The organism is Pseudomonas sp. GW456-12-1-14-TSB6, assembly GCF_059424205.1.
Genome location: NZ_JBWKZE010000032.1, coordinates 1 through 56,587, shown reverse-complemented (window position 1 = coordinate 56,587; position 56,587 = coordinate 1). Strand labels below are relative to the sequence as shown.

Here is a 56,587-nt window from a genome sequence, read left to right as displayed (position 1 = left end):
CATAAGCTTATTACAAGGGCTGGAGACAAAAAATTTTCATGCGGCTGCATGAATTCGTGCCATAAACGAACACGGCACCCGAAGGTGCCGTGTCGATGCGGAATTTACTTGCTGTCGCGGTGTTCGAACTCGCCTTCGATCACATCGCCTTCGCGGCCAAGAGGCTGGCGCGGTGCAGGACCGCCGCGAGGTTGCAGGTCATCGGCGAACGCTCGCTGGCGCATCGCCTGCTCTTCAGCGCGCTGGCGCATCTTGTTGGCGACCAGCCGACGACTGAACGGCAACAGCAGTACCAGACCGATTACGTCGCTGATGAAGCCAGGCAGGATCAACAGACCACCGGCCAGGGCCAGCATCAGGCCTTCGAGCATGGTCTGCGCAGGCAGTTCGCCGCGGTTCAGGCTTTCACGGGCACGCAGTGCGGTGGCCAACCCGGCGATGCGCAGCACGAACACGCCGAACATCGAGCCGAGAATGATCAGCAGCAGGGCCGGGAAAAACCCGATAGCCCCTGCCACTTTGACGAATACGAACAGCTCCAACACCGGGAACAGCAGAAAGAGCAACAAAAAAGGGCGCATCAAAGTTTCCTCAACGCAAGAAATGCCTTGCAGTAAGCCTTAGATGACGTCGCCCTTTCGTGAATTCAAGCGTCGGCCAGCGCATTTTTTGGCCAGACCTCGGCGTGAGCCAGAGAAACCAAGGCCTCGCGCACTTGTATCGGCGTATGACAGGGCGCTTGAAACGGCAGCCAGTACAGCGCCTGACCGATGCGCAGGTGCATGCCTTCGGTGTCGATCCCGGCCAGTTGCGCCGGTACGGTTTTCGGCAGACCGGCGAGGTCCACGTAATGCGCGATGGCCTTGGCGTGGTCGCTGTTCATGTGCTCGACCATGCTGATTTCGGCCTTGCCGGCGAACGGGTTGGCCAGGGTCAGTTGGTCGACCCAATGGATCGCACCGAAGCCGCCGATGTAGCGATGGCGCACGGGTTTCAGCACCCAGAAATCGAAATCGTGGGCCTTGTGGTAATTCTGCGAATCGGGGAAATAACGGTAGTAGCGCTCGGCGGCGGCTTCGATGGCGGCAGCGTCTTCGAGTTTTTCCGCCTCGGCCAGATAGGTCAGGCGACCAACGGCTTGCACATCGTCAGCCTCGCGCTCGCCCACCAGCAGCGAACATTTTGGATCTTTCTGCAGATTGTGAGTGTGCTGGGCGATGCGGCTGATCAGGATCAGCGGCCGGCCCTGGTCGTCAAGGCAGTAGGGAACCACGGAGCCGAACGGAAAACCGGGCATCGATCTGGAGTGGGTCGACAGCACGCCACGGTATTCCTTGAGAAGCAATTCTCGGGCATTCTTAGCCGCTTCAACGCTCAATTTATGACTCCTTAAATAGAATCCGTCGACAAAACGGACAGGCGCATGGGTTTTGTCCCACTCGCCATCGGGCAGTTCTCATGTGCAACAGGCTGCTGGCCGGTGCAGATCGAGAGGCTACCTGTAAGGACCACTCTGACCTGCTCTCGGGGGCATGCGAATGCAACTCAACGACAAAGTAATCATTATCACTGGCGGTTGCCAAGGCTTGGGCCGCTCGATGGCCGAGTATTTCGCGGGCAAGGGCGCGAAGCTGGCGCTGGTCGACCTGAACCAGGAAAAACTCGACGACGCGGTCGCGGCCTGCATGGCCAAGGGTGTCGAGGCGCGCAGCTATCTGTGCAACGTCGCCAACGAAGAGCAGGTGACGCACATGGTTGCCCAGGTCGCCGAAGACTTCGGCGCGATCCACGGCCTGATCAACAACGCCGGGATCCTGCGCGACGGCCTGCTACTCAAGGTCAAGGACGGCGAGATGACCAAGATGAGCCTGGCCCAGTGGCAGGCGGTGATCGACGTCAACCTGACCGGCGTGTTCCTCTGCACCCGTGAAGTGGCGGCGAAAATGGTCGAGCTGAAGAACAGCGGCGCGATCATCAACATCTCGTCGATCTCCCGCGCGGGCAACGTCGGCCAGACCAACTACTCCGCCGCCAAGGCCGGCGTCGCTGCGGCGACCGTGACCTGGGCCAAGGAACTGGCACGCTACGGCATTCGTGTGGCCGGCATCGCGCCGGGCTTCATCGAAACCGAGATGACCCTGGGCATGAAACCGGAAGCGCTGGAGAAAATGACTTCGGGCATTCCGCTCAAGCGCATGGGCAAGCCGGAAGAGATCGCCCATTCGGCGGCGTACATCTTCGAGAACGACTACTACACCGGCCGGATTCTGGAGATGGACGGCGGGTTGCGCATCTAAGACCCGCCAAAAAACAATGTGGGAGCCAGCCTGCTGGCGATTGCGGTGTTTCCTTCAACACTTCTGTTGAATGTGAATCCGCTATCGCCAGCAGGCTGGCTCCCACAGTTTCTGGATCTTAGTCGTCGCTGATGGTGATGTTCGGCATCGCCGGCGAAGCCGCTTCCTGCAACACGATCCGCGCGCCGACGTGGCGGGCCAGTTCCTGATAGACCATGGCGATCTGGCTGTCCGGCTCGGAAATCACCGTCGGCTTGCCGCCATCGGCCTGTTCGCGGATCAGCATCGACAGCGGCAATGAAGCCAGCAGCTCGACGCCGAACTGGGTCGCCAGCTTCTCGCCACCGCCCTCACCGAACAGATGCTCGGCATGACCGCAGTTCGAGCAGATGTGCACGGCCATGTTTTCCACCACGCCCAGCACCGGAATGTTGACCTTGCGGAACATCTCCACGCCTTTACGCGCATCGAGCAGCGCCAGATCCTGCGGCGTGGTGACGATCACGGCACCGGCCACCGGGACTTTCTGCGCCAGGGTCAGCTGGATGTCGCCGGTGCCTGGCGGCATGTCGATCACCAGATAATCCAGGTCGCCCCAGGCGGTTTGCGTGACCAGTTGCAGCAGCGCGCCGGAGACCATCGGCCCGCGCCAGACCATCGGCGTGTTGTCGTCGGTCAGGAACGCCATCGACATCACTTCCACACCGTGGGCCTGCAGCGGCACGAACCATTTCTGATCCTTGACCTGCGGGCGGGTGCCCTCGGGAATGCCGAACATGATGCCCTGGCTCGGGCCGTAGATATCGGCGTCGAGAATCCCGACCTTCGCGCCCTCACGGGCCAGCGCCAGTGCCAGGTTGGCGGCGGTGGTGGATTTGCCCACCCCGCCCTTGCCCGATGCCACGGCGACCACGTTCTTGACATTGGCCAGCCCCGGAATCTGCGCCTGGGCCTTGTGCGCGGCGATCACGCTGTTGACCTCGACCTTGGCAGTCACCACGCCGTCGAGGTTTTCGATGGCCAGTTGCAGCAATTGCGCCCAGCCGCTCTTGAACAGACCGGCGGCATAACCGATTTCCAGCTGTACGCTGACGCGATCGCCGGTGATTTCGATGTTGCGCACGCAACCGGCGCTGACCGGATCCTGGTTCAGGTAAGGGTCGGTGTATTGGCTGAGGACGGCTTCCACCGCTGCGCGAGTGACGGCACTCATGGGCAACTCCGATAACAAGACTGGGAAAAGATGGCGGGTATCCTACCCCTTCTGTCCTCCGGACGGCATGCCCGGCAACGATTTGCAGAGGTGAAATATCTTTCCCGGCGCTTTATAGTGGCCGACCTCCGTTTCATCAAGTAGCGAAGCCCCACATGTCCGAACCACGCAAGATTCTCGTCACCAGCGCCCTGCCCTACGCCAACGGTTCGATCCACCTTGGCCACATGCTGGAATACATCCAGACCGATATGTGGGTGCGCTTCCAGAAGCATCGCGGCAATCAGTGCATTTATGTCTGCGCCGACGACGCCCACGGTTCGGCGATCATGCTGCGCGCGGAAAAGGAAGGCATCACCCCGGAACAACTGATCGCCAACGTCCAGGCTGAACACAGCGCCGACTTTGCCGAGTTCCTGGTGGACTTCGACAATTTCCACTCCACTCACGCCGAAGAAAACCGTGAGCTGTCGAGCCAGATCTACCTGAAACTGCGTGACGCCGGGCACATCGCCCAACGTTCGATCACCCAGTATTTCGACCCGGAAAAGAAAATGTTCCTGGCCGACCGCTTCATCAAGGGCACCTGCCCGAAATGCGGCACCGAAGACCAGTACGGCGACAACTGCGAAAAATGCGGTGCAACCTACGCGCCGACCGACCTGAAGGATCCGAAGTCGGCCATCTCCGGCGCCACCCCGGTGCTCAAGGATTCCCAGCACTTCTTCTTCAAGCTGCCGGACTTCCAGGAAATGCTCCAGGCCTGGACCCGCAGCGGCACCCTGCAGGACGCCGTGGCCAACAAGATCGCCGAATGGCTGGACGCCGGCCTGCAACAGTGGGACATCTCCCGCGATGCGCCGTACTTCGGTTTCGAGATCCCGGGCGAGCCGGGCAAGTACTTCTACGTGTGGCTGGACGCGCCGATCGGCTACATGGCCAGCTTCAAGAACCTGTGCAACCGCACGCCGGAGCTGGACTTCGACGCGTTCTGGGGCAAGGACTCCACCGCCGAGCTGTACCACTTCATCGGCAAGGACATCGTCAACTTCCACGCCCTGTTCTGGCCGGCGATGCTCGAAGGTGCGGGTTTGCGCAAGCCGACCGGGATCAACGTGCACGGCTACCTGACCGTCAACGGTCAGAAGATGTCCAAGTCCCGCGGTACCTTCATCAAGGCCCGTACCTACCTGGATCACCTGTCGCCGGAATACCTGCGCTACTACTACGCGGCCAAGCTGGGCCGTGGCGTGGACGACCTCGACCTGAACCTCGAAGACTTCGTGCAGAAGGTCAACTCCGATCTGGTCGGCAAAGTCGTCAACATCGCCAGCCGTTGCGCCGGTTTCATCCAGAAGGGCAACGCCGGTCTGCTGGTGGACACCAACGCCGCACCGGAACTGACCGAAGCCTTCCTGGCTGCCGCGCCGAGCATCGCCGACGCCTATGAGGCGCGCGACTTCGCCCGTGCCATGCGCGAAACCATGGCTTTGGCCGACCGCGCCAACGCCTGGATCGCCGACAAGGCACCATGGTCGCTGAACAAGCAGGAAGGCAAGCAGGATGAAGTCCAGGCGGTCTGCGCCACGGCGATCAACCTGTTCCGCCAGCTGGTGATCTTCCTCAAACCGGTGCTGCCAGTGCTGGCCGCCGATGCCGAGGCGTTCCTCAACGTCGCCCCGCTGACCTGGAACGACCATACCACCCTGCTGGCCAACCACCAGTTGAACGAATTCAAGCCGTTGATGACCCGCATCGACCCGGTGAAAGTGCAAGCCATGACCGACGCCTCGAAAGAAGACCTGACCGCCAGCCAGACCGACACCGGCGCCGCCGCGCCTGCCGGCAATGGCGAACTGGCCAAGGATCCGCTGTCGCCGGAAATCGACTTCGACACCTTCGCCGCCGTCGACCTGCGCGTCGCGCTGATCGTCAAGGCCGAACACGTTGAAGGGGCAGACAAGCTGCTGCGCCTGACATTGGATATCGGTGACGAGCAACGCAACGTGTTCTCGGGGATCAAGAGTGCTTACCCGGATCCGTCGAAGCTCGACGGCCGCCTGACCATGATGATCGCCAACCTCAAGCCACGGAAAATGAAGTTCGGCATCTCCGAAGGCATGGTGATGGCGGCCGGCCCTGGCGGTGAAGAAATTTACCTGCTGAGCCCGGACAGCGGCGCCAAACCGGGTCAGCGCATCAAGTAAGATTCTGCCCTGACAAATCCCACAGGCGTGCTCCGTGCGCCTGTGGGATTTTTCATATCTGGCCCACCCTTCACGGCTGCCGGATAATGCCTAACCTTAAATGACACACGCCCGCTTCCACCGGCAGACCCATGACCGAACTCGTGCTTACGCTCTTCAGTGCTGCGCTGATCAACAACTTCGTGTTGCACTGGCCGCTGGGCGTCGATCCGCTGCTGGGCAGTGAGCGTCGACAAGTGCACGCGCTGGGGCTGGCGACGTTGTGTCTGATGCTGCTTGTCGGTGTGGCGGGTTACGTGCTCTGGCATTGGCTGCTGGTGCCGTTGCAACTGGAATTCCTGCGCCTGTTTGTGTTTATGCCGTTGAGCATCTTGCTGATCACGCCGTTGCTGAAGCTGTTGGCTTATTGGCTCCCCGCGCTGCCATTCGATGGTTTGTGGCCGCTGCTGCTGGGCAATGCCGGAGTGCTGGGACTGACGCTGATCAACGCGCAAGCGGACACGGGTCTGTTGCATGCGACAGCGCTGAGCCTTGGCGCCGGTCTGGGTTTCTGGCTGGTGTTGAGCCTGTTCAACGATTTGCGCGAGCGCACGGCCGACAACGATATTCCCCTGCCCTTTCGTGGCCTGCCGATCCTGTTGATCGGCGCCGGACTGATGGCCGTGGCTTTTCTCGGATTCAGTGGACTGATCAAAACATGAGTCTGATTCAACGCATCGATGCCTTGCTGCCGCAGACCCAATGCGGCAAGTGCGGCCATCCCGGATGCAAACCCTACGCTGAAGGCATCGCCAACGGCGAGCCGATCAACAAGTGCCCGCCGGGTGGCGACGAAACCATCGCGGCGCTGGCCGAACTGTTGAAAATCCCGGTGCTGGAGCTGGATATCAGTCGTGGCGCGGCGCCACCGCAAGTGGCCTATATCCGCGAGGCCGAATGCATCGGCTGCACCAAGTGCATCCAGGCCTGCCCGATCGACGCCATCGTCGGCGCGGCAAAACTGATGCACACGGTCATCATCGACGAATGCACCGGCTGCGATCTATGCGTGGCGCCATGCCCGGTCGACTGCATCGAGATGCATCCACTGCCGCTGGGCACGCTGCCGGTAGTGGGTGGCCTGGCCACCAGCCTTGAAGAACAGCAGGCTCGTGCGGCCAAACGTGATCACGCCCGCCAGCGCTTCGAACGGCGCAACGCTCGCCTGCAACGCGAAGAACAGCAGAAGCAGGCCGAACGCGAAGCCCGGGCGCAGCGCGCGGCCCAGGTCGAAGTCGCCGCCACCACGCTCGATCCGGTGCAGGCGGCGCTGGAACGGGTCCGCGCACAAAAAGCCGCGACCGCCGATGCTGCGCTGAAAAAAGCCAAGATCGACGTGGCCATGAGCCGGGCGCAATTGAACAAGTCGCTCAAGGCATTCGGTCATCCGCCGACCTTCGATCAGCAATCGCAATTGATCGTCCTGCAACAGCAATTCGAAGCGGCCGAACAGGCACTGGCGAAGCTGGAAAGCAACGCGGCACCTGCACCCGTCGTGGCCGCCCCGGCAAAGGACGCCGATCTGAAACGGGCAAAAATCCAGCTGGCGATGCGCCGCGCCGAGCTGAAAAAGGCACAAACCGCAGAGGCCCCGCCAGCCGAGATCGCCGCGCTGGAGCGAGCGCTGCGTGACGCTGAACAGGCCCTGCACAGCGCCGAAGCCGCCAGCGATCAACCGGCGCCCGAGCTTGTGCGTGTCGAGAAACGTCCGATCGACGCCCAGCTTCGTCAGCTGAAAACCGAACTGGCTTACGCTCGCGCCGACCTTGACAAACTGCAACGGCGCGCCGGCACGCCCGCCGACATCCTCGAAAAGGCCCGCGCCCGCCTGCAAGAAGCAGAGCGGCAGGTACAAGCCCATGTCATCCCTTGAAACCAGAGACGAACGCCTGCAACAGGCAATGAAGCTGGTTTTGCTGGCGACATTGCCAGGGTTGCTGGCGTTGTTCTGGTTTTACGGCTGGGGCGTGTTGATCAACCTGATCCTTTCCGTCGTCACGGCATTGGGTGTCGAAGCCGCTGTGGCTCATCTGCGCCAGCAACCGCTGCAATTCACCTTGACCGATGGCAGCGCGGTGGTCAGCGCCACGCTGCTGGCGATCGCGCTGCCGCCCTATTGCCCGTGGTGGCTGACGGTCACGGCCATCGCCTCAGGCCTGCTGCTGGGCAAACATCTCTACGGTGGTGTTGGCCGAAATCCATTTAATCCGGCCATGCTCGGCTTCGCGCTGGCCATGGTGACATTTCCTCAGCCGATGACCCATTGGCCGGCCCATGGCATGGATCTGACGGCGGCTTTTGGCCAGGTGTTCAATCTTGGCGCCCAGCCGGATGCCTGGGTTCAGGCCACCGCGCTGGACAGTGTGCGCATCAATAAAAGCCTGACCATGGATGAATTGTTTGCCGGTAATCCGGCATTCGGTCGCTTTGGCGGGCACGGCGTTGAATGGATCAATCTGGCGTTCCTCGCCGGTGGACTGTTTTTGTTGCAGCGTCGAGTGTTTGGCTGGCACGCGCCGGTTGGCATGCTCGCCAGCCTGTTCGTGATCAGCCTGTTGTGCTGGAACGGTTCGGGATCGGACTCCCACGGCTCGCCACTGTTTCACCTGCTGAGCGGCGCGACCATGCTCGGGGCGTTCTTCATCATCACTGAACCGGTGTCGGGGGCGAAGAGTCCGCTCGCCCGCCTGCTGTTCGGCATCGGCGTGGGGCTGCTGACGTACGTGATTCGCACCTGGGGTGGTTACCCCGACGGCGTGGCGTTTGCGGTGCTGTTGATGAACCTGTGCGTGCCGGCGCTGGAGCGCTTCGCGATGGCCCGTCAGACGCAGGTGACGCCATGAACCGAACGAGCAGCCTGATCACACTGGCGTTGATTGGCGCGCTTGGTTTCGGCGTGACATGGCTGGTGCAACGCAGCAATGCGCCGCAGATCGCCGCCGAACAGCGTCTGCTTGAAAGTCGCAAGCTGCTGGACGTGCTGCCGGCCGACAGTTACGACAATCAGCCGCTTGAACAACCTCTGGCGCTGACCGACATCAACCTGAGCCACAGTCAGTTGCTGGGCGCTTATCGGGCGAGCAAAAACGGACAACCCGTGGCGGTGCTGCTGCGCAGCCAGACCCAAGGTTATGCCGGCAATATCGAGTTGCTGATTGCCATCGACGCCAAAGGCCGATTGCTCGGCGTGAAAACCCTTGAGCAAAACGAAACACCTTCGCTGGGTGGGCATATCGGTGACTGGCCAAACGGCTGGCTTCAGCGCTTTAGCGGAAAATCGAGCAACCAACCGACGGACGCCGGATGGGCCTTGAAGAAGGATCAGGGGCAATTCGACCAGATCGCGGGCGCAACCATTACGTCTCGCGCGGCGATCAATGCCATCCACGATGCCCTGCGTTACTTCGATGAACACCGGACGACTCTGCTCGGGAGCGCGCCATGAATACGTCAGCGACTCTGTCGAACTCAATGATGCTGGTGCTGTTGATCGGCACCACCGACTCCGTGGCGGCTGCGCTGGCGACTCTGTTGATGTTCACCGTTATCGTGGGCGTTTACGGTTTGTGCATGGCACCGCTGCGCTCGCGCCTGAGCAGCGAGAGCCTGTTGCCGGTCAGCCTGGTGCTGGCCGCGACCCTGGCGGGCTGCGCCGATATTGTTCTGCAACGCGTTGCGCTGCAGTGGCATCAATTGATCAGTCTTTATGCCGGGTTGATTGGCTTGCAGTGCGTTGTGCTGGAGCACAATGGATTTTTTCGCCAGCCTGTACGTGAACGTCTGAAACAGTGCGGGCTGTTTGTCGCGCTGATGATTGCGCTTGCGATGTTGCGTGAGCTGATCGGTCAGGGCAGCATCGGCCATCATTTGTCGGAACACTGGCAAGGTTTGATTCTGTTCGGCGACGGTCTGCATTTCACGACGCTGGCGCCCGGCGCCTTCATATTGCTTGGACTGTTACTGGCTGCCCGTCAGGCCTGGGCTCGCCCTGCCGACCTACCCGAGGAAACGCATCACCCATGAATGCCGCAAAACGTCTGGAGATCTTCCGCCGGTTTCACGAGGACAACCCCGAACCCAAGACCGAGCTGGCCTATTCTTCGCCTTTCGAACTGTTGATCGCAGTGATTCTGTCCGCGCAATCGACTGACGTCGGGGTGAACAAGGCGACGGCCAAACTGTTCCCGGTGGCGAATACGCCGGCGGCCATTCACGCGTTAGGCGTTGAAGGTCTGTCCGAATACATCAAGACCATCGGCCTCTATAACAGCAAGGCCAAAAACGTGATCGAGACCTGCCGCCTGCTGGTCGAGCTGCACAATGGCGAAGTCCCGCAGACTCGCGGAGAACTGGAAGCCTTGCCGGGCGTTGGCCGCAAAACCGCCAATGTCGTGCTCAACACTGCGTTCCGACAGTTGACCATGGCCGTTGACACCCACATTTTCCGGGTCAGCAACCGCACCGGCATTGCACCGGGAAAAAATGTGGTCGAGGTGGAAAAGAAGCTGATGAAGTTCGTGCCAAAGGAATACCTGCTCGACTCGCACCACTGGCTCATTCTTCACGGACGCTATGTGTGTCTGGCACGCAAGCCCCGCTGTGGCAGCTGTCGGATCGAAGATTTGTGCGAGTACAAGCACAAGACTTCCGACGATTGAGCGGCTATTGGAGTTATTGATTTATCGATTGAAAAAATCTTTTTTACCATCTGCTGGAATATCGATATAAGGGGCGCCAAAGGCAGTCTTAGCCTGGAGTTGACCTTATGACTGACAGCAAAGAACAACTGGATGTAGACGACGATTTCATCGCTGCCGAAGCCGAAGACGCCGAACCGGTGGTTGAAGTTGCCAAGACCAATCTCAGCAAGCGCCGAACCATCGACAACCTGCTTGAGGAGCGCCGACTGCAGAAGCAATTGGCCGATTACGATTTTGATCTCTGACATTTGAAAGCCTCCCGAAACGGAGGCTTTTCTCTTTTTGCTACTCGCTGATTCCGATCCGCCCATGATCCGTCAGCCATTGAAAACCTCAGACCAGGCCGTTGCGCTGCGCCAGTTCGATCAGATCCACCAGCGAGCGCGCATTGAGCTTTAAAAGCAATCGGGTCTTGTAGGTACTCACGGTCTTGTTACTGAGGAACATCCCGTCGGCAATTTCCTTGTTGGTCTTGCCGCGCGCCAGTTGCTGCAAAACCATCATTTCCCGCCCCGACAGACGATCGACCATATCGGCCTCGCTGGCATTTCCCAGGCTGGTCCGCACGGTATGCAACGCCTGGTTCGGAAAGTAACTGTATCCGGACAGAACCGCCTTGATGGCGCTCAACAACTCTGTCAGGTCCTGTTGTTTGCAAACATAACCCGCCGCCCCCGACTGCATGCAGCGCATGGAAAAGTGCCCAGGCGACTGGGATGTCAGCACAAGTACTTTCAACGGCATCGCGCTTGTCGTAAGGCGCGCAATGACTTCCAGTCCATCCAGTTTCGGTATGCCGATATCCAGTATTACGATATCCGGCATCTGATCACGGGCAAGTTGTAATGCATCCACTCCATTGTCGGTTTCTGCAATGACTTCGTAGCCATGACGTTCCATCAGCATACGCACCGCAAGACGAATGACGGGGTGATCATCCACGATCAGCACTTTATTCATGGGCAAGTCCAGTTTCGCTGTTCGAATTTTTAGAACCGGCACAATAACGCAGTCATTTCACTCATGGCATGGAGAAGTTCATTCACACCGGCATCAAAAGACACCTCCTACAGCCAATAAAGATTATTCCTACAGAAAAGGACCACCGAAAAAAATTACAGCCTGGTGAGAACCTAAAGCCCGCCACCCACCGTTCGCAACGTGACAACACTTTGACAAGCTATCAAAAACAACCCACCAAAAAAATAAAAACCTGAAACAACATACCTGTATTAATTTAACCATATTTCAGATAAACACCAGCTAACTAGCGCAGCATCATCAATCTAACACCCAGCTATACAAACCACTAGAAACCCCCACGACGAGAACAGCAACTTCATGAGTAGAACACATGTTAAAAACCAAAAGAAAGATCACCAACCCTATAAGCGTCATTGCCATATTTGCATTGATAACCGAGACCTCGGCAGCGGTCTCCCTGCCCTTTCTCGATAACGAAGAGCGGAAGATCTACATCTGGCTTCTGATCAGCTTTCCTTTCTTCCTGGCGTTCCTGTTCTTCATAACTCTTAACTTCAACTATCGCTCCCTTTATGCACCATCAGACTTTGAAAACGACAACAATTTTTTAAAGGCATTCGAGGAAACTTCATCCCACTTGCAGGGAACAACCACACAGCCCGGTATAGAATTACACACAGTAAAAATACACAAGTCGTTCACTACGCTATATATCTTGGATATCAGGGGAGGAAATGTCGAACTTGACATAGCCGCGCTATTGGAAAAAATCCCGCCCCCCTCCAAGCATTCACTCAGAATATTCCTGTTCCTGATCCACTCGATACCGGACACTCCATTAACAGAAGACGTCTTCAAATCGTTTAAACAGGGAAAGAAAGGCGCCGGAACTACCTACTGCATTTCTTACGACGTGGATTCAATGAGCATGATCCAGGTGGAAAAGGTTTGAACGCGCCGCAGGAAGCGGGCACAGCAAAAGCAGCGATAATATTTATCCGGATCAGTTTGAAGAAGGGAGTACCCAGAAACACAAAGGCCTTGTCTTACGACAAGGCCTTTGTTTCACATCCGGACCGAATGACTCAGAACAGCTTGCGGCCCTTGTTGGCTGCGATGCGCATGCGCAATGCGTTGAGCTTGATGAAGCCCGCCGCATCGGCCTGGTTGTAGGCGCCGCCATCTTCTTCGAAGGTCGCAATGTTGGCGTCGAACAGCGAATCGTCGGACTTGCGACCGGTCACGATCACGTTGCCCTTGTACAGCTTGAGGCGCACAACGCCGTTCACGTTGACCTGGGAAGCGTCGATCATCTGTTGCAACATCAGACGCTCAGGGCTCCACCAGTAGCCGGTGTAGATCAGGCTGGCGTATTTCGGCATCAGCTCGTCTTTGAGGTGAGCGACTTCGCGGTCCAGGGTGATCGATTCGATGGCGCGGTGAGCGCGCAGCATGATGGTGCCGCCCGGGGTTTCGTAGCAGCCACGGGACTTCATGCCGACGTAACGGTTCTCGACGATGTCGAGACGGCCGATGCCGTGCTCGCCACCGATCTTGTTCAGGGTCGCCAGTACGGTGGCCGGGGTCATTTCGACGCCGTCCAGCGCGACGATGTCGCCGTTGCGGTAGGTCAGTTCCAGGTATTGCGGGGTGTCGGGAGCCTTCTCCGGGGAGACGGTCCAGCGCCACATGTCTTCTTCGTGCTCGGTCCAGGTGTCTTCCAGCACGCCGCCTTCATAGGAGATGTGCAGCAGGTTGGCGTCCATCGAGTACGGGGATTTCTTCTTGCCGTGACGCTCGATCGGGATCGCGTGCTTCTCGGCGTAGTCCATCAGCTTCTCGCGGGACAGCAGGTCCCACTCGCGCCATGGAGCAATTACTTTCACGCCTGGCTTGAGTGCATAGGCACCCAGTTCGAAACGCACCTGGTCGTTGCCTTTGCCGGTGGCGCCGTGGGAAATGGCGTCGGCGCCGGTTTCGTTGGCGATTTCGATCAGACGCTTGGCGATCAGCGGACGCGCGATGGAAGTACCCAGCAGGTACTCGCCTTCGTAAACGGTGTTGGCGCGGAACATCGGGAACACGAAGTCACGCACGAATTCTTCGCGCAGGTCGTCGATGTAGATTTCTTTGACGCCCATGGCCTGCGCCTTGGCGCGAGCCGGCTCGACCTCTTCGCCCTGACCCAGGTCAGCGGTGAAGGTCACGACTTCACAGTTATAAGTATCCTGCAGCCACTTGAGGATCACCGAAGTGTCCAGGCCGCCGGAATACGCCAGAACGACCTTGTTTACGTCCGCCATGCCATCACTCCACGGGGTTCTACGGAAAGCCGAGGAGTCTACCGCTCAAACGCGATAATTTACAGAGGCGCGACAGCTTAAGACGACAAAGCGACAGAATCTGTCGAGAGGGCGACGATGACCGGAAGGTCAGGAAGTCGCCGCCGTGTTGGCAGGCGTGCTGGCCTGGGGCGCCGGAGCAGTGGTCGGTGCCACTCGCGCCAGGTGCACGTTGACCCGGCGGTTCTTGGCCCGGTTGGCGGCATTGGTGTTCGGCACCAACGGGTAGCGCTCACCATGGAAACGCACGGTGATCTGCGATTCCTGAACGCCATTGGCCTTGAAGAAATCAACCACGGCCAGCGCACGGCGGCGCGACAATTCACGATTGGTCAGGCGATTGCCGCTGTTATCGGAGTGGCCATCGAGTTCGATGTGATTGACCGTCGGATCGGCCTTCATGTACTCGAGCATCACTTGCAACTTGGCCTTGGCGGCGGCGTCCAGTTCGATGCCTTCGCCGGGGAAGCCGATCTGCGATTGTTTGACCTGATCGAAATTCTGCGGGAGCAGTTTCGCCACGCAGGTCTGGTAGTCATTAAAAGCCTTGCTGAACTTGACCGGCAGCAGGCGCACTTCAGATACCCGACCATCGCCCGAGGCCCGGCGCACCACGGGGCTGCGACCGTCCATCAAACCGCTGATCAGTTGCCCGGCCTGGGATTGAGAACTGTTGAACAGCACGTTGCCGCTGCCCAGTCGAACCGTGCCCAGATTGATATCGCCACGACCCGGCTGCCACGGCGCAGCCGCCGCCAGCAAGGTCGCCGAACCGCCGCCAAGCATGGCGTTGTAGGCGTTCAGGCGAAAGGTCGCCTGCTCGCCGGCCTTGCGCACGAATTGCCCCGAGCCGAAGTCGGTGATCGGCTGCGTCAGACGGCACTCGAACTTGTCGCCCTCGACCGTCCACTCAATGTTCTCCAGACGGGTCTGGTAGGTCAGTGCCATCGCGGGAAGGCTGGCAAACACACTGAGCAAGGCTAAATATCGCTGGCGCACGGGAGGCTCCATTGGCTTCTACAACGAAAAAGACCGAGACATACATCTTTACGGCATACCTATGGGATATCGGACGCTCGTCGCAAAACTTGATAGCGAGTGCCTGCAAGAGTCTTTTCCGGTAGCATTCGCCTCAGTTTGACCCGCCTGGAATCCCCTCATGTCCGACCGCCTGACCCTGCTGCGTCCCGACGACTGGCACATTCATCTTCGCGATGGTGCCGTGTTGACCAATACCGTTGCGGATGTCGCGCGCACCTTTGGTCGCGCCATCATCATGCCCAACCTGGTACCTCCGGTGCGCAACGCCGCTGAAGCCGACGGCTATCGCCAGCGGATTCTCGCTGCCCGCCCGGCTGGCAGTCGTTTCGAGCCGCTGATGGTGCTGTACCTCACCGACCGCACCCAGCCCGAAGAAATCCGTGAGGCCAAGGCCAGCGGTTTCGTGCACGCCGCCAAGCTGTACCCGGCCGGCGCCACCACCAACTCCGATTCCGGGGTCACCAGCATCGACAAGATTTTCCCGGCGCTGGAAGCCATGGCCGAAGTCGGCATGCCGCTGTTGATCCACGGTGAAGTCACCCGTGGCGACGTCGACGTGTTCGACCGCGAAAAAATCTTCATCGACGAGCACATGCGCCGCGTGGTCGAGCGTTTCCCGACGCTGAAAGTGGTGTTCGAACACATCACCACCGGCGATGCCGTGCAGTTCGTCAACGAGGCTTCGGCCAACGTCGGCGCGACCATCACCGCGCATCACCTGCTCTACAACCGCAACCACATGCTGGTGGGCGGGATTCGGCCGCACTTCTATTGCCTGCCGATCCTCAAGCGCAATACGCACCAGGAAGCCCTGCTCGACGCCGCCACCAGCGGCAGCGCGAAGTTCTTCCTCGGTACCGACTCGGCACCGCACGCCCAGCACGCCAAGGAAGCCGCCTGCGGCTGCGCCGGCTGCTACACCGCGTACGCCGCCATCGAGCTGTATGCCGAAGCCTTCGAACAGCGCAATGCGCTGGACAAGCTCGAAGCCTTCGCCAGCCTCAACGGCCCGCGTTTCTATGGCCTGCCGGCGAACACCGATCGCATCACCCTGGTTCGTGACGAATGGACCGCCCCGACCAGCCTGCCTTTCGGCGAGCTGACCGTTATCCCGCTGCGCGCCGGTGAAAAACTGCGCTGGCGCCTGCTGGAGGAACACGCGTGAGTGAAGACCATTTCGACGACGAACTGGACGGTCAAGGTGGCGGCGGTTCGCGCCATCCAATGGCAGCACGCTTTCGCGGCTACCTGCCGGTTGTCGTCGACGTAGAAACCGGTGGCTTCAACTCGGCCACCGACGCTCTGCTGGAGATTGCCGCGACCACCATCGCCATGGATGAAAAGGGTTTTGTCTACCCGGATCACACCTACTTCTTCCGCGTCGAGCCGTTCGAAGGCGCCAACGTTGAAGCGGCGGCACTGGAGTTCACCGGGATCAAGCTCGATCACCCGTTGCGCATGGCCGTCAGCGAAGAAACGGCCCTGACCGACATCTTCCGTGGCGTGCGCAAGGCCTTGAAGGCCAACGGCTGCAAACGGGCGATTCTGGTCGGCCACAACAGCAGCTTCGACCTCGGTTTCCTCAACGCGGCCGTCGCGCGGCTGGACATGAAGCGCAATCCGTTCCACCCGTTCTCCAGCTTCGACACCGCGACCCTCGCCGGCCTGGCCTACGGTCAAACCGTATTGGCCAAGGCCTGTCAGGCCGCCGACATCGACTTCGACGGCCGTGAAGCGCATTCGGCGCGTTACGACACCGAGAAGACGGCCGAGCTGTTCTGCGGCATCGTCAACCGCTGGAAACAGATGGGCGGCTGGGAAGACTTCGACGACTGAGGGTCGCCGGGTTGAATCCCGCACATGAAAAAACCGGCTCAAGAGCCGGTTTTTTTGTACCTCGACGTTGCGCCTTACAGGGCAGCAGCGTTCTCGGTCAGGTAAGCCGCAACGCCTTCTGGCGAAGCGTTCATGCCTTTGTCGCCTTTTTTCCAGTTGGCAGGGCAGACTTCGCCGTGCTCTTCGTGGAATTGCAGCGCGTCAACCAGACGGATCAGCTCTTCCATGTTACGGCCCAGCGGCAGGTCATTGACGATCTGCGAGCGGACAACGCCTTTGTCGTCGATCAGGAACGCGCCACGGAAAGCCACGCCGCCTTCGGACTCAACGTCGTAGGCCTTGGCGATGTCGTGCTTCATGTCGGCAGCCATGGTGTATTTCACCTGACCGATGCCGCCATTGTTGACCGGGGTGTTGCGCCAGGCGTTGTGGGTGAAGTGCGAGTCGATCGACACGGCAATCACTTCAACGTTGCGAGCCTTGAAGTCGGCCATGCGGTTGTCCAGAGCAATCAGCTCGGACGGGCAGACGAAGGTGAAGTCCAGCGGGTAGAAGAACACCAGGCCGTATTTGCCTTTGATGGCCGAGGACAGGGTGAAGCTGTCAACGATCTCGCCATTGCCGAGTACGGCCGGGACGGTGAAGTCAGGGGCTTGTTTGCCTACGAGTACGCTCATTGATATCTCCTGGTGTAGAAACTTGAAGTTCAGGGTTCGGGCCAGCCTGCCACCCTCAGGCGACAGCCCTGTGACACGAACCCCCTTCGCAAGGGCCGACCATCATACACTGCGTTTTTCGACTGTCCTTAAAGGTTTTTCGCGAAATCCCGGCTGGCATTCAGCCATGTACCACCGTTCGTCAGTCACAGCCGTTGGCGATGAAAACCCTTCGGAAAGCACTTTGACAATCATTCTCGTTAACATTAAGATCCATCGCAATTGAGTCACAACCAGCGACGGTTCTCACTTATGTATGTTTGCCTCTGCACTGGCGTCACCGACGGACAAATCCGCGAAGCGATCTATGAAGGTTGCTGCAGCTATAAAGAAGTCCGTCAGGCCACCGGCGTCGCCAGCCAATGCGGCAAATGCGCGTGCCTGGCGAAGGAAGTGGTTCGCGAAACCCTGACCAAGCTGCAAACCGCCCAGGCTGCGATCCCCTACCCGGCAGAATTTACCGCCGCGTAATTATCCCGAATTTGAAGAACCGGACTTATGTCCGGTTTTTTTATGCCTGAAAATCAACCGCTTAGCGTCTAGACGCGGAACACAAACATTCTTATTCCGATTAATTTTCATTTATTATTCAATAACTTAGGTTTGACACTTATAAATACCAAGCTCAAACTCTGCCTTATATACCGTTACTTAGGGCAGGACTCCCATCATGAAAGGCGACGTAACAGTCATCCAGCATCTCAACAAGATCCTTGCCAATGAGCTGGTCGCGATCAATCAGTACTTCCTGCATGCACGCATGTATGAAGATTGGGGCCTGAACAAGCTCGGCAAACACGAGTACCACGAATCCATCGACGAGATGAAGCACGCGGACAAGCTGATCAAGCGCATCCTGTTCCTTGAAGGCCTGCCGAACGTGCAGGATCTGGGCAAGCTGCACATCGGCGAGCACACCAAGGAAATGCTGGAGTGCGACCTGCGTATCGAGAAGACCGGCCATGCCGACCTCAAGGCCGCCATCGCCCACTGCGAATCCGTCGGTGACTTCGGCAGCCGCGAACTGCTCGAAGACATCCTCGAATCCGAAGAGGAACACATCGACTGGCTGGAAACCCAACTGGGCCTGATCGATAAAGTCGGTCTTGAGAACTATCTGCAATCGCAGATGGGCGAAGACGAGTAATCAGCCAGCGCTAAACTCGAGACACTAAAAAGCCCCGCCCTCTTACGAGAGGCGGGGCTTTTTATTGCCCGGACTTCAGACTCGCCGAAATCCGGGCAGAAGCCAATCAGGCTTCGGACTTGGCCGCAGCAGCCTTGGCGGATGCTTCCTTGACCAGAGTCTGCAGCTCACCGTTGGCGAACATTTCAGCCATGATGTCGCTGCCGCCGACCAGTTCACCGGCTACCCACAGCTGCGGGAAAGTCGGCCAGTTGGCGTACTTCGGCAGGTTGGCGCGGATTTCCGGGTTCTGCAGGATGTCGACGTAGGCGAACTTCTCGCCACAGCCCATCACTGCCTGCGCAGCTTTCGCGGAGAAGCCACACTGCGGGGCATTGGGCGAGCCTTTCATGTAAAGCAGAATGGTGTTGTTGGCAATCTGCTCTTTAATCGTTTCGATGATATCCATGGAGCACCTCGGCTGAACTTTCCGACTCATGGGTCGGCACGGTGGCGCATTGTAACGGAATCCCGAGCGCCCTGCTCGGTCTCCCCGACAGACATGCTCAAGCCGCCGCCACCGTCACCGGCACGCCATTGAGCGCCGCATTGCCTGACAGCTCGTCGAGCTGGCATTCATCGGTCAGGTCATTGGCGCTGGAGCCGGGTTGGCCGCTGGCAATCGCCATCTGCACACCCGGACGGGCGTGGCCCCATCCGTGCGGCAGGCTGACCACGCCTTTCATCATGTCGGCACTGCCCAGCACCTCGACCTCGATCTGCCCGACCCGCGAACTGACCCGCACAAGCTGCCCGTCACTGAGCCCGCGACTGGCGAGATCGGCCGGGTTCATCAGCAACTGATGACGCGGCTTGCCCTTCACCAGTCGATGATAATTGTGCATCCAGGAATTGTTGCTGCGTACATGACGGCGACCAATCATCAACAGCTCATCGGCGGCCGGCGCCTGCAACGCGGCGAAGCGCGCCAGGTCGGCGAGGATTTCCGGCGGCGCCGCCTGAACTCGTTGATTGACGGTCTTCAATCGCGGTGTCAGGTTGGGCTTCAGTGCTCCCAGATCAACGCCATGTGGATGATCGAACAGCGTCGCCAGCGACAATTTGTACTCGGACGCATCGCCATAGGCGCCCATGCGCAATCCCATATCGATCATCTTCGCCGGCGGCATCGTCGGTTTCAGCTCCTTGCCGGTCTTCGCGGCAAAGGCCTTGGCCAGGCCGACGAAGATCTCCCAGTCGTGCAGTGCCCCCTCGGGTTTGGCGAGGATCGCCCGATTGAAACGGCTGACGTTGCGCACCGCGAACAGGTTGAAGGTGGTGTCGTAGTGATCGTTTTCCAGCGCCGAGGTCGACGGCAGGATCAGGTCGGCATAGCGCGTGGTTTCGTTGATGTACAGGTCGACGCTGACCATGAACTCCAGCCCGTCCAGCGCCTGCTCCAGCTGCCGGCCATTGGGCGTGGACAACACCGGGTTACCGGCCACGGTGATCAACGCGCGAATCTGCCCCTCGCCTTCGGTGAGCATCTCTTCGGCCAGCGCCGAGACCGGCAACTCGCCGCCGTATTCAGGACGCCCGGACACGCGGCTCTGCCATTTATTGAAGTGCCCGCCCGAAGTCGACGCCACCAGATCCACCGCAGGCTCGGTGCACAAGGCACCGCCGACGCGGTCGAGGTTGCCGGTGACCAGATTGATCAACTGCACGACCCAATGGCACAGCGTGCCGAAGGCCTGAGTGGAAACACCCATCCGGCCATAACAAACAGCGCTTGGCGCGGCGGCGAAGTCCCGGGCCAGTTGGCGGATCTGTTCGGCGGGAACGGCGCACAACGGGCTCATGGCTTCGGCGGTGAAACCCGCTACCGCCGCGCGGACTTCGTCCATACCGTCCACCGGCAGATGACTGTCCGAAGTCAGGCCCTCGGCGAAAAGAGTATTGAGCACACCAAACAGCAACGCCGCGTCGCCACCCGGACGCACGAACAGATGCTGATCAGCCATCGCCGCCGTCTCGCTGCGCCGAGGATCGACCACCACCACTTTGCCGCCCCGGGCCTGAATCGCCTTCAGACGCTTCTCGACATCCGGCACGGTCATGATGCTGCCATTGGATGCCAGCGGATTGCCGCCCAGGATCAGCATGAAATCGGTGTGATCAATGTCCGGAATCGGCAGCAGCAGGCCGTGGCCGTACATCAGATAGCTGGTCAGGTGATGGGGCAGTTGATCGACCGACGTCGCCGAATAGCGGTTGCGGGTTTTCAACAGGCCGAGAAAGTAATTGCTGTGGGTCATCAGCCCGTAGTTATGCACGCTGGGATTGCCCTGATACACGGCGACCGCGTTCTGCCCATGACGCTCCTGAATCGCCGAGAGTTTTTCGGCGACCAGCTCGAACGCTTCGTCCCACTCGATGGGCAACCATTCGCTGCCGACCCGGCGCATCGGCTGGCGCAGGCGATCCGGATCGTTCTGGATGTCTTGCAGCGCCACGGCCTTGGGGCAGATGTGGCCACGACTGAACGTATCCTGAGCATCGCCCTTGATCGAGGTGATTTGCACCTGACCGTCGGTTTCGGTGGTTTCGATGGTCAAGCCGCAGATGGCTTCACACAGATGGCAGGCACGGTGATGGAGAGTCTTGGTCATGGCCAGTCTCTGTCTTGTTCTGGGCAGGCAATCACGCCTGCGGGAACAAAACTATGGCCCGCAGCCCGATGCAGCGCCAGCGACGTTCGTCTTGTGAATCGGCGGCCATCAGGCCGGCCGATAGACCCGCGTCAGTTCGCCGGAAGCTGTGGCGGCGCGGCCAGCTGGATTTCCTGGATGGTCTCGATCTGCTCGTGGGCGATGTGGACGCCGGTGAGTTCGCCGATCAGTCGCCAATGCTCGTCGAGCCCGGCGCTGATGGTCGCCATACGGTCGATCATCTGTCGACTGGCGGCCTTGACCACGTCGTCTTCGCTGCGCATCAGTTCGAAGGACATCGAGGTCATCGAGGCGGTGAGGTGGGTCAATGAGCGTGCCGTGTGGCCCAGCAGTTCCATTAACAGTTTTTCTTTCGATTCCATGCGGAGGCTTCCTGCGTCGCTCGTGATTTATTTATAACCCAGCACTTTGCTTTAGCAAATGTTTCAACCTGCGCATCCGACCAAGCGAACCGGTGGCTCGCTGGTCGCAAACCGACCAGAGCGCTGCCATCCCCGCCGCGGCGGATTGCCAAGCCCGGTGGGGCCAGTGTACAAAGACCTCGCTGCCCTCTCGAAAACTGACCGGAAATCACAGTGTTCGCACTGCTGACATCCCGGCGCATTTCTGCAAAAACCGTAGCCTATTGGAAAAACGCGACATTTAGTGTCAATATCGCGCCTTCCCCTATTTCGTCGCCCCCGTGCGGCTTACGCCGCAGGTCTCGCCCGTTGTTCCGATAAACAAGGCTTTGAGCATCTGCGGTTTGTAGCAAAAAGGTAGTCAATGATGAGCGCAAGGCACTTTCTCTCCCTGATGGATTGCACGCCCGAAGAGCTGGTCAGCGTGATCCGTCGAGGCGTTGAGCTCAAGGACCTGCGTAACCGCGGCGTACTGTTCGAGCCTCTGAAAAACCGCGTCCTGGGGATGATCTTCGAGAAGTCCTCGACGCGCACACGCATCTCCTTCGAAGCCGGCATGATCCAGCTCGGCGGCCAGGCGATCTTCCTGTCGCCGCGCGACACCCAACTGGGCCGTGGCGAGCCGATCGGCGACTGCGCCATCGTCATGTCGAGCATGCTCGACGCGGTGATGATCCGTACCTTTGCCCACAGCACCCTGACCGAATTCGCCGCCAACTCCCGCGTGCCGGTGATCAACGGCCTGTCCGATGACCTGCATCCGTGTCAGTTGCTGGCCGACATGCAGACGTTCCTCGAACACCGCGGCTCGATCCAGGGCAAGACCGTGGCCTGGATCGGCGACGGCAACAACATGTGCAACAGCTATATAGAAGCGGCGATCCAGTTCGACTTCCAGTTGCGCGTGGCCTGCCCCGAAGGCTACGAACCAAACCCTGAGTTCGTGGCCAAGGCCGGTGACCGCGTGACCATCGTCCGCGACCCGAAAGACGCCGTGCGCGGCGCGCATCTGGTGAGCACCGACGTCTGGACCTCCATGGGCCAGGAAGAGGAGACCGCCAAGCGCCTGAAGCTGTTTGCGCCGTTTCAGGTCAACCGTGCCCTGCTCGACCTGGCAGCCGATGACGTGCTATTCATGCACTGCCTGCCCGCTCACCGCGGTGAGGAAATCAGCCTCGACCTGCTCGATGACCCGCGCTCCGTCGCCTGGGATCAGGCAGAAAACCGTCTCCACGCACAGAAGGCCCTGCTCGAGTTCCTTGTCGAACCGGCATATCACCACGCATGAGTCATGAATTACTGCTGAACCTGCGCAACCTCGCTTGCGGCTATCAAGATCAACGTGTGGTGCAGAACCTCAATCTGCACCTCAACGCCGGTGACATCGGCTGCCTGCTTGGCTCCTCCGGCTGCGGCAAGACCACCACCCTGCGTGCGATTGCCGGTTTCGAACCGGTGCACGAAGGGGAAATTTCTCTCGGTGGTGAGGTCATCTCCAGCGCCGGTTTTACCCTCGCCCCGGAAAAACGCCGGATCGGCATGGTGTTCCAGGACTACGCGCTGTTCCCGCACCTGAGTGTCGCGGACAACATCGCCTTCGGTATCCGCAAACACCCGAACAAGGAGCGCGTGACCGAGGAGCTGCTGGAACTGGTCAACCTGAAGAACCTCGGCAAACGCTTCCCCCATGAGCTGTCGGGCGGCCAGCAACAACGTGTCGCCCTCGCCCGCGCCCTGGCGCCGGAGCCGCAACTGTTGTTGCTCGACGAGCCGTTCTCCAACCTCGATGGCGAGTTGCGCCGCAAGCTCAGCCACGAAGTGCGCGACATCCTCAAGACCCGTGGCACCAGTGCAATTCTGGTGACTCACGATCAGGAAGAAGCCTTCGCCGTCAGCGATCACGTCGGTGTATTCAAGGAAGGCCGGCTGGAGCAGTGGGACACGCCGTACAACCTCTATCACGAGCCGGCGACACCGTACGTGGCCAGTTTTATCGGTCAGGGTTACTTCATTCGCGGCCAGCTCGGCAGCCCGGAGTCGGTGCAGACCGAACTCGGTGAACTGCGCGGCAATCGCGCCTACACCTGGCCGATCGGTGGCGCGGTGGATGTGCTGCTGCGTCCGGACGACATCGTTTACGCGCCGGACAGTTCGCTGAAAGCGCGGATCGTCGGCAAGACCTTCCTCGGCGCTTCGACCCTGTATCGCCTGCAACTGCCGACCGGCGCACAGCTGGAATCGATCTTCCCGAGCCACGCCGATCATCAGGTGGGAGCGGATGTCGGGATTCGTGTGGCGGCGGAACATCTGGTGCTGTTCCAGGCTTCCGGCAGCACCGCTGCGCAGATTCCGGCGCTGGAAAACGGCGTTCGCCGTTACAGTACTGCGCACTGATCTGCACACAAACAACGAGGGAGCCTGATGGCTCCCTTATTTTTTGCTCTCAGCCCAGCATCAATGTGCCGCTGGCCACCAGCGTCGCATTGCCGCCGATCTTCACCCGCTCGCCTTCCAGCCGACAAAACAGCTCGCCGCCCCGCGCCGAGCGCTGGCATGCAGTGAGGCTGGATTTGCCCAGACGTTTCGACCAGTACGGAATCAGGCTGCAGTGGGTCGAACCGGTCACCGGGTCCTCATTGATACCGATGGCCGGAGCGAAATAGCGCGAGACAAAATCATGCTGATTGCCCCGGGCGGTGACGATCGCACCCAACCACGGCAGCTTGGCGAGGGCGACCATGTCCGGCTGGCAATCGAGCACCGCCTGCTCGGACTCCAGCACCACAAACAGCTCGTTGGAACTCAGAACGTCCACCGCCTGAACATTCAGCGCCCGCTCGATCTCCACGGTGACACCTTTCTCAACCGCTTCGATGGCCGGGAAATCCAGCCACAACCGGCCGCCTTCGCGGCTGACGCTTAACGACCCGGACTTGCAGGTGAAGTCCAGACGCTCGGCGTTTTCCTTATAGATCTCGAACAGCACGTAGGCGCTGGCCAGGGTCGCATGACCACACAGCGGCACCTCGGTGGTCGGCGTGAACCAGCGGATGTGCCATGCCTGCCCCTCGCGCACCAGAAACGCGGTTTCTGCCAGATTGTGCTCGGCGGCGATCTTCTGCATCAGGTCGTCCGCGAGCCACGCGTCGAGCCGATAGACCATTGCCGGATTGCCACTGAACGGCCGATCACTGAACGCGTCGACCTGATGAAACTCGAGCTGCATAACCTTCTCCCTGTGTCAGTCGAACGAGCATGCAGCGCCGGCCGGATCCGCGCCAGTGACAGTGCCGGCCAATTTTCTTCATACAGACATCAAGGGCGACCGATGTCGGCAAATTTCGCCTGGGTGTGCTCTGCCAAAACCGCCGGCGCCAGCTCCACTTCCAGCCCGCGCCGACCGGCGCTGACATAAATGCTCGCAAAAGGCTGGGCCGAATTATCGATGAAGGTACGCAGGCGTTTTTTCTGCCCCAGCGGGCTGATGCCGCCCAGCAGGTAACCGGTGGAACGCTGCGCGGCGGCCGGGTCGGCCATCTCGACTTTTTTCACGCCGGCGGCGTGAGCAAGCCCCTTGAGGTCGAGACTTCCGACGACCGGCACCACCGCCACAAGCAACTCTCCCTTTTCACTGGCTGCCAGCAGCGTCTTGAACACCTGCGCCGGATCGAGCCCCAGTTTTTCCGCGGCCTCCAGGCCATACGACGCGGCCTTCGGGTCATGTTCGTAACTGTGCACGCGATGTTCGGCACGAACTTTTTTCAACAAGTCCAACGCAGGGGTCATGGCAGCTCCAGGCTCGGCAGTGGCAAAAAATCCTGCGGCGGATTTTAGGCCATCGTTGGGCAAAAGGCTCTACCACGCGCCACGTTCCCCGAGGTTTGCAGGCCAGTAACAACCGCGCAGGCCGGGTGACCCGCAGGATCATTCACGTGACTGATAGTTTATTTGTGACTGGCGGTTCACTTTCGACCTTTGACAGGTTTGTTTCTTGTCTATATTTTTTCGAATCTGAATAATGTAAGAATTATCGTCATCGCAGCACCCAGCAGTAAACCGGGAACAGGATGGGGATCCTGCCTCGGCGAAAATCGCGCCTTGCCCTGTCGGCAACGCGCCAGACAACAACAAAAACCGAGGTTTTCAATGACAACTGCGTTACAGCAACCATCGCTCTCGAGCCAGTGCCTGGCCGAGTTTCTGGGCACTGCACTCCTGATCTTTTTCGGTACGGGTTGCGTCGCCGCGCTCAAGGTCGCGGGCGCCAGTTTCGGTCTGTGGGAAATCAGCATCATCTGGGGCGTCGGCGTTAGCATGGCGATCTACCTCACCGCCGGCGTTTCCGGTGCGCACCTGAACCCCGCCGTCAGTATTGCTCTGAGCATTTTTGCCGACTTCGAAAAGCGCAAACTGCCGTTCTACATTCTGGCCCAGATCGCCGGTGCCTTCTGCGGCGCGCTGCTGGTTTACACGCTGTACAGCAACCTGTTCTTCGATTTCGAACAAACTCACCATATGGTTCGTGGCACTGAAGCCAGCCTGGAATTGGCGTCGGTGTTCTCCACCTTCCCGAACCCTGCGCTATCGACTGCCCAGGCGTTCCTGGTCGAGGTGATCATCACCGCGATCCTGATGGGCGTGATCATGTCCCTGACCGACGATAACAACGGCCTGCCGAAAGGCCCGCTGGCGCCGCTGCTGATCGGTCTGCTGATTGCCGTGATCGGCAGCTCAATGGGCCCGCTGACCGGTTTCGCGATGAACCCGGCCCGGGACTTCGGTCCGAAACTGATGACTTTCTTCGCCGGCTGGGGTGAAATTTCCTTCACTGGCGCACGTGAAATCCCGTACTTCCTGATTCCGATTTTTGCACCGATTGTCGGTGCCTGCCTCGGCGCTGCCGGGTATCGCGGGCTGATTGCCCGTCACCTTACCGGCGCCACACCTGCTACAAAGGATGCAGAACCGGCCATTGACGGCAAACCAAGAACTTCTTGAAACAGTCGGCGCGGGCTCCTGCCCTTATAGAGCCCGCGCCACGGCCCACTCTCCCTTATTTCGTCCAAGGCAATCGACATGACCGACATTCAGAACAAGAACTACATCATTGCCCTCGATCAGGGTACGACCAGCTCCCGCGCGATCATTTTCGACCGCGACGCGAACGTGGTCTGCACCGCACAACGGGAATTCGCCCAGCATTACCCGCAAGCCGGTTGGGTCGAACACGACCCGATGGAAATCTTCGCCACCCAGAGCGCGGTGATGGTCGAAGCACTGGCCCAGGCCGGCCTGCACCATGACCAGGTCGCAGCCATCGGCATCACCAACCAGCGTGAAACCACCGTGGTCTGGGACAAGACCACCGGCCGTCCGGTGTACAACGCTATCGTCTGGCAATGCCGCCGCAGCACCGAGATCTGCCAGCAGCTCAAGCGCGACGGTCATGAAGACTACATCCGCGACACCACGGGCCTGGTCACCGACCCGTACTTCTCTGGCACCAAACTGAAGTGGATCCTCGACAACGTCGAAGGCAGCCGTGAACGCGCGCGCAACGGCGAATTGCTGTTCGGCACCGTCGACAGCTGGCTGATCTGGAAATTTACTGGCGGCAAGGTCCACGTCACCGACTACACCAACGCCTCGCGCACCATGCTCTTCAACATCCACACGCTGGAGTGGGACGCGAAGATGCTGGAGATCCTCGACATCCCGCGCGAGATGCTGCCGGAAGTCAAAGCCTCCTCGGAAATCTACGGCCGCACCAAAAGCGGCATTGCTATCGGCGGTATCGCCGGCGACCAACAGGCAGCGCTGTTCGGTCAGATGTGCGTCGAGCCGGGCCAGGCAAAAAACACCTACGGCACCGGTTGCTTCCTGCTGATGAACACCGGCGACAAAGCGGTGAAATCCCAGCACGGCATGCTCACCACCATCGCTTGCGGCCCGCGCGGCGAAGTGGCTTACGCCCTGGAAGGCGCGGTATTCAACGGCGGTTCGACCGTGCAGTGGCTGCGCGATGAACTGAAAATCGTCAACGACGCCCACGACACCGAATACTTCGCCAATAAAGTGAAGGACAGCAACGGCGTGTATCTGGTGCCAGCCTTCACCGGCCTCGGCGCGCCCTACTGGGATCCGTATGCCCGTGGCGCCCTGTTCGGCCTGACCCGTGGCGTGCGTGTGGATCACATCATCCGCGCCGCACTGGAATCGATTGCCTACCAGACCCGCGACGTCCTCGACGCCATGCAACAGGACTCCGGCGAACGCCTCAAGGCCCTGCGTGTGGACGGCGGCGCGGTGGCGAACAACTTCCTTATGCAGTTCCAGGCCGACATCCTCGGCACTCAAGTCGAACGTCCGAAAATGCGCGAAACCACGGCGCTCGGCGCAGCTTATCTGGCTGGCCTGGCTTGCGGTTTCTGGGGCAGCCTGGAAGAACTGCGCGGCAAAGCGGTGATCGAGCGCGAGTTCGAACCGAGCCTGGACGAAGCGGCCAAAGAGAAGCTCTATAAAGGCTGGAAAAAAGCCGTCAGCCGTACCCGTGATTGGGAACGTGAAGACGCTGAATAAGCCAGTCTGAGGACTGACTAAGGCTGGTCCAAACAGCGTGAAAGCGTAGCGAGCGAAGGCAAGACAAGGCAAAAACAGGCGAGGACGCGGAGTTTACGGGTTTGTAAATGAGCAGTCCGAGCCTGTTTTTAACGCAGGATTGCCGAGCGCAGTAGCTTTCACGTTGTTTGGAAACTGGTAGGGAGCGGATTCCTGCGTCATCATGGGCAAATTTTGCACGGCAGCCCAAAGGAAGCCCCATGAATCTGCCTCCCCGTCAGCAGCAAATCCTCGAGCTGGTCCGCGAACGCGGCTATGTGAGCATCGAGGAAATGGCCACGCTGTTCGTTGTTACCCCGCAAACCATCCGCCGCGATATCAATCAACTGGCGGAAGCCAATCTGCTGCGTCGCTACCACGGCGGCGCCGCCTATGATTCCAGCGTCGAAAATACCGCCTACGCGATGCGCGCCGATCAGATGCGCGATGAAAAGCAACGCATCGGCGAAGCCATCGCCGCACAGATTCCCGATCACGCCTCGCTGTTCATCAATATAGGTACGACGACCGAATCGATTGCCCGCGCCCTGCTCAATCACAGCCACCTGAAGATCATCACCAACAACCTGCACGTCGCTTCGATGCTCAGCGCCAAGGATGATTTCGATGTGCTGCTGACCGGCGGCAACGTGCGTCGCGACGGCGGTGTGGTGGGTCAGGCGAGCGTGGACTTCATCAACCAGTTCAAGGTCGACTTTGCGCTGGTGGGTATCAGCGGCATCGACGAAGACGGCAGCCTGCTCGACTTCGATTACCAGGAAGTGCGGGTGTCCCAGGCGATCATCGCCAATGCCCGGCAGGTGATCCTCGCGGCGGACTCCAGCAAGTTCGGGCGTAACGCGATGATCCGCCTCGGCCCGATCAGCCTGATCGATTGCCTGGTGACCGATCAGCAGCCGGTGCCGGCGCTGGCGCAACTGCTGAGCCAGCACAAGATTCGTCTGGAAGTCGTTTAACCCTCTCCCGCATAACTCCCTCCCGGCGAATTCTCGTTCCCACGCTCTGCGTGGGAATGCCGCCCGGGACGCTCTGCGTCCCATTCAGAAGCCGACGCAGAGCGTCAATGTATGCATTCCCACGCAGACGGTTCGACGCCTCGACGTGGGAACGATCAGTACTCTAACGCGCATTTCATGTTCGAATATTTTCCTTTCTCGACCCTTCGATGAGTTTTTTCAATCGAAGTCGACTGGCTGCGCGCGTCTTTATGGGCTACCATTTTCGCAAATGAACATTCATGTTCGATTTCCAAGACAGAAAATCAAAAGAGCCCGAGGCCAGCCGATGTCCACATCTACCTTGCGTACGCCCCCTATCTCCGAGATCTACGACATCGCCGTCATCGGCGGCGGGATCAATGGCGTGGGGATCGCAGCGGATGCCGCCGGTCGCGGTCTTTCGGTGTTCCTTTGCGAAAAGGACGATCTGGCCAGCCACACCTCGTCGGCCAGCAGCAAGCTGATCCACGGTGGCCTGCGCTACCTCGAACATTATGAATTCCGCCTGGTGCGCGAAGCTCTGGCCGAGCGCGAAGTGCTGCTGGCCAAGGCCCCGCACATCGTCAAGCCAATGCGTTTCGTGCTGCCGCACCGCCCGCACCTGCGTCCGGCGTGGATGATTCGCGCAGGCCTGTTCCTCTATGACCACCTCGGCAAGCGCGAAAAACTGGCGGGCTCGAAAAGCCTGAAGTTCGGCGCCGACAGCGCACTGAAAAGCGAAATCAGCAAAGGCTTCGAATACTCCGACTGCTGGGTCGACGACGCCCGCCTCGTGGTTCTCAACGCCATGGCCGCCCGTGAAAAAGGCGCGCACATTCACACCCAGACCCGTTGCGTCAGTGCCCGCCGCGCCAAGGGCCTGTGGCACCTGAACCTGGAACGCGCCGACGGCAGCCTGTTTTCGATCACCGCCAAAGCGCTGGTGAACGCCGCCGGTCCGTGGGTCGCCAAGTTCATCCGTGACGACCTGAAGATGGAATCGCCGTACGGCATCCGCCTGATCCAGGGCAGCCACATCATCGTGCCGAAACTGTACGAAGGCGATCACGCGCACATCCTGCAAAACGAAGATCAGCGCATCGTTTTCACCATTCCGTACCTGAACAACCTGACTCTGATTGGCACCACCGACCGCGAGTACACAGGCGATCCGGCCAAGGTGGCGATCACCGACGGCGAAACCGATTACCTGCTGAAAGTAGTCAACGCCCACTTCAAGAAGCAGATCAGCCGTGACGACATCCTTCACACCTATTCAGGCGTGCGTCCGCTGTGCAACGACGAATCCGATAACCCGTCGGCCGTGACCCGCGACTACACCCTGGCGTTGTCCGGCAGTACCGAAGAAGCGCCGCTGCTGTCGGTGTTCGGCGGCAAGCTGACCACCTACCGCAAGCTCGCCGAGTCGGCGATGGCGCAGTTGATGCCGTTCTTCACCCAGATGCGCCCGAGCTGGACGGCCACCGCCACCCTGCCCGGCGGCGAAGACATGACCACGCCACAGGCCTTGAGCGCGCAGATCCGCGACAAGTTCGACTGGGTACCGACCGAAATTGCCCGTCGCTGGGCCACTACCTACGGCAGCCGCACCTGGCGCATGCTCGAAGGCGTGGACACCCTCGCCGACCTGGGCGAACACATCGGCGGCGGCCTCTATACCCGTGAAGTCGATTATCTGTGCACCGAAGAATGGGCCACCACAGCACACGACATTCTGTGGCGTCGCAGCAAACTGGGCCTGTTCACCACACCGGCCGAGCAAGAGCGACTGGCGGCGTACCTGAACAAGGTCGAGCAGAACCGCAGCAAGATCGAAGCGGCCTGATTCGTTCGTCGCTGAACAAAAAGCCCCTGAATCGAAAGATTCAGGGGCTTTTTGCATTCAGGCTGAAACAAGGCGTGTCGCAGACGTTCGGTTTTCCGAACGCGACCTGACGGTCAATTCGGTTAACCGGATCAGATCCACGGAAAAACACCATCACAAAACTTTAATAACGTTATAAATCAATGCATTAACGTGTAGCGACTGGTCTGGCACGACTCATGCTCTACACTCCTTCGACGAATGCCTGTTGCGCCAACACAACAGGAGCCGTCAGGCATTCGAAGCTCAAAAGGGCCCGCTCAACCGGCTCCATAAAAAAAACAATGTCGAGGAAAATTTGATGCGCATCGTTCCCCATATCCTGGGCGCAGCCATTGCTGCCGCTCTGATCAGCACACCAGTTTTCGCTGCCGAACTCACCGGCACCCTTAAGAAGATCAAAGAGTCCGGCGTCATCACCCTGGGCCACCGTGACGCTTCCATTCCTTTCTCCTACATCGCTGACGCTTCCGGCAAGCCGGTCGGCTACTCCCACGATATCCAGCTGGCCATCGTCGAAGCGATCAAGAAAGACCTCGACCTGCCAAACCTGCAGGTCAAATACAACCTCGTCACTTCGCAAACCCGTATCCCGCTGGTGCAGAACGGCACCGTGGACGTCGAGTGCGGCTCCACCACCAACAACGTCGAGCGTCAGCAACAGGTCGACTTCTCCGTCGGCATCTTCGAAATCGGTACCCGTCTGCTGTCCAAGGCTGACTCCAAGTACAAGGATTTCGACGATCTGAAAGGCAAGAACGTCGTGACCACCGCCGGCACAACTTCCGAGCGTATCCTCAAGGCGATGAACGCTGACAAGCAGATGGGCATGAACGTGATTTCCGCCAAGGACCACGGTGAGTCCTTCCAGATGCTGGAATCGGGTCGTGCCGTTGCGTTCATGATGGACGATGCCCTGCTGGCCGGCGAAGCCGCCAAAGCCAAGAAAGCCTCCGACTGGGCCGTGACCGGTACTCCACAGTCGTACGAAATCTATGGCTGCATGATGCGCAAGGGCGATGCGCCGTTCAAAAAGGCTGTCGACGACGCCATCAAGGCGACCTACGCGTCGGGCGAGATCAACAAGATCTACGAAAAATGGTTCATGCAGCCGATTCCGCCAAAAGGCCTGAACCTGAACTTCCCGATGAGCGACGAGCTCAAGGCCCTGATCGCCAATCCGACCGACAAAGCGGCTGACGACAAGAAATCCTGATTTCTGACTAACCTTATCCCCTGAGGAGGCGCCTGCCTTTTCAGGGGATGGTCACTCCCTGCTGGCACTTATTGGAAACACTCGAACCGGTGGCTGTCGAGCCGATCGCGTGTGCCTGATTTTCACAATCAGGGCGGGAACGGAGCTTCCCCAGGCGGGCACTTGTACATCGATCGAATCGAGGGGAGACCCTAATGAATTACAACTGGGACTGGGGCGTGTTCTTCAAGTCCACCGGCGTGGGCAGCGAGACCTATCTCGACTGGTTCATTTCCGGTCTGGGCTGGACCATCGCCATCGCCATCGTGGCCTGGATCATCGCCCTGCTGCTCGGCTCGCTGCTGGGCATCATGCGCACCGTGCCGAACCGCATCGTGTCGGGCATCGCGACCTGCTACGTCGAACTGTTCCGTAACGTGCCGCTGCTGGTTCAGCTGTTCATCTGGTACTTCCTGGTGCCCGATCTGCTGCCGCCGGATCTGCAGGAGTGGTACAAGCAGGACCTGAACCCGACCACCTCGGCCTATCTGAGCGTTGTCGTGTGCCTGGGCCTGTTCACCGCCGCCCGGGTCTGCGAACAGGTTCGCACCGGCATCCAGGCGCTGCCACGCGGCCAGGAATCCGCCGCCCGCGCCATGGGTTTCAAGCTGCCGCAGATCTACTGGAACGTGCTGCTGCCCCAGGCCTACCGGATCATCATTCCGCCGCTCACCTCGGAATTCCTGAACGTGTTCAAGAACTCCTCCGTGGCGTCCCTGATCGGTTTGATGGAGCTGCTGGCGCAAACCAAACAGACCGCCGAATTCTCGGCCAACCTGTTCGAAGCCTTCACCCTGGCGACCCTGATCTACTTCACCCTCAACATGAGCCTGATGCTGCTGATGCGCATGGTCGAGAAGAAAGTCGCCGTGCCCGGCCTGATCTCCGTGGGGGGTAAATAATGGAATTCGATTTCAGTGGCATCGTTCCGGCCATTCCCGGCCTGTGGAACGGCATGCTGATGACCCTCAAGCTGATGGCGCTGGGCGTGGTCGGTGGGATCATCCTCGGCACCATCCTCGCGCTGATGCGCCTGTCCCACAGCAAACTGCTGTCGAGCATCGCCGGTGCGTACGTCAACTATTTCCGTTCGATCCCGCTGCTGCTGGTGATCACCTGGTTCTATCTGGCAGTGCCGTTCGTGCTGCGCTGGATCACCGGCGAAGACACCCCGATCGGCGCGTTCACCTCGTGCATCGTGGCGTTCATGATGTTCGAAGCGGCGTACTTCTGCGAAATCGTCCGGGCCGGCGTGCAGTCGATCCCGAAAGGCCAGATGGGCGCGGCGCAGGCACTGGGCATGACCTACGGCCAGATGATGCGCCTGATCATCCTGCCTCAGGCGTTCCGCAAGATGACCCCGCTGCTGCTGCAGCAGAGCATCATCCTGTTCCAGGACACCTCGCTGGTCTACACCGTGGGCCTGGTGGACTTCCTCAACGCCTCGCGCGCCAGTGGCGACATCATTGGCCGCTCGAATGAGTTCCTGATCTTCGCAGGTCTCGTGTACTTCACCATCAGCTTTGCCGCCTCGGTGCTGGTCAAGCGTCTGCAAAAAAGGTTCGCCGTATGATCTCTATCAAGAACATCAACAAGTGGTATGGGGACTTCCAGGTGCTGACCGATTGCAGCACCGAGGTCAAAAAGGGTGAAGTGATCGTGGTCTGCGGTCCGTCCGGTTCGGGCAAGTCGACCCTGATCAAGTGCGTCAACGCACTGGAGCCGTTCCAGAAAGGCGACATCGTGGTCGACGGCACGTCGATTGCCGATCCGAAGACCAACCTGCCGAAACTGCGCTCGCGCGTCGGCATGGTGTTCCAGCATTTCGAACTGTTCCCGCACCTGACCATCACCGAAAACCTGACCATCGCGCAGATCAAGGTGCTGGGCCGCAGCAAGGAAGAAGCCACCAAGAAAGGCCTGCAACTGCTCGAGCGCGTCGGCCTGTCGGCTCATGCCCACAAGCATCCGGGGCAACTGTCGGGTGGTCAGCAACAGCGCGTGGCGATTGCCCGTGCGCTGGCGATGGACCCGATCGTCATGCTGTTCGACGAACCGACCTCGGCGCTGGACCCGGAAATGGTCAACGAAGTGCTCGACGTGATGGTGCAGCTGGCCCACGAAGGCATGACCATGATGTGCGTGACCCACGAAATGGGCTTCGCACGCAAAGTGGCCGACCGCGTGATCTTCATGGACGCCGGCAAGATCATCGAAGACTGCAAGAAGGAAGAGTTCTTCGGCGACATCAGCCAACGCTCCGAACGCGCGCAGCATTTCCTCGAGAAAATCCTGCAGCACTAAAAACGGCTGCATTCCCCGACATCCACTGTCGGGGAATGCAGGTGGTTGACCCAAGGCATCTGTGATGAAATGCGACCCCACTCTCTATCGCGCCACGCCGCCATCACTTGCCGTGAAACCCCGTCTGATCCGCCACCTGTTCCTGCCGCCGCTGGTCATCGCTCTGATGATCGGACTGGGTTACATCGGCTTCTGGACCAGTGAACATTTCGGCATCCGCAGCCTCGGCGAAAACGGCCAGCGCCAACTGGAACTGCACGCCCGCGCGGTCGAAAGCGAGATCAGCAAATACACCTACCTGCCCAGCCTGCTGGAGCTCGAATCGAGCGTTTCGCAGCTGCTGGACGACCCGACCCCGGAACACCGGCAAACGGTCAACGATTACCTTGAAGGCCTGAACCGACGCAGCCGCAGTCGGGCCATCTACGTCATGGACACCACCGGCCGCGTCATGGCGACCAGCAACTGGCGCGACGTCGACAGCTACCTTGGTGAAGACCTGTCGTTCCGCGCCTACTTCCAGAACGCCATTCGCGGCCAGCCCGGACGTTTCTACGGAATCGGCAGCACCAACGGCGAACCCGGTTATTACCTGGCCCACGGCCTCGAAGAACACGGCAAGATCATCGGCGTCGCGGTGGTCAAGGTACGCCTGGAAGCCATGGAAGAACGCTGGCAACGGGCGCGTCTCGAAGCCTTCGTCAGCGATGAAAACGGCATCATCATTCTCTCCAGCGATCCGGCCCGACGCCTGAAATCGGTCATACCGTTGAGCGACGAGACCAAGGAAAAACTCGCCCGCAGCCTGCAGTACTACTGGTTCCCGCTGAACGAGCTGCAACCGCTGGCCCGGGAAACCCTATCCGAAGGCGTGGAAAAACTCACCTTCCCGGCCAACAGCGAAGTGCCGAGCCAACAGGATGGCGATGAAGAAAACATCAGCTACCTGGCGCAAACCCGGCCGTTGAGCGATACCCCGTGGAATTTCACCCTGCTAACGCCGTTGCAGGATCTGCGGCGCGAGGCAATCAATCAGGGGATTCTGGTGGCCGTGGCGTTTGCCCTGGTGGCATTCCTGCTGATCGCCTGGAACGAACGGCGCAAGGTCATCGCCACCCGCCTCGCCGCCCGCGAAGCCTTGCAGGAAGCCAACAATCAGCTGGAGCGTCGGATTACCGAACGCACCGCCGACCTGCGCGCCAGCAACGACCGGCTCAAGAGCCAGATCCGCGAACGGCGTCAGGCCGAAGAGACTCTGCGCCGCGCCCAGGACGAACTGGTGCAGGCCGGTAAACTCGCCGCCATCGGCCAGATGTCCACCAGCATCGCCCACGAACTGAACCAGCCGCTGGCGGCGATGCGCACGCTGTCGGGCAACACCATTCGCTTCCTTGAACGCGGCCAGCTCGATGTCGCCAGCACCAACCTCAAGACCATCAACGACCTGATCGACCGCATGGGCCGGATCACCGCCAGCCTGCGCTCCTTTGCCCGACGTGGCGACGACAAGGGCCGCGCCAGCCTCGGCAAAGCAGTGGACGCCGCCCTGCAAGTGCTCGGCGCCCGTGTGGAAAGTGCCGCCCTGAAAGTGCATCGCCAGTTCGATGATGTGCAGGTGCAGATCGACCAGACCCGCCTGGAACAGATTCTGGTCAACCTGATCGGCAACGCCCTCGACGCCATGCAGGCGCAACCGCTGCCGGAGCTGTGGCTGGAAGGCGAAGAATTCAACGGCAAATATCGCCTGCGGGTGCGCGACAACGGCCACGGCATCGACGCCGAAGCCCGCAAGCATCTGTTCGAACCGTTCTTCACCACCAAGCCCGGCGAACAGGGTCTCGGCCTCGGCCTGACCCTGTCGGCCAGCCTTGCCGCCGCCACCGGCGGGCATCTGGGTGTCGAACACCCGGCCAGCGGTGGTACCACTTTCGTCCTCAGTTTACCGTTGGTAAGCCCTACTCCTGCCGAGCCAATATGAACAACGACCTCAGTGTATTGATCGTCGAAGACGACCCCCATGTCCTGCTCGGCTGCCAGCAGGCGCTGACGCTGGAAGACATTCCCTGCATCGGCGTCGGCAGTGCCGAAGAAGCGCTGGAGCAAGTCGGTGACAATTTCGCCGGGATCGTCATCAGCGACATTCGCCTGCCGGGCATCGACGGCCTGGAACTGCTGACCCGACTCAAGCAACGCGACCGCAGCCTGCCGGTGGTGCTGATCACCGGCCACGGCGATATTTCCATGGCGGTCGGCGCGATGCAGAAAGGCGCCTACGACTTCATGGAAAAACCGTTCTCCCCCGAGCGTCTGGTCGATGTGGCCCGTCGTGCGCTGGAGCAACGCAGCCTGAATCGCGAAGTCTCGTCCCTGCGCCGGCAACTGGCCGAGCGCGATTCCCTTGAAGGACGGATCATCGGCCGTTCGCCGGCCATGCAAAACCTGCGCGAACTGATCGCCAACGTCGCCGACACCTCGGCTAATGTGCTGATCGAAGGCGAAACCGGCACCGGCAAGGAACTGGTCGCCCGCTGCCTGCATGACTTCAGCCGCCGTCACAACAAACAGTTCGTTGCGCTGAACTGCGGCGGGCTGCCGGAGAACCTGTTCGAAAGCGAAATCTTCGGCCACGAAGCCAACGCCTTCACCGGCGCCGGCAAACGGCGGATCGGCAAGATCGAACACGCCGACGGCGGCACGCTGTTCCTCGATGAAGTGGAAAGCATGCCGCTGCCGTTACAGATCAAACTGCTGCGGGTATTGCAGGAGCGCACCCTCGAACGCCTCGGGTCGAACCAGAGCGTGGCGGTGGATTGCCGGGTGATCGCGGCCACCAAGTCCGACCTCGACGAATCAAGCAAGGCCGGGGAATTTCGCAGCGACTTGTACTACCGTCTCAACGTGGTGACGCTGGAACTGCCGCCCCTGCGCGAGCGCCGCGAAGACATCCTGCAACTGTTCGAACACTTCACCCAGCAATCGGCCCTGCGTTTCGACCGGGCACTGCCGGAGCTGGACAACCAGACGTTGTCGAGCCTGATGAGCCATGACTGGCCGGGCAACGTGCGCGAACTGCGCAACGTCGCCGAGCGTTTTGCCCTCGGCCTGCCAGCGTTCAAGAAAACCGGCGCGGGTAGCGCGGGCCAGGGTCTGGCATTCGCCGAAGCAGTGGAAGCGTTCGAACGCAACCTGCTCAGCGATGCCCTGCAACGCAGCAGCGGCAACCTGACCCAGGCCAGCCTGGAACTGGGGATGGCCAAGACCACGCTGTTCGACAAAGTGAAGAAATACGGCTTGAGCCATTAAGCGAGAACGATGTGGATCTGATTTTCAAGGCAATGCTCGGCGCGGCCGTGGTGGTGATCCTCGCCATGCTGGCCAAGACCAAAAACTACTACATCGCAGGGCTGGTGCCGCTGTTCCCGACCTTCGCCCTGATCGCCCACTACATCGTCGGCAAGGGCCGTTCGATAGACGACCTGAAGACCACCATCGTCTTCGGCATGTGGTCGATCATTCCGTACTTCGTGTATCTGGCGACGCTGTACGTGATGGTCGACCGCATGCGCCTCGAAGCTTCGCTGGCGGTGGCGGCGGTGGCGTGGTTGATGGCAGCGACGGTGCTGGTGTCGGTGTGGGTGCGGCTGCACGCCTGAGTCAGAGCAGGTTGTGTTCCGCCACCGGTTCGATCTGCGCCCAGTGCGACGTGTCTTCGCGATGCTCGCGCAGATACGGCAACACCGCCGCCAGCAAAGGTTCCTTGAACGCTTCCTGAAAGCGGTGCGCCAGCCCCGGAATCAGCCGCAGCTGACTGCCGCGAATATGCGCCGCCAGGTGCACGCCGTGCATCACCGGCAATAACGGATCAGCCGTGCCGTGTACCACCAGGGTCGGGACGCGCAGTTGATTGAGCAACGCCACCCGGCTCGGTTCGGCAAGGATCGCCATGATCTGACGCTTCACGCCTTCGGGATTGAACGCCCGGTCATAGGACAGCGCCGCCTGATGCAGCAAGGCCTGCCGGTCATCGCTGACCGAAGGGCTGCCCAGTGCGGCCAGCAGATCGGCCTGTTGCTCCAGGGCAATCTGGCGATTGGGCGCGCCGCGCCGTGACAGCAATTGCACCAGCGCCGCGCTCGGCGCCGGCAACCCTTCGGCACCGGAGCTGGTCATGATCAGCGTCAGGCTTTCGACCCGTTGCGGCGCCATCGCCGCCATGTGCTGGGCGATCATCCCGCCCATGCTCGCGCCGAGCACGTGGAATTGCTCGACGTGCAACGCATCCATCAGGCCCAGCGCATCGTCGGCCATGTCGGTCAGGCTGTAAGGCGCCGCCACCGGCAGGCCGAGTTTGTAGCGCAGCACCTCAAAGGTCAGGTTGGCTTCGGCCGGCGTCTGGCGCCAGGTCGACAGACCGACATCGCGGTTGTCATAACGGATCACCCGAAAGCCCTGCTGACACAGCGCAACCACCACTTCATCCGGCCAGTGGATCAACTGGCCGCCCAGGCCCATCACCAGTAACAGCGCCGGATCCGACGCACGGCCGATGCTCTGGTACGCCAGGCTCACCTGCTCCAGATCGACCCGTTCGGTCGGTACATTGACGTCGCAACGCGACGCCGCGTAGGACGCCGGAACGCAAAAAACCGCGGCCAACAACGCCGCGATTGCAAAAAATCCCTTGAACATGAAAAACACCGAAACGCAGAACCCCAGTAGAACGCGAGTCTGATGAAGTTTGTTCAAGCGCGCTGCCACAGTTCGATGACAGTTTGATGAAGAGTGCCGAGCGGTCGAATCGGCGAGAGTCCAGCAAGTGCCTGTGCCACCTACCGCTTGTCGGGACTGTCAGATCTGACAGTCGTTAAAAAACTGCCTTTGACACAGCATGAATTCTCGGCCGACAGGCGGCCATCAACGCATCAGGGAGGCAATATGAGCGCGAATCTCATTCCAAACGGAGATTTCCAGTCGGGCAGTTTTACCCCATGGATCGCACAGGCTCTTCAGGGCAAAGCCGACGTGGTCAATCACAACCGCAGCTTCCAGGCGCAACTGCACCCTGGAGTGGATGACGGCATCTTGCTCTATACCCAGTTCGAAGCCCCCTCCGGGTCTTTTACCCTGAGTTTCAGTGCATCCGCACCCACTGCCCAGTACTACCTGCCTCCATTTGATTACGTTACTCACCCGTTCCTGGTTTATTTCATTTCGGGCTTCGACGCAGGCGGTCAATTGATTCAGGCGGACTTTGGCCTGGCGCCGCTGCAACCCACGGATACAGTCTTTAACTACAGCGGCAATATGCCGGCTGACGTAAAGAGGGTCGAAGTTCGATTCTCGGGTCCCTCAGATCCTTATAAAAACAAAGGTTCGCTTTACATCAACAATGTGAATTACACACCGGGGCAGACTTTCCCCCAACGCTGGAGCTGAGCGAAAAAAACCGCTGAATGCATAGCCTCAGCGGTTTTTCGATGTGGGCCGGTTCTGAGGTATTACGCCAACTGACTGCGCAACTGCCGCGCCGCGGCGACCATGTTGACCAGTGCCGCTTCGGTCTCGGGCCAGGCGCGGGTTTTCAGGCCGCAATCGGGGTTGACCCACAGACGCTGCGCCGGAATGCGCTTCACGGCTTTGCTCATCAGTTTGACCATCTCGGCGGTATCCGGCACGCGCGGCGAGTGAATGTCGTAGACACCCGGGCCGATGTCGTTCGGGTAGTCGAACGCTTCAAAGGCCTCGAGCAATTCCATGTCCGAACGCGAGGTTTCGATGGTGATCACGTCGGCATCCATGTCGGCGATCGCCTTGATCACATCGTTGAATTCGCTGTAGCACATGTGGGTGTGGATCTGGGTTTCATCCTTCACACCCGACGCAGTCAGACGGAACGCTTGCACCGCCCAGTCGAGGTATTCCTGCCATTGCTCACGGCGCAGCGGCAGGCCTTCGCGGAACGCCGCTTCGTCGATCTGCACGATTCTGATCCCGGCGTTTTCCAGATCGACCACTTCGTCACGCAGGGCCAGCGCCAGTTGTTGCGCCTGGACTTTGCGCGACACGTCTTCGCGGGGGAACGACCACATCAGCATGGTCACGGGACCGGTCAGCATGCCTTTCATCACCTTGTCCGTCAGGCTCTGGGCGTAGCTGATCCAGTCAACGGTCATGGCGTTCGGACGGCTGAGGTCGCCATAAATCACCGCCGGTTTGACGCAGCGGGAACCGTAGCTCTGGACCCAGCCGAAACGGGTGAACAGATAACCGTCGAGCTGTTCGGCAAAGTACTCGACCATGTCGTTGCGCTCGGCTTCACCGTGCACCAGTACATCGAGGCCCAGACGTTCCTGCACCTGCACCGCGTGGCGGATTTCGCTGCGCATGGCATCGTGGTAGTCGTTGGCCGACAGCTTGCCCTGCTTGAACGCCTGACGGGCCAGACGAATCGATCCAGTCTGCGGGAACGAACCGATAGTGGTGGTCGGGAACGTCGGCAATTTCAAACGCGCCTGCTGTGCGGCGATGCGTTTGGCAAACGGCGAATGCCGCTGGCTGTCGCTGGCATTGATCGCCTCGATCCGCGCTTGCACGTCGGCCTTGTGAATACGCGGCGAGCGGGCGCGGCTCTCCTGAATCGCGCGGCTTTCGGCCAGTGCGCTTTGCACGTTCGGCGCTTGCGGGTCGTTCAGCGCATCACGCAACACCGAGATTTCGCTGCACTTCTGCACGGCGAATGCCAGCCAGCTTTTCAGTTCCGGATCGAGCTTGTCTTCACGCTCGACATCCACCGGGCTGTGCAGCAACGAGCAGGAACTGCTGACCCACAGGTTGTCGCCGAAACGCTCCTGCGCCGGTTGCAGTCGCGCCAGCGCCTGCTCCAGTTCGCAGCGCCAGACGTTGCGCCCGTTGACCAGGCCGACCGAGAGAATCTTGTAGGTCGGCAGACGATCAAGCACCTGACCGAGCTGATCGGGCGCACGTACGGCGTCGATGTGCAGGCCTTGCACCGGCAGACCGACGGCCAGGCCGAGGTTGTCTTGCAGACCGCTGAAATAGGTCGCCACCAGTTTCTTCAGCGGCGAGTACTGCAGGATGTGATAGGCGCGTTCGAAGGCACTTTTCCACGCCTGCGGCAGGTCGAGAGTGAGGATCGGCTCGTCGATCTGCACCCACTCCACGCCCTGGGCGGCGAGGCGACCGAGGATTTCGTTGTACACCGGCAGCAGGCGCTCAAGCAGATCGAGCTTGTCGAAATCGTTGCCTTTCGCCTTGCCCAGCCACAGATAAGTCAGCGGGCCGATGATCACCGGTTTGACGTTGTGACCGAGGGTTTTGGCTTCTTCGACTTCATCGAACAGCTGATCCCAGCTCAGCTTGAATGGCTGGTCGGCGGTGAACTCCGGGACCAGGTAGTGGTAGTTGGTATCGAACCACTTGGTCAACTCTTGGGCGTATTGAGTCTTGCCGTGCTCGCCGCCGCAGCAGGAAGACGTGGCGCCACGGGCCATGGCAAACAAGGTGTCGAGGGTCGGCAGACCGCGTTCGTCACGCACACCGTCGAAGCGCTCGGGGATCACACCGAAGGTCAGCGAGTGGGTCAGCACCTGGTCGTACCAGGCGAAGTCGCCGACCGGCAGCAGGTCGATGCCGGCGTCCTTCTGCAATTGCCAGTGCCTGGCGCGCAGCTCGCGGCCGACCTGATTCAGAGCGGCCTGATCGAGATCGCCTTTCCAGTACGCTTCGAGGGCTTTTTTCAGTTCGCGGTCGGCGCCGATGCGCGGGAAACCCAGAGTGTGTGCCACGGCCATGTCGAGTGTTCTCCATTGCGTAAAAGATGGCGCCATTGTCGACAGCCAGGGCAACATGAGCCAAACTCAACCTTTTCGTGTTGATCACAAATTTTCCTCATGGAGCCTGCGGTGCTTGAGATCCGTCACCTGAAAACCCTGCATGCCCTGCGTGAAGCCGACAGCCTGGTCGATGCAGCCGACCGCCTGCACCTGACCCAGTCGGCGCTGTCCCACCAGTTCAAGGAGCTGGAAGAGCGCATGGGCATGCCGTTGTTCGTGCGCAAGACCAAACCGGTGCGCTTCACCAGCGCCGGCCTGCGCCTGCTGCAACTGGCCGACGCGACCCTGCCGCTGCTGCGCGCCGCCGAACGTGATATCGGACGGCTGGCCGGTGGCACCGCCGGGCGTCTGCACATGGCCATCGAATGCCACAGCTGCTTCCAGTGGCTGATGCCGACCATCGACCAGTTCCGCGATGCCTGGCCGGAAGTCGAACTCGACCTCGCTTCGGGTTTCTCGTTTGCCCCGCTGCCGGCGCTGGCTCGCGGCGACCTGGATCTGGTGGTGACGTCCGACCCGCTGGAAATCGCCGGCATCACCTACGTGCCGCTGTTCACCTACGAAGCCATGCTCGCGGTCGCCAATCAGCATGCGCTGGCGAGCAAACCGTACATCGTCCCCGAAGACCTGCTGACCGAAACCCTGATCACTTATCCGGTGGAACGTGATCGGCTGGACATCTTCACCCGCTTCCTCGAACCGGCCGACATCGAACCGGCGCAGGTGCGCACCTCAGAGCTGACGGTGATGATGATGCAGCTGGTGGCCAGCGGCCGTGGCGTGTGCGGCATGCCGCACTGGGCGCTGCATGAATACAGCTCGCGCGGTTACGTGAAGGGCAAGCGGCTGGGCGAGAAAGGTCTGTTCGCGACGCTGTACGCGGCAATCCGCGCCGACATGCTGGACGCGCCGTACATGCGCGATTTCCTGCTGACGGCCAAGGACACCTCGTTCTCGACCCTGGATGGGGTCAGCGCGGTTCGTTGAGACTGGCGGTTGGCACGAAAGGCTGGGACCACATGTGGATCTTGTCGAAATAGTCCTCGCCGACCCGCACCGCCATCGGCTCGAGGCCGAACTGGATGAAGCCGCAGCGCTGGTACAGATGAAACGCCGCGTCATTGCCGGCGGTGACGGTCAATTGAATGACTTTCAGCGCCGGATGCTGCTGCGCTTCCCCCAGCACCGCCTCCATCAATTTCAGCCCCAGCCCGCGCTGACGAAACTCGGCCGACACATACATGCCGAACACCGTTGCCTTGTGCCGGGCCTTCTCCCGAGGCTCGAACGCCAGGCCAACGATCCCCACCAGCCGGCCCTCTTCGAACGCGCCAAACACCGCGTCGAGCTTGCTGGTCAGGCGTGATTCCCACCAGCTCAACGGCATCACTGCACGTTCGCGCACGCTGGAGGTGAACGCCTGCGGATGCCGGTCATAGGCTTCCAGCATCAATTCGCGATAGGCCAGCGCATGACTGGCGTCCAGCCGCTCGATCCACATGTTCAGGCGGCCTTGCGCTGTTCAAGCATCAGCCGCACGGCCAGGCCGCCCAGCACGAAGCCCATGAAATAACGCTGCGCCGCCAGCCAGGTCGGATTGTTGACGAACCACGAAGCGATCCCCGCTGCGAACAGCGCGATCAACAGGTTGACGCTGAAACTGACGCTGATCTGGGTCAGGCCGAGGATGAGGCTCTGGGTGAACACCGAGCCGTGCTCGGGGGTGATGAACTGCGGGAATACCGAGAGGTAGAACACCGCGATTTTCGGGTTCAGTGCGCTGGTGAGAAAACCCATGGTGACCAGTTTGCGCGAAGAATCCGCCGGCAACTGTTGCGCCTCGAACGGCGAGCGGGCGCCGGGTTTCACCGCCTGCCAGGCCAGCCACAACAGGTACAGCGCGCCGGCCCACTTCAACACTTCATAGGCCATCGGCACGGCGAGAAACACCGCGGTCAAACCGGCGGCCGCCGCGAACAGATGCACGAAGAACCCCGCCACCACGCCGAGCAGCGAGGTCACCCCGGCGCGACGTCCCTGGCAGATCGACCGCGAGATCAGGTAGATCATGTTCGGCCCCGGCGTCAGTACCATCAGCAGGGCGGCGGCGGCGAAAATCAACAGGTCTTGAAGCGGGATCATGACGAAGTCCTTTGCACGAATGATCAGGCGATCGCAGTCAGCGAGGCTCGATAAAACGGCAGGATCAGGTCGCGTGTCAATGGGGCGAGAACCACATCGCCGTCGGTGGCCGGGTCGATCCAGATCACCTCTTCGATCTCGGCGGCCGGAGACACCCTGGCGTCGATGGTCAGTTGAAAGAGTTCGGCCTGCACAACGAATCCCGGCTCGTTGGCAGCGGGTGCCGAGAACTGACCGAGAAAGCTCGCCTGCGCCGGATCGATCACCAGTCCCAGTTCTTCCTCCAGCTCACGGGCCAGCGCATGCACCGGCAGTTCATGGGCCTCAATCTTGCCGCCCGGCTGCATGAACGCCGTGGTATTGCGCTTGCGCACCAGCAGGGTCTGGCCGTCGGGACCGATCAGCAGCGCGGCGGCGATACGGATGATGCGGGGGGAAACTGCGGATACAGAAGTCATGGGTCAGCCACCGGCCTTGAGAAAAGCCGCAAGGATCCCATGCCGGCCGCGCCAGCGTCATCCACCCTGGGCCGCAAGCGTCGTCTCAGGCTCTTGCGGCACCTTTACGAATACCTTGTATTTGCCGCCCTCCATGGCCTCGAAACTGATCAGTTTTTCAACCAGCGGAGCGCTCAGCACTTTGCCGGCGTTGAGCAGCAACATGCCGTTGTCGGCATTGAGGTTGCGCGCCAGGATCATCCCCGCCGCCAGCTCCCGGGTGCCCATGACCTTGACGTCCGGATCGGCCAGGGTGATGTCGCTGACCATTGCGCAGACCTTGACGAAGTCCTCGATCAGCTCGGGATCATAGACTTTGCCGGCGTACTGGCGCAGGTACAACAGCGCTTCATCGCTGTTCATCTGCCGTTCGAGAATCAACCCGCGCTGCAATTCGACGAAATCCACCGCCAGTTTCAACAGGCGCGAGCCCAGGGGAATGGCTTCGCCCTTGAGACGGTCGGGGAAGCCTGTGCCGTCCCAGTGTTCCTGATGGTGCAGGATCAGCCGCGCCGCGTCCTTCATCGGGTCGAGGGTCATCAATAGCGATTCGCTCTGTTTCGGATAGGCACGGTAGCGGTCGCGCTCTATGGAGTGCAGCAGGTCCGAGGGCGTGGTCATCATGCTGTCGGTCCAGCTCAGTTTGCCGATGTTGTAGAGCGCCGCCGCCATGGTCAGGTCGCGGCTGGCGGCTTCGTCCAGCCGATGAACCTTGCAGTAGCCGCGTACCAGCTCGATGATCTGCCGGTTGGTCTGCTTGGCCGGCGGCAGACGCAAATTCGCCAGCAGCGAGAACACTTCGGTGCCGGTCACATAACTGTGTTTGAGCTCCTCGTAGGCCAGGTCGAGCATGTCGGCGGTCTGCTGCAGTTCGGCGGTACGGGCGGCGACGTGTTTTTCCAGGGTGCTGTTGAGCAATTTCAATTGTTCGTTTTGCACTCGCGTCAGTTTTTCCAGACGTTCGCGCTCGCGTGCCAGATGCTGATGCTCGAGGGCCTGACGCAAAGTCAGCAGCATTTCCTCGTCGTTCCAGGGTTTGCTGATGTAACGGTGGATCTGCCCTTCGTTGATGGCCTTGATGATCGCCGAAGGGTCGGCGTAGCCGGTGAGCATGATCCGCGCAGTCGCCGGGTACAGCTCATGAACGCGCGCCAGCAGCGTGGCGCCATCCATGTTGGGCATGCGCGCATCGCTCATCACCAGATTCACCGGTTGCTGTTCGAGTATTTCCAGCGCCTGGGCACCGCTGGTGGCCAGCAAGACGTCATAAGGCTGACCGCGCAACAGGCGGCGCAGGCTGTTGAGGATCGGTTCTTCGTCATCGACCAGCAGCACTTTGGGCCGGGGCGGCGAAATCGGGGCGGACGGCTCTTCCATGGCGAAGCCTCGTGAAAAACGTTGGACATGACTGCCGCGCCGGCAGACCTCCCCTGCTTGCCCGCGCTTGAATCACAGGCTAGATGATTTTCGCAGGGCGCGTGTAAATCCCCTGTTACACCACGCCAGGCAAAGTTGCGCCCTGGCAACTATGCTCAAGTCGCTGGACGACACCATCGACCTGCGCGCAGGCATGTGATGAGGGGAAAAGGATGCTCCCGATGACGAATGTGCGTGAACACACGGGTATTGCGTCATGAGTGCGCAACCCGGACACACCAACCGCCGCGTGCTCATCGTCGACGATACCGCGTCGATCCATGACGATTTCGCCAAGATCCTCAAACCGGCCACGGCTGAAGCCGACAGCCTGGATGAAACGGAAAGCCTGCTGTTCGGCGATGCGTCCTCCGCCCCCGTCGCACCGAAAGACCGTTTCGAACTCGACTCGGCCTATCAGGGCCGCGAAGCGCTGGACAAAGTCGAAGCCGCACTCGCCGCCGGCCGCCCCTACGCCATGGCCTTCATCGACATGCGCATGCCGCCGGGCTGGGATGGCCTGGAAACCATCGAGCGGCTGTGGCAGGTCGATCCCAAGCTGCAGGTGGCCCTGTGCACCGCCTACTCCGATTACTCGTGGGAAGACATCGACCGGCGGCTGGCCCTGACCGATCGCCTGCTGATCCTGAAAAAACCCTTCGACGCGATCGAAATCCGTCAGATGGCCAGCGCCCTGACAGTCAAGTGGCAAATGACCGAAGACGCCGCCATGAAGATGAACCTGCTGGAACAGGCGGTTCAGGAGCGTACCCGGGAACTGTCCGACGCCAACATCATCGTGCAGAACAGCCCGACCATCCTCTACCGGTTGCGCGGTGAACCGTCGTTTCCGCTGATGTACATCTCCCACAACATCACCCGCTACGGCCATGTCGCGGCTGATCTGGTGGGTTCGGCCAACTGGGCGCAGACGCTGATTCACCCGGACGATCAGGTCAGTGTCGATACCGCCATGGGCCGGGTGCTCGATCGGCATGCCGAAGGCGCCTCCATCGAGTTTCGCCTGCGTACCGGCGCGGGCGACTGGCGCTGGGTGGAAAACCGCTACATCCCGGTGCGCGATCACGACGGCCGCCTGCTGGAAGTCGAGGGGATCATTCTTGACATCACCGAACGCCGGCTGGCCGAAGAGAAAATGGCCTTGCTGGCCCGCACCGACGGACTCACGGGACTGGCCAATCGCGCCACGCTGATCGAGCGTCTGCATCAGGCCTTCGCCGCCGCGCGTCGGGGAGCGGCACCTTTTGCGGTGTTTTACCTGGATCTGGATCACTTCAAGCGGATCAACGACACCCTCGGTCATCCGGTCGGCGATCTGTTGTTGCAGGCAGTGGCGCAACGGATCAAATCCAATGTACGGGAAAATGACGTGGTCGCACGGCTGGGCGGAGACGAGTTCGCGATCCTGCAACTGGACGTCAGCGACCCGACCCAGTCTGCTGCCATCGCGACCAAGATCCGCGATGCGCTTCTGGAGCCCTACCAACTGGCAGGCAATGCCTTGCGCATTTCCGTCAGTATCGGCATCTGCCTGTACCGCGCCAACAGTCTGGATGCCGACAGTCTGCTGGCCGGCGCCGACATGGCGCTGTACCGCGCCAAGGAAACGGGGCGCAATCAGTACCAGTTCCATTCCGAGCAAATCACTCGCGAAGTCGCCGAGCGCATGACCCTGGCCGAGGAGTTGATGACCGCCCTGACTCAGGGAGGACTGAAGCTCGACTACACGCCGGAAGTGGACATGCACAGCGGCAAGATTCTCGGCATGGCCGCGCAGGTCAAATGGCAACATCCCCGGCTTGGTCTGCTGCCGGCGTCGGCCTTCGTACCGGCAGCGGAAAAGACCGGCGCAATCATCCCGCTCGGTCGCTGGATCCTGGATCACGCCTGCTGGCAGATGCGCCAGTGGCAAAACGAGGGAGTGGCGCCTCCGGTGATGGCGATCAGGATTTCCCTGGCGCAACTCAAGAGCGGCCCGGAACTCATCTATGACGTGCTGCGCACCACCGCCCGCTGGGAACTGGCACCGTGGGATCTGCGTTTCGATGTCACCGAAGCGACCCTGGCCCAGACCAAATGGACCCACAACGATGTGCTGCCGCGCCTGAGTGAGCTTGGGGTAAAGATCGCCATCGACGATTTCGGCACCGAATACTCATCGTTCGATTACCTGAAAACCTACCGGGTCAATCACCTCAAACTCGCCCAATCCCTGATCGACAGTGCAGCCCAGGATGAAGGCAGCGCCAATACCCTGCGAGCGATCGTCAATTTCGCCCGGGATCTGGCGATCGACATCAGCGCCGAAAGCGTCCAGCCCACAGATCGGGATGACGCCCTCGCCTCTTCGGTCCCGCTGAAAAACGTGCAAGGCCTTTGCTTCAGGGAGGCTGTCAGCCCCGAACAGGCGGCCCGCCTGCTGAAGGACGGGAACGCGACCGCCCCGCTGCCCAGGGAGGACGAGGGATGAAAACACCTTTTGCGCAGACCAACCGGCGCATATTGATCGTCGACGATACCCCGGCGATCCATGATGACTTTCGCAAGATACTGACCCCGGACACCAGCGGTGCAGCAGACCTGGATACGCTCGAGCAAACGCTGTTCGGCACCCGGCAATCATCGCACCTGACGTTCCAGCTCGACTCCGCCTATCAGGGGCAGGAAGCGCTGAAACTGGTGCAGCATGCGGTGGAAGAAGGCCGGCCTTATGCCCTCGCGTTCACCGACATGCGCATGCCGCCCGGTTGGGACGGTCTGGAAACCATCGAAAAACTGTGGGCGGTCGATCCGAATCTGCAAATTGCCTTGTGCACCGCCTATTCCGACTACAGCTGGGAGGCCATGGCCGAACGACTGGAATTCGGCGATCAGTTGCTGATCCTGAAAAAACCGTTCGACACCCTGGAAATCCGCCAGATGGCCAATGCCCTGACCTGGAAATGGCAGTTGGCCCAGGACGCGGCGCTGAAGATGCTCAGTCTCGAGCAGACCATCGAAGCCCGCGTGCATGAATTGCTCAAGGTCTCGCACCTGTTGCAGTACGACAGCCTCACCGGCCTGCCCAACAGCACCTTGCTCGGTGACCGTTTGACTCAATCGCTGGCCGCCTGCCGGCGCCATGACAAACAACTGGTGGTGATGTTTCTCGGGCTTGATCGCTTCAAGCGCATCAACAATGCCCTGGGCCACCCGGCGGGCGACGAGATGCTCAAACGGGTCGGCCAGCAATTGCTCGCCTGTGTGCGCGAATCGGATTCGGTCTTTCGTTATGGCTCCGACGAGTTCGTGGTAATGCTCAGCGACATCAACCACCCGCAGCAGACCCGCAGCATTGCCGAGAAACTGCTGGGCGCCATGCGTATTCCACAGACGATTGTCGGGCATCCCGTGAGCATCACGGCCAGTCTGGGCATCAGCATCTATCCCGACGACGGGTTCGAAGCCATCGAATTGATCAAAAAAGCTGAAACGGCCATGCGCAACGCCAAGGAAACCGGGCCGAGCGAGATCGCTTTCTTTATCGAGGCGATGAACCAGCGTGCCCGGGAACAGCAAGGCATCGAAACGGGCATTCGCCAGGCCCTGCAGCGGCACGAATTCGTCCTGCATTACCAGCCGAAAATCGACCTGGCCAGTAGCCGGGTGGTCGGCGCCGAAGCACTGGTGCGCTGGCAAAAACCGGGACATGGCTGGGTCTATCCGTCGGATTTCATACCGGTGGCCGAAGACAGTGGCCTGATCGTGCCGCTGAGCAAATGGGTGCTGGCCGAAGCCTGCCGCCAGACCCGGGACTGGCAACAGGCGGGCTTGCCGCCGATCCGCATGTCGGTCAACACCTCGGCCATCGACTTTCGCCAGCGCCATTTCGTCGAGGGCATCGAGCAGGTACTGGCACAGACCGGGCTCGATCCCCGTCTGCTGGAACTGGAGATCACTGAAGGTGTGCTGATGCAGAACGTCGATGCGACGATGAACGCGCTGGGCAGGCTGAAGGCGCTGGGGGTTCGGCTGGCCATCGATGACTTCGGCACCGGCTATTCCAGCCTGAGCTATCTGCGCCGCTTTCCCATCGATGTGCTGAAAATCGATCAGTCGTTCATTCGCGGCCTGAGCCATGACAGCGGTGATGCAGCCCTGGTCGGCGCGATCATCAGCCTGGGCAAGAGCCTGAACCTCAACGTCATTGCCGAAGGTGTGGAAACAGCACAACAGTTGGAGTTTCTCAGGGCTCACCACTGCGAGGAGGGCCAGGGCTTTTATTTCAGCAAGGCCTTGCCGGCAGAGGCCTTCGCCCGGTTGCTGGAGTCTGCTCAGCCTGGCACGTGGGGTGTTTCATGAATCGCCCGGGGTCGTTGGTTCTACTGCTCGGTCTGTGCGCAAATGCCATCGCCGCACCGCTGGACGAGCCGCTGAAACCTTTGCCGCCAATGCCGCACCTGGATGCCAGGCGGGTCGAGCTGGGGCGCCAGTTGTTCCATGACCCGCGATTGTCGATCAATAACACGCTGTCCTGCGCCAGCTGCCATCAACTGGATAAAAGCGGCGCCGACACCCGCGCCTTCTCCAACGGCTTCGATGGGCAACCGGTGGCGGTCAACACGCCGACCGTATTCAACGCCAGCCTCAATTTCCGCCAGTTCTGGGACGGCCGCGTCGAAACCCTGGAAGAACAAAGCAACGTCGTGATCACCAGCCCCCACGAAATGGGCAGCGACTGGAACACCGTCGTGCAACGGATCGCTGACGACGCAGCCTATGGTCAAAGCTTTCGTGCCGCCTACCCCGATGCCGTGAACCGGGCCAATATCCAGAATGCGCTGGCCACCTATGAGCGCACGCTGCTGACCCCCGACTCCCGTTTCGATCAGTACCTGCTGGGCAATACCGATATCCTGACCCTCGAAGAAAAATACGGCTATCAGCGTTTCAAGGAGTACGGCTGCATTGCCTGCCATCAGGGCGTCAACATCGGCGGCAACATGTTCCAGAAATTTGGCGTGTTCGGCGACTACATCGCCGATCGCGGTAACCCGACGGTGGCCGACCAGGGCCGTTTCAACGTGACCGGCGACGAAGCCGACCGCGCCGTGTTCAAGGTGCCGAGCCTGCGTAATGTCGCGCTGACCGCACCGTACTTCCATGACGGCTCGGCGCCCACCCTCGAACGGGCCGTGGACGTGATGTTCCAGTATCAGTTGGGGCGCATGCCGAGCGAAGAAGACAAGACCCTGATCATCCTGTTTCTCAAGACCCTGACCGGCCATCCGGAGGGCCAGCCATGATGAAGGTTTCACGCCGTGTCAGCCTGATGTTGATCGGGCTCGTCGCCGTGCTGCTGGCCTCGATCCTGGTGTTTCTCTACCTCAAGTCCAGCACCGAGCAGACGACGGCCTACACCGAATCCCGGGACCTGATCCGCCAGATCAAGCAGCAGGACTCGCTGTGGGAAAACGAAATCCTCAAGGCCCGGGTGGCGATCTCCCACAATTACGACCCGCTGGTCTCGCCGATGAGCGAGATGAACCGCCTGTGGGAACGCTTCGACACCATGGAGTCCGGCCACGGGCGCAACGACTCGACACAATGGGACGAAGCCCACGAGAGTTTTCTCAAGGCGATGCAGGAAAAGACCCGGCTGGTGGAGCAGTTCAAGTCGCACAACGCCTTGCTGCGCAACTCCTTGGCGTTCCTGCCGACCGCCGAAGATGACATTCAGGCACAACTGGCCGGCCTGTCCGATCTCGACAAGATTCAGGTGCAGAACATCGCCACCGATACCTATGACCTGCTGCTCAGCGCACTTGAGTTCTCTCAGGTCACCTCCGACGACAAGGCCGCCGATATCGTCCTGGGCCTGAACAAACTGGCGGTGAACGCGCAACGCCTGCCCCAGGACTTTCAAGCCCCGATCAGGATCCTGAGCAATCACATCAGCCTGATCCTGCGCGAGCAGCCGATCGTCAACCGCTTGCTCGAGGAGATTGAGGCGGTTCCGGTGGCCGAGCGCCTGGACAACATCACCAACATGCTCAACCGGGATCAGCAGCGGGTCGAAAAAATCGACAGGAAATATCACTTCTATCTGCTGCTGTTCTCGGTCCTGCTGATGCTGTCGCTGCTGTGGCTGGCCATCCGTCTGATCCGCAGTTTCGCCGAGATCAACCGGGTCAACGCAGCCCTGCAAACCGCCAACGATGTGCTGGAGCAACGGGTCGAGGAACGCACCCGGGAGCTCAAGAACGCCCAGAGCGAACTGCTCGACGCCGCACGCCAGGCCGGCATGGCCGAGATCGCGACCAACGTGCTGCATAACGTCGGCAACGTGCTCAACAGCGTGAACATTTCCTCCGACCTGATCGCGCGCAAGTTACGCAACAGCAAGACCCTGGGGCTGGGCAAGGCCATGCAGCTGATCAACGAACACCCCGACGACCTCGGCCAGTTCCTCAGCGAAGACCCCAAGGGCAAATTGCTGCCCGGTTATCTCAATCAACTGGTCGTTGCCATCGCCCAGGAACAGCAGGAAATGGTCGACGAACTGAACCAGATGAACAAAAGTGTCGATCACATCAAGGACATCGTCGCCACCCAGCAATCCTATGCCGGGGCCAGCAGCCTGACCGAGCCGCTGTACATCAGCGAACTGCTCGAAGACGCCCTGCGCATGAACGCCGGAGCCCTGACCCGGCACCACGTCACAGTGGTCAAGGACTACGCCGAAGTGCCGCAGGTGATGGGTGACAAACACCGTTTGCTGCTGATCCTGATCAACCTGATCAGCAACGCCAAATACGCGATGTCCGACCTCAGCAACCGCCCGCGCACCATCACCCTGGGCGTAAAAATCGTCGACGGGAATTATCTGGAAATCAGCGTCAAGGACGATGGCGAAGGTATCGCCCCGGAAAACATGACGCGGATCTTTGCCCACGGTTTCACCACTCGCAAGGAGGGCCACGGCTTCGGCCTGCACAGTTGCGCCCTGGCGGCCATCGAGATGAACGGCCACCTCACGGCCCACAGCGACGGACCTGGCCAGGGCGCCCTGTTCACCTTGCAGATTCCGCTGATCGCGGTAACGGAGAACGCATGATCGAATTGTCGAACCGCCGCATTCTGCTGATCGATGACATGCCGTCGATCCACGAAGACTTTCGCAAGATCCTCGCCCCGGCTTCAGCGCAGTCCGCAGAGATGGACGAAATGGAAGCCGCGCTGTTCGGCGAAACCGCCAGACCCCGGCGAGCGGTTTTTGAACTGGACTCGGCCTACGGAGGGGAAGAAGGCCTGGCCAAACTCAACCTGGCCTTGCAGGAACAATGTCCCTACGCCCTGGCGTTCGTCGACATGCGCATGCCCGACGGCTGGGACGGGGCGCAAACCATCGAAGCGCTGTGGCAGCAGGATCCGCAGTTGCAGGTGGTGGTCTGTACCGCCTATTCCGACTATTCCTGGGACGAATTGCTGGATCGTCTGCACGCCCATGACCGGCTGCTGATTCTGAAAAAACCCTTCGACAACATCGAAGTCCAGCAGATGGCCAACACCCTTCTGACCAAATGGCAGATGACCGAGCGCGCGTCGCTGCAAATGCATCACCTGGAACATCTGGTGGATCAGCGTACCGCCCAGTTCAAGCAGGCCAGCGAAGCCTTGCAGCGGGAAATCGACGAACGCAAACAGCTGGAAGGCCAGTTGGTGCAATCGGAGAAGCTCGCTTCGCTGGGGCAACTGGCCGCTGGCGTCGCCCATGAAATCAACAATCCGATCGGTTTCATTTCCTCCAACCTCGGCACGCTCGACGGCTATTTCCAGCAACTGCTCGCCATGCTCGGCGCCTATCACACCGCCGGGCAAACCCTGCCCGCCGAACTGGCTGGGCAGTTGCAGCAATTGCGCGAGGACCTCGAACTGGATTTTCTGCTCGAAGACATTCCGGTGCTGATCAGGGAATCCAAGGAAGGCATCGCTCGGGTCGGCCAGATCGTCAGGGACCTGAAGGATTTCTCCCGGGTCGACAGCCATCAGGAATGGCAGTGGGCCAATCTGCAACAGGGCATCGAATCGACCCTGAACATTGTCGCCAGCGAGCTCAAGTACAAGGCCGATGTGATCAAGGAGTATCAGGAGCTGCCGGACATCGAATGCCTGCCCTCGCAAATCAATCAGGTCATCATGAACCTGGTGGTCAACGCGGCGCAGGCCATGGGCCCGGAGCGCGGCACCATCACCCTGCGCACTGGCGTGCAGGGAGAATCGGCAGTCATCGAAGTCGCCGATACGGGCTCGGGCATTGCACCCGAAACCCTGCAAAAGATCTTCGACCCGTTCTTCACCACCAAACCGGTCGGCCAGGGGACGGGCCTGGGCCTGTCCCTGTCCTATGGCATCGTGAAAAAACACGGCGGTGACATTTCCGTCAGCAGCAAACCGGGATTCGGTACGACGTTCCGCGTGCAACTGCCGTTGCGCCAAACCCGGCCGGCGGCCTGATGCCTGATCAGGCCGCTTCCTGAAAGTCCATCTCCGGTGGTTGGCGACGGAAGCCACCGGTCAGCACCGCCAGATACAGCACACCAATCGCCAGCCAACTCAGGCCCAGATACACCGCCAGGTGATCGAGGCTGACCATCAGCCACAAGTCCGCCAGCAGACCGATGAACGGGAAGACCAGGAACAGCACCAGTTCGCGCAGACCTTTTTTATCCCCGCCGATCCAATAGTGAAAAATCACCGACAGATTGACCAGGCTGAACGCCAGGAACGCGCCGAAGTTGATGAACGAGGTCGAGGTGGTCACGTCGAGTTTCAGCGCCAGCAAAGCCACCACCGCACACAGCAGAATGCTGTTGACCGGCGTACCGAAGCGCTCGTGCAAAGTGCCGAAGAACGACTTGGGCAGCACACCGTCACGGCCCATCGCAAACAATAGCCGCGAACCGCTGGCCTGCGCCGACAGACCCGAGGCGAACTGACCGACGATCAGGCCGATCAGGAAGATCGACACGAACAGATCACCGCCGATGTTGCGTGCAATTTCGTAGGCCGCCGAGTCGACGCTGTCGAACTGGAACGACGGATGGGCGATCTGCACGAAGTACGAGACACCGACGAAAATCAGCCCGCCGATCAGAGTGATCAGCATGATTGCCCGAGGGATGGTGCGGCGCGGATCGCGGGTTTCTTCGGTGAGGGTGCTGACTGCATCGAAGCCGAGGAACGAGTAGCAGGCAATGGCCGCGCCGCTCATGATCAGCGGCATCTGCATGTCGCCGTTGAAGAACGGTTTGATCGACCACAACGGCGTGCTGGCATCGCCGCCGACGTAATGCACGCACAGTGCGACGAAGGCGATCAGCACCAGAAACTGCACCAGCATCAGCAAGGCGTTGATGCCGTTGGCCAGTTTCAGGCCGATGATATTGATCGCGCTGGTGATGCCGATGAACGCCAGCACCCAGATCCACTGCGGAATCGACGGGAACGCCGAAGCCAGGTACGCGGCGCCGATCAGCCAGATCGCCATCGGCAGAAACAGATAATCGAGCAGCACCGCCCAACCGGCGATGAAACCGAGTTTCGGGCTGATGGCTTTGCGCACGTAGCTGTAGGCCGAGCCGGCCACCGGGAATGCGGCGGCCATGCGCCCGTAGCTCATGGCGGTGAAGAACATCGCCACCAGCGCCGCCAGATACGCGGCGGGCACCATGCCGGCGGTGGACTGGGCGAGGATGCCGAATGTGCCGAGAACAATGATTGGCGTCATATAGGCGATGCCGAACAGCACCACCGACCCTAGCGAAAGGGTGCGTTGCAAACGAGCCATGGGCGACTTACTCCGGATTTTATTGGATTTATGGCAGAGGCCGAGTTCGGCGAATGTTTCGGGTGTTGCTTGTTTTTTTGTTCGACTGGAGATTGATCGTTCCCACGCTCTGCGTGGGAATGCCTCAATGGACGCTCCGCGTCCGCTCTTGGGACG

General features: G+C 60.3%; 53 protein-coding genes. 34 read left to right on the top strand and 19 right to left on the bottom strand.

The window, feature by feature from the left end:
- Window positions 1–104: 104 nt before the first annotated feature.
- Window positions 105–581 (bottom strand): FxsA family protein, encoded by a 477-nt coding sequence (locus AC07Y2_RS24175; RefSeq protein ID WP_103387007.1) that lies wholly within the window; start codon window positions 579–581, stop codon window positions 105–107.
- Between the two features lie 65 nt (window positions 582–646).
- Window positions 647–1,378, bottom strand: coding sequence for a HugZ family pyridoxamine 5'-phosphate oxidase (locus AC07Y2_RS24170; protein ID WP_074688455.1), 732 nt, complete (start codon window positions 1,376–1,378; stop codon window positions 647–649).
- A gap of 160 nt (window positions 1,379–1,538) precedes the next feature.
- Here AC07Y2_RS24170 and AC07Y2_RS24165 point away from each other — a divergent pair, with 160 nt between their 5' ends.
- On the top strand, window positions 1,539–2,297 hold the full coding sequence (locus AC07Y2_RS24165) for an SDR family oxidoreductase (protein ID WP_103387008.1): 759 nt from the start codon (window positions 1,539–1,541) through the stop codon (window positions 2,295–2,297).
- Between the two features lie 118 nt (window positions 2,298–2,415).
- Here AC07Y2_RS24165 and apbC read toward each other — a convergent pair whose 3' ends face one another.
- Entirely contained in the window at window positions 2,416–3,510 is a 1,095-nt protein-coding gene (apbC, locus tag AC07Y2_RS24160; RefSeq protein ID WP_064383825.1) for an iron-sulfur cluster carrier protein ApbC, read from the bottom strand.
- Between the two features lie 155 nt (window positions 3,511–3,665).
- Between apbC and metG the strand changes: the two genes are divergently transcribed.
- The 8 genes from metG to AC07Y2_RS24120 all read left to right on the top strand — a co-directional run bounded on the left by metG (window position 3,666) and on the right by AC07Y2_RS24120 (window position 10,701).
- Complete coding sequence (metG, locus tag AC07Y2_RS24155; RefSeq protein WP_039765864.1) at window positions 3,666–5,717, top strand: methionine--tRNA ligase; 2,052 nt, start codon at window positions 3,666–3,668, stop codon at window positions 5,715–5,717.
- A gap of 131 nt (window positions 5,718–5,848) precedes the next feature.
- The gene (locus tag AC07Y2_RS24150) at window positions 5,849–6,418 is read left to right on the top strand and encodes an electron transport complex protein RnfA (protein ID WP_103387009.1); all 570 of its coding nucleotides are present in this window, start codon (window positions 5,849–5,851) and stop codon (window positions 6,416–6,418) included.
- Window positions 6,415–7,629: an electron transport complex subunit RsxB gene (gene rsxB / locus AC07Y2_RS24145; protein WP_103387010.1), complete on the top strand. Its 1,215-nt coding sequence runs from the start codon at window positions 6,415–6,417 to the stop codon at window positions 7,627–7,629. The genes AC07Y2_RS24150 and rsxB overlap by 4 nt, the downstream gene beginning before the upstream one ends.
- A complete protein-coding gene (locus AC07Y2_RS24140) occupies window positions 7,616–8,599 on the top strand; it encodes an RnfABCDGE type electron transport complex subunit D (RefSeq protein WP_103387011.1) in 984 nt (327 codons plus the stop codon). Before rsxB ends, AC07Y2_RS24140 begins: the two co-directional genes overlap by 14 nt.
- On the top strand, window positions 8,596–9,201 hold the full coding sequence (locus AC07Y2_RS24135; RefSeq protein ID WP_103387012.1) for an RnfABCDGE type electron transport complex subunit G: 606 nt from the start codon (window positions 8,596–8,598) through the stop codon (window positions 9,199–9,201). Before AC07Y2_RS24140 ends, AC07Y2_RS24135 begins: the two co-directional genes overlap by 4 nt.
- The gene (locus AC07Y2_RS24130; protein WP_074688463.1) at window positions 9,198–9,779 is read left to right on the top strand and encodes an Rnf-Nqr domain containing protein; all 582 of its coding nucleotides are present in this window, start codon (window positions 9,198–9,200) and stop codon (window positions 9,777–9,779) included. Before AC07Y2_RS24135 ends, AC07Y2_RS24130 begins: the two co-directional genes overlap by 4 nt.
- Window positions 9,776–10,414 carry an endonuclease III gene (gene nth, locus AC07Y2_RS24125; RefSeq protein ID WP_074688465.1) on the top strand — a complete coding sequence of 213 codons (639 nt, stop codon included), beginning with the start codon at window positions 9,776–9,778 and terminating at the stop codon, window positions 10,412–10,414. The genes AC07Y2_RS24130 and nth overlap by 4 nt, the downstream gene beginning before the upstream one ends.
- Window positions 10,415–10,521: 107 nt before the next feature.
- Complete coding sequence (locus AC07Y2_RS24120) at window positions 10,522–10,701, top strand: PA3496 family putative envelope integrity protein (protein WP_039765850.1); 180 nt, start codon at window positions 10,522–10,524, stop codon at window positions 10,699–10,701.
- Between the two features lie 88 nt (window positions 10,702–10,789).
- Here AC07Y2_RS24120 and AC07Y2_RS24115 read toward each other — a convergent pair whose 3' ends face one another.
- Window positions 10,790–11,416: a response regulator transcription factor gene (locus tag AC07Y2_RS24115; protein WP_007953203.1), complete on the bottom strand. Its 627-nt coding sequence runs from the start codon at window positions 11,414–11,416 to the stop codon at window positions 10,790–10,792.
- A 394-nt stretch (window positions 11,417–11,810) separates the two neighbouring features.
- Between AC07Y2_RS24115 and AC07Y2_RS24110 the strand changes: the two genes are divergently transcribed.
- Window positions 11,811–12,392 carry a hypothetical protein gene (locus tag AC07Y2_RS24110; RefSeq protein WP_039765847.1) on the top strand — a complete coding sequence of 194 codons (582 nt, stop codon included), beginning with the start codon at window positions 11,811–11,813 and terminating at the stop codon, window positions 12,390–12,392.
- Between the two features lie 133 nt (window positions 12,393–12,525).
- On the opposite strand, the gene AC07Y2_RS24105 is transcribed toward AC07Y2_RS24110, so the two are convergent.
- Both AC07Y2_RS24105 and AC07Y2_RS24100 read right to left on the bottom strand, forming a co-directional pair.
- Complete coding sequence (locus AC07Y2_RS24105; RefSeq protein ID WP_007953201.1) at window positions 12,526–13,743, bottom strand: argininosuccinate synthase; 1,218 nt, start codon at window positions 13,741–13,743, stop codon at window positions 12,526–12,528.
- 129 nt (window positions 13,744–13,872) lie between these two features.
- A complete protein-coding gene (locus AC07Y2_RS24100) occupies window positions 13,873–14,781 on the bottom strand; it encodes a flagellar protein MotY (protein WP_103387013.1) in 909 nt (302 codons plus the stop codon).
- 160 nt (window positions 14,782–14,941) lie between these two features.
- Between AC07Y2_RS24100 and pyrC the strand changes: the two genes are divergently transcribed.
- Window positions 14,942–15,988 carry a dihydroorotase gene (gene pyrC, locus AC07Y2_RS24095; RefSeq protein WP_039765844.1) on the top strand — a complete coding sequence of 349 codons (1,047 nt, stop codon included), beginning with the start codon at window positions 14,942–14,944 and terminating at the stop codon, window positions 15,986–15,988.
- A complete protein-coding gene (gene rnt / locus AC07Y2_RS24090; RefSeq protein ID WP_007953196.1) occupies window positions 15,985–16,659 on the top strand; it encodes a ribonuclease T in 675 nt (224 codons plus the stop codon). Before pyrC ends, rnt begins: the two co-directional genes overlap by 4 nt.
- Window positions 16,660–16,733: 74 nt before the next feature.
- Here the strand turns inward: rnt and AC07Y2_RS24085 are convergent, their stop codons facing one another.
- Window positions 16,734–17,336 carry a peroxiredoxin gene (locus AC07Y2_RS24085; protein WP_007953195.1) on the bottom strand — a complete coding sequence of 201 codons (603 nt, stop codon included), beginning with the start codon at window positions 17,334–17,336 and terminating at the stop codon, window positions 16,734–16,736.
- A gap of 291 nt (window positions 17,337–17,627) precedes the next feature.
- Here AC07Y2_RS24085 and AC07Y2_RS24080 point away from each other — a divergent pair, with 291 nt between their 5' ends.
- Complete coding sequence (locus tag AC07Y2_RS24080) at window positions 17,628–17,846, top strand: bacterioferritin-associated ferredoxin (RefSeq protein WP_007953193.1); 219 nt, start codon at window positions 17,628–17,630, stop codon at window positions 17,844–17,846.
- 199 nt (window positions 17,847–18,045) lie between these two features.
- Window positions 18,046–18,522 carry a bacterioferritin gene (gene bfr / locus AC07Y2_RS24075; protein WP_011335740.1) on the top strand — a complete coding sequence of 159 codons (477 nt, stop codon included), beginning with the start codon at window positions 18,046–18,048 and terminating at the stop codon, window positions 18,520–18,522.
- Window positions 18,523–18,628: 106 nt separating this feature from the next.
- Here bfr and grxD read toward each other — a convergent pair whose 3' ends face one another.
- The 3 genes from grxD to plzR form a co-directional block, all read right to left on the bottom strand.
- Complete coding sequence (gene grxD / locus AC07Y2_RS24070) at window positions 18,629–18,970, bottom strand: Grx4 family monothiol glutaredoxin (protein WP_039765841.1); 342 nt, start codon at window positions 18,968–18,970, stop codon at window positions 18,629–18,631.
- Window positions 18,971–19,067: 97 nt separating this feature from the next.
- Complete coding sequence (locus AC07Y2_RS24065) at window positions 19,068–21,173, bottom strand: molybdopterin oxidoreductase family protein (RefSeq protein ID WP_103387014.1); 2,106 nt, start codon at window positions 21,171–21,173, stop codon at window positions 19,068–19,070.
- A gap of 131 nt (window positions 21,174–21,304) precedes the next feature.
- On the bottom strand, window positions 21,305–21,595 hold the full coding sequence (gene plzR, locus AC07Y2_RS24060) for a PlzR type 4 pili assembly inhibitor (protein WP_039765836.1): 291 nt from the start codon (window positions 21,593–21,595) through the stop codon (window positions 21,305–21,307).
- A 406-nt stretch (window positions 21,596–22,001) separates the two neighbouring features.
- Between plzR and argF the strand changes: the two genes are divergently transcribed.
- Window positions 22,002–22,922 (top strand): ornithine carbamoyltransferase, encoded by a 921-nt coding sequence (gene argF, locus AC07Y2_RS24055; protein ID WP_039765834.1) that lies wholly within the window; start codon window positions 22,002–22,004, stop codon window positions 22,920–22,922.
- Window positions 22,919–24,028: an ABC transporter ATP-binding protein gene (locus AC07Y2_RS24050; RefSeq protein WP_074688469.1), complete on the top strand. Its 1,110-nt coding sequence runs from the start codon at window positions 22,919–22,921 to the stop codon at window positions 24,026–24,028. The genes argF and AC07Y2_RS24050 overlap by 4 nt, the downstream gene beginning before the upstream one ends.
- A gap of 49 nt (window positions 24,029–24,077) precedes the next feature.
- Here the strand turns inward: AC07Y2_RS24050 and AC07Y2_RS24045 are convergent, their stop codons facing one another.
- Both AC07Y2_RS24045 and ybaK read right to left on the bottom strand, forming a co-directional pair.
- The gene (locus AC07Y2_RS24045) at window positions 24,078–24,860 is read right to left on the bottom strand and encodes a PhzF family phenazine biosynthesis protein (protein ID WP_074688471.1); all 783 of its coding nucleotides are present in this window, start codon (window positions 24,858–24,860) and stop codon (window positions 24,078–24,080) included.
- 89 nt (window positions 24,861–24,949) lie between these two features.
- Window positions 24,950–25,420: a Cys-tRNA(Pro) deacylase gene (ybaK, locus tag AC07Y2_RS24040; protein WP_074688473.1), complete on the bottom strand. Its 471-nt coding sequence runs from the start codon at window positions 25,418–25,420 to the stop codon at window positions 24,950–24,952.
- Between the two features lie 360 nt (window positions 25,421–25,780).
- Here ybaK and AC07Y2_RS24035 point away from each other — a divergent pair, with 360 nt between their 5' ends.
- The 11 genes from AC07Y2_RS24035 (at window position 25,781) to AC07Y2_RS23985 (ending at window position 38,326) form a co-directional block, all read left to right on the top strand.
- Entirely contained in the window at window positions 25,781–26,632 is an 852-nt protein-coding gene (locus tag AC07Y2_RS24035) for an MIP/aquaporin family protein (RefSeq protein ID WP_064599156.1), read from the top strand.
- Window positions 26,633–26,710: 78 nt separating this feature from the next.
- Window positions 26,711–28,213: a glycerol kinase GlpK gene (gene glpK / locus AC07Y2_RS24030; protein WP_039765827.1), complete on the top strand. Its 1,503-nt coding sequence runs from the start codon at window positions 26,711–26,713 to the stop codon at window positions 28,211–28,213.
- A gap of 239 nt (window positions 28,214–28,452) precedes the next feature.
- Complete coding sequence (locus AC07Y2_RS24025) at window positions 28,453–29,208, top strand: DeoR/GlpR family transcriptional regulator (protein WP_007953179.1); 756 nt, start codon at window positions 28,453–28,455, stop codon at window positions 29,206–29,208.
- Window positions 29,209–29,536: 328 nt separating this feature from the next.
- Complete coding sequence (glpD, locus tag AC07Y2_RS24020) at window positions 29,537–31,075, top strand: glycerol-3-phosphate dehydrogenase (RefSeq protein ID WP_039765826.1); 1,539 nt, start codon at window positions 29,537–29,539, stop codon at window positions 31,073–31,075.
- A 340-nt stretch (window positions 31,076–31,415) separates the two neighbouring features.
- Window positions 31,416–32,330, top strand: a complete 915-nt coding sequence (locus tag AC07Y2_RS24015; protein ID WP_039765825.1) for a glutamate/aspartate ABC transporter substrate-binding protein — start codon at window positions 31,416–31,418, stop codon at window positions 32,328–32,330.
- Window positions 32,331–32,524: 194 nt separating this feature from the next.
- On the top strand, window positions 32,525–33,271 hold the full coding sequence (locus AC07Y2_RS24010; RefSeq protein WP_007953174.1) for an amino acid ABC transporter permease: 747 nt from the start codon (window positions 32,525–32,527) through the stop codon (window positions 33,269–33,271).
- On the top strand, window positions 33,271–33,942 hold the full coding sequence (locus tag AC07Y2_RS24005; RefSeq protein WP_007953172.1) for an amino acid ABC transporter permease: 672 nt from the start codon (window positions 33,271–33,273) through the stop codon (window positions 33,940–33,942). The genes AC07Y2_RS24010 and AC07Y2_RS24005 overlap by 1 nt, the downstream gene beginning before the upstream one ends.
- A complete protein-coding gene (locus AC07Y2_RS24000) occupies window positions 33,939–34,673 on the top strand; it encodes an amino acid ABC transporter ATP-binding protein (protein ID WP_007953170.1) in 735 nt (244 codons plus the stop codon). Before AC07Y2_RS24005 ends, AC07Y2_RS24000 begins: the two co-directional genes overlap by 4 nt.
- A 64-nt stretch (window positions 34,674–34,737) precedes the next feature.
- Entirely contained in the window at window positions 34,738–36,651 is a 1,914-nt protein-coding gene (gene aauS / locus AC07Y2_RS23995; RefSeq protein WP_039765823.1) for a two-component sensor histidine kinase AauS, read from the top strand.
- 44 nt (window positions 36,652–36,695) lie between these two features.
- The gene (aauR, locus tag AC07Y2_RS23990; RefSeq protein WP_408980496.1) at window positions 36,696–37,976 is read left to right on the top strand and encodes a two-component response regulator AauR; all 1,281 of its coding nucleotides are present in this window, start codon (window positions 36,696–36,698) and stop codon (window positions 37,974–37,976) included.
- Window positions 37,977–37,996: 20 nt separating this feature from the next.
- Window positions 37,997–38,326, top strand: a complete 330-nt coding sequence (locus AC07Y2_RS23985) for a GlpM family protein (protein ID WP_162831789.1) — start codon at window positions 37,997–37,999, stop codon at window positions 38,324–38,326.
- A 1-nt stretch (window position 38,327) separates the two neighbouring features.
- Here AC07Y2_RS23985 and AC07Y2_RS23980 read toward each other — a convergent pair whose 3' ends face one another.
- Window positions 38,328–39,362 carry an alpha/beta fold hydrolase gene (locus AC07Y2_RS23980; RefSeq protein WP_039765820.1) on the bottom strand — a complete coding sequence of 345 codons (1,035 nt, stop codon included), beginning with the start codon at window positions 39,360–39,362 and terminating at the stop codon, window positions 38,328–38,330.
- 246 nt (window positions 39,363–39,608) lie between these two features.
- Here AC07Y2_RS23980 and AC07Y2_RS23975 point away from each other — a divergent pair, with 246 nt between their 5' ends.
- Window positions 39,609–40,109, top strand: coding sequence for a hypothetical protein (locus AC07Y2_RS23975; RefSeq protein ID WP_039765818.1), 501 nt, complete (start codon window positions 39,609–39,611; stop codon window positions 40,107–40,109).
- A 62-nt stretch (window positions 40,110–40,171) separates the two neighbouring features.
- On the opposite strand, the gene metE is transcribed toward AC07Y2_RS23975, so the two are convergent.
- On the bottom strand, window positions 40,172–42,484 hold the full coding sequence (gene metE / locus AC07Y2_RS23970) for a 5-methyltetrahydropteroyltriglutamate--homocysteine S-methyltransferase (protein ID WP_103387016.1): 2,313 nt from the start codon (window positions 42,482–42,484) through the stop codon (window positions 40,172–40,174).
- 111 nt (window positions 42,485–42,595) lie between these two features.
- On the opposite strand from metE, the gene metR reads away from it, so the two are divergent.
- Window positions 42,596–43,513: a transcriptional regulator MetR gene (gene metR, locus AC07Y2_RS23965; protein WP_007953158.1), complete on the top strand. Its 918-nt coding sequence runs from the start codon at window positions 42,596–42,598 to the stop codon at window positions 43,511–43,513.
- On the opposite strand, the gene AC07Y2_RS23960 is transcribed toward metR, so the two are convergent.
- From AC07Y2_RS23960 to nosR, 4 genes are read right to left on the bottom strand one after another with little or no spacing between them, the layout of a single operon-like run.
- Window positions 43,497–44,027 (bottom strand): GNAT family N-acetyltransferase, encoded by a 531-nt coding sequence (locus AC07Y2_RS23960; RefSeq protein ID WP_039765813.1) that lies wholly within the window; start codon window positions 44,025–44,027, stop codon window positions 43,497–43,499. The genes metR and AC07Y2_RS23960 overlap by 17 nt on opposite strands.
- A gap of 2 nt (window positions 44,028–44,029) precedes the next feature.
- Window positions 44,030–44,668, bottom strand: a complete 639-nt coding sequence (locus AC07Y2_RS23955) for a LysE family translocator (protein WP_039765811.1) — start codon at window positions 44,666–44,668, stop codon at window positions 44,030–44,032.
- A gap of 23 nt (window positions 44,669–44,691) precedes the next feature.
- Window positions 44,692–45,126: an NUDIX hydrolase gene (locus AC07Y2_RS23950; protein ID WP_064599170.1), complete on the bottom strand. Its 435-nt coding sequence runs from the start codon at window positions 45,124–45,126 to the stop codon at window positions 44,692–44,694.
- 57 nt (window positions 45,127–45,183) lie between these two features.
- A complete protein-coding gene (nosR, locus tag AC07Y2_RS23945) occupies window positions 45,184–46,542 on the bottom strand; it encodes a response regulator c-di-GMP phosphodiesterase, NosR family (RefSeq protein WP_103387017.1) in 1,359 nt (452 codons plus the stop codon).
- Window positions 46,543–46,798: 256 nt separating this feature from the next.
- Here nosR and AC07Y2_RS23940 point away from each other — a divergent pair, with 256 nt between their 5' ends.
- From AC07Y2_RS23940 to AC07Y2_RS23920, 5 genes are read left to right on the top strand one after another with little or no spacing between them, the layout of a single operon-like run.
- Complete coding sequence (locus tag AC07Y2_RS23940; RefSeq protein WP_103387018.1) at window positions 46,799–49,072, top strand: GGDEF/EAL domain-containing response regulator; 2,274 nt, start codon at window positions 46,799–46,801, stop codon at window positions 49,070–49,072.
- The gene (locus AC07Y2_RS23935; RefSeq protein WP_103387019.1) at window positions 49,069–50,943 is read left to right on the top strand and encodes a putative bifunctional diguanylate cyclase/phosphodiesterase; all 1,875 of its coding nucleotides are present in this window, start codon (window positions 49,069–49,071) and stop codon (window positions 50,941–50,943) included. Before AC07Y2_RS23940 ends, AC07Y2_RS23935 begins: the two co-directional genes overlap by 4 nt.
- Window positions 50,940–51,887: a cytochrome-c peroxidase gene (locus tag AC07Y2_RS23930; RefSeq protein ID WP_039765802.1), complete on the top strand. Its 948-nt coding sequence runs from the start codon at window positions 50,940–50,942 to the stop codon at window positions 51,885–51,887. Before AC07Y2_RS23935 ends, AC07Y2_RS23930 begins: the two co-directional genes overlap by 4 nt.
- A complete protein-coding gene (locus AC07Y2_RS23925; protein WP_039765801.1) occupies window positions 51,884–53,698 on the top strand; it encodes a DAHL domain-containing sensor histidine kinase in 1,815 nt (604 codons plus the stop codon). Before AC07Y2_RS23930 ends, AC07Y2_RS23925 begins: the two co-directional genes overlap by 4 nt.
- Window positions 53,695–55,098, top strand: coding sequence for an ATP-binding protein (locus AC07Y2_RS23920; protein WP_207273907.1), 1,404 nt, complete (start codon window positions 53,695–53,697; stop codon window positions 55,096–55,098). Before AC07Y2_RS23925 ends, AC07Y2_RS23920 begins: the two co-directional genes overlap by 4 nt.
- A 7-nt stretch (window positions 55,099–55,105) precedes the next feature.
- Here AC07Y2_RS23920 and AC07Y2_RS23915 read toward each other — a convergent pair whose 3' ends face one another.
- A complete protein-coding gene (locus AC07Y2_RS23915) occupies window positions 55,106–56,431 on the bottom strand; it encodes an APC family permease (protein WP_103387021.1) in 1,326 nt (441 codons plus the stop codon).
- Window positions 56,432–56,587 lie beyond the last annotated feature (156 nt).

Coding starts and splice junctions, on each gene's coding strand:
- AC07Y2_RS24175 (WP_103387007.1), bottom strand. CDS start 581: ATGCGCCCTTTTTTGTTGCTCTTTCTGCTGTTCCCGGTGTTGGAGCTG.
- AC07Y2_RS24165 (WP_103387008.1), top strand. CDS start 1,539: ATGCAACTCAACGACAAAGTAATCATTATCACTGGCGGTTGCCAAGGC.
- apbC (WP_064383825.1), bottom strand. CDS start 3,510: ATGAGTGCCGTCACTCGCGCAGCGGTGGAAGCCGTCCTCAGCCAATAC.
- metG (WP_039765864.1), top strand. CDS start 3,666: ATGTCCGAACCACGCAAGATTCTCGTCACCAGCGCCCTGCCCTACGCC.
- AC07Y2_RS24150 (WP_103387009.1), top strand. CDS start 5,849: ATGACCGAACTCGTGCTTACGCTCTTCAGTGCTGCGCTGATCAACAAC.
- rsxB (WP_103387010.1), top strand. CDS start 6,415: ATGAGTCTGATTCAACGCATCGATGCCTTGCTGCCGCAGACCCAATGC.
- AC07Y2_RS24140 (WP_103387011.1), top strand. CDS start 7,616: ATGTCATCCCTTGAAACCAGAGACGAACGCCTGCAACAGGCAATGAAG.
- AC07Y2_RS24135 (WP_103387012.1), top strand. CDS start 8,596: ATGAACCGAACGAGCAGCCTGATCACACTGGCGTTGATTGGCGCGCTT.
- AC07Y2_RS24130 (WP_074688463.1), top strand. CDS start 9,198: ATGAATACGTCAGCGACTCTGTCGAACTCAATGATGCTGGTGCTGTTG.
- nth (WP_074688465.1), top strand. CDS start 9,776: ATGAATGCCGCAAAACGTCTGGAGATCTTCCGCCGGTTTCACGAGGAC.
- AC07Y2_RS24120 (WP_039765850.1), top strand. CDS start 10,522: ATGACTGACAGCAAAGAACAACTGGATGTAGACGACGATTTCATCGCT.
- AC07Y2_RS24115 (WP_007953203.1), bottom strand. CDS start 11,416: ATGAATAAAGTGCTGATCGTGGATGATCACCCCGTCATTCGTCTTGCG.
- AC07Y2_RS24110 (WP_039765847.1), top strand. CDS start 11,811: ATGTTAAAAACCAAAAGAAAGATCACCAACCCTATAAGCGTCATTGCC.
- AC07Y2_RS24105 (WP_007953201.1), bottom strand. CDS start 13,743: ATGGCGGACGTAAACAAGGTCGTTCTGGCGTATTCCGGCGGCCTGGAC.
- pyrC (WP_039765844.1), top strand. CDS start 14,942: ATGTCCGACCGCCTGACCCTGCTGCGTCCCGACGACTGGCACATTCAT.
- AC07Y2_RS24085 (WP_007953195.1), bottom strand. CDS start 17,336: ATGAGCGTACTCGTAGGCAAACAAGCCCCTGACTTCACCGTCCCGGCC.
- AC07Y2_RS24080 (WP_007953193.1), top strand. CDS start 17,628: ATGTATGTTTGCCTCTGCACTGGCGTCACCGACGGACAAATCCGCGAA.
- bfr (WP_011335740.1), top strand. CDS start 18,046: ATGAAAGGCGACGTAACAGTCATCCAGCATCTCAACAAGATCCTTGCC.
- grxD (WP_039765841.1), bottom strand. CDS start 18,970: ATGGATATCATCGAAACGATTAAAGAGCAGATTGCCAACAACACCATT.
- AC07Y2_RS24065 (WP_103387014.1), bottom strand. CDS start 21,173: ATGACCAAGACTCTCCATCACCGTGCCTGCCATCTGTGTGAAGCCATC.
- plzR (WP_039765836.1), bottom strand. CDS start 21,595: ATGGAATCGAAAGAAAAACTGTTAATGGAACTGCTGGGCCACACGGCA.
- argF (WP_039765834.1), top strand. CDS start 22,002: ATGAGCGCAAGGCACTTTCTCTCCCTGATGGATTGCACGCCCGAAGAG.
- AC07Y2_RS24050 (WP_074688469.1), top strand. CDS start 22,919: ATGAGTCATGAATTACTGCTGAACCTGCGCAACCTCGCTTGCGGCTAT.
- AC07Y2_RS24045 (WP_074688471.1), bottom strand. CDS start 24,860: ATGCAGCTCGAGTTTCATCAGGTCGACGCGTTCAGTGATCGGCCGTTC.
- ybaK (WP_074688473.1), bottom strand. CDS start 25,420: ATGACCCCTGCGTTGGACTTGTTGAAAAAAGTTCGTGCCGAACATCGC.
- AC07Y2_RS24035 (WP_064599156.1), top strand. CDS start 25,781: ATGACAACTGCGTTACAGCAACCATCGCTCTCGAGCCAGTGCCTGGCC.
- glpK (WP_039765827.1), top strand. CDS start 26,711: ATGACCGACATTCAGAACAAGAACTACATCATTGCCCTCGATCAGGGT.
- AC07Y2_RS24025 (WP_007953179.1), top strand. CDS start 28,453: ATGAATCTGCCTCCCCGTCAGCAGCAAATCCTCGAGCTGGTCCGCGAA.
- glpD (WP_039765826.1), top strand. CDS start 29,537: ATGTCCACATCTACCTTGCGTACGCCCCCTATCTCCGAGATCTACGAC.
- AC07Y2_RS24015 (WP_039765825.1), top strand. CDS start 31,416: ATGCGCATCGTTCCCCATATCCTGGGCGCAGCCATTGCTGCCGCTCTG.
- AC07Y2_RS24010 (WP_007953174.1), top strand. CDS start 32,525: ATGAATTACAACTGGGACTGGGGCGTGTTCTTCAAGTCCACCGGCGTG.
- AC07Y2_RS24005 (WP_007953172.1), top strand. CDS start 33,271: ATGGAATTCGATTTCAGTGGCATCGTTCCGGCCATTCCCGGCCTGTGG.
- AC07Y2_RS24000 (WP_007953170.1), top strand. CDS start 33,939: ATGATCTCTATCAAGAACATCAACAAGTGGTATGGGGACTTCCAGGTG.
- aauS (WP_039765823.1), top strand. CDS start 34,738: ATGAAATGCGACCCCACTCTCTATCGCGCCACGCCGCCATCACTTGCC.
- AC07Y2_RS23980 (WP_039765820.1), bottom strand. CDS start 39,362: ATGTTCAAGGGATTTTTTGCAATCGCGGCGTTGTTGGCCGCGGTTTTT.
- AC07Y2_RS23975 (WP_039765818.1), top strand. CDS start 39,609: ATGAGCGCGAATCTCATTCCAAACGGAGATTTCCAGTCGGGCAGTTTT.
- metE (WP_103387016.1), bottom strand. CDS start 42,484: ATGGCCGTGGCACACACTCTGGGTTTCCCGCGCATCGGCGCCGACCGC.
- AC07Y2_RS23960 (WP_039765813.1), bottom strand. CDS start 44,027: ATGTGGATCGAGCGGCTGGACGCCAGTCATGCGCTGGCCTATCGCGAA.
- AC07Y2_RS23955 (WP_039765811.1), bottom strand. CDS start 44,668: ATGATCCCGCTTCAAGACCTGTTGATTTTCGCCGCCGCCGCCCTGCTG.
- AC07Y2_RS23950 (WP_064599170.1), bottom strand. CDS start 45,126: ATGACTTCTGTATCCGCAGTTTCCCCCCGCATCATCCGTATCGCCGCC.
- nosR (WP_103387017.1), bottom strand. CDS start 46,542: ATGGAAGAGCCGTCCGCCCCGATTTCGCCGCCCCGGCCCAAAGTGCTG.
- AC07Y2_RS23940 (WP_103387018.1), top strand. CDS start 46,799: ATGAGTGCGCAACCCGGACACACCAACCGCCGCGTGCTCATCGTCGAC.
- AC07Y2_RS23935 (WP_103387019.1), top strand. CDS start 49,069: ATGAAAACACCTTTTGCGCAGACCAACCGGCGCATATTGATCGTCGAC.
- AC07Y2_RS23930 (WP_039765802.1), top strand. CDS start 50,940: ATGAATCGCCCGGGGTCGTTGGTTCTACTGCTCGGTCTGTGCGCAAAT.
- AC07Y2_RS23925 (WP_039765801.1), top strand. CDS start 51,884: ATGATGAAGGTTTCACGCCGTGTCAGCCTGATGTTGATCGGGCTCGTC.
- AC07Y2_RS23920 (WP_207273907.1), top strand. CDS start 53,695: ATGATCGAATTGTCGAACCGCCGCATTCTGCTGATCGATGACATGCCG.
- AC07Y2_RS23915 (WP_103387021.1), bottom strand. CDS start 56,431: ATGGCTCGTTTGCAACGCACCCTTTCGCTAGGGTCGGTGGTGCTGTTC.